Here is a 56,587-nt window from a genome sequence, read left to right on the forward strand (position 1 = left end):
CATCGCCGCGCCGAGCAGCCCCGGGTACGGGTGAACGATGACCTGCACCGCGATCGCCTCCAGGTAGGCGACGAAACGGCCCTTGGCGAGGAAGCGTTCGCGGAACGCGCTGCTGCGCAGGAACGGCAGGAAGCGCGGCACCATGCCGCCGGCGATGGTCACGCAGCGGGCGCCGTGGATCAGCGCGATGTCGCCGGCGACGCTGCCGAGCACCGCGCAGAACCGCGCCAGCGCGCGCCGCGCCGCCTGGTCGTGGCCATCCAGGGCGAGCGCGACCACGTCCGCCGGCGCGCGCATCGTCGCCTCGCGGCCGGGCGGTTCGCCGCGCAGCACCGCATCGATGCACGACAGGCCCTGCCCGCACAGCAGGCGTTCGTTCGAGACCCGCCCGTGGCGCGCGGCCAGCCAGCGCGCGATCGCCTCTTCCTCCTCGCCCAGCGGCGCGAAGCTGGCGTGGCCGCCCTCGGTCTCGACCACCTGCCAGCCGGCCTGCACGGAGCCTGCCAGCATGCCGACTCCCAGCCCGGTGCCCGGCCCGAGCACGCTGACCGGTCCGTGGCCGGGGGGATCGACCGGGCCATACAGGTGCACGCGATCGTTCTCCTGCAGCGCCGGCACCGACCACGCCACCGCGCCGAAGTCGTTGACCATCCGCAACCGCTCCAACCCGAGCGATTCGCGCAGTTCGGACTGGCTGAACGACCACGCCCGGTTGGTCAGGCGGATTTCGTCGTGGCCGACCGGAGAGGCGACCGCGATCGCCGCCCGCCGCGGCCTGGCGCCGGTCAGCGCCAGGTAATGCTCGATCGCGTGCCGCAGGCTGGCGAAATCCGCGTTGGCGAGCGACAGCGGCGCATGCATCAGCGGCGCCGGTCCGGCGATGTCCGCCAGCGCGAAACGCGCGTTGGTGCCGCCGATGTCGCCGACCAGCACGGCATCCGGGCTCACTTCGCCCAGGGCGGACGGGTCGTGCGTCGAAGCGGAGGAGGACTCGTGCATGCCGGTATCGGGTTCCTGTCGGGAAAGTGGATGTCGTGTCGCCAGCGTAAATGCGCGGTGACGGTGCGCCGGCGTGCATACGTTTGCACCCGGCAACACCCGCCGGCTTACCCTCGCCGGAGCGCTGGCCTATCCTAGCCGGCCTGCCCGAGCGTTGCGCCTTCCCCCGCGCCGACCTGCCGATGCCGATTGATGCCGCCGTGTCCGACCTGCTGTCCGCCCTGCTGCTGGGCATCCTGGAAGGACTGACCGAGTTCCTGCCGATCTCCAGCACCGGCCACCTGCTGATCGCGCAGCACTGGCTGGGCGCGCGTTCGGACCTGTTCAACATCGTGATCCAGGCCGGCGCGATCATCGCGATCACCCTGGTATTCCGGCAACGGCTGTGGGCACTGGCGACCGGACTGCGGGAGCGCGAGAACCGCCGCTACCTGGCGAGGATCGCGGTCGCGTTCCTGGTCACGGCGCTGGTCGGCCTGCCGGTGCGGCTGGCCGGCTGGGAACTGCCGGAGACGGTGTCGCCGGTCGCCGCGGCGCTGATCCTCGGCGGCATCTGGATGCTGCTCGCGGAGCGACTGGCCGAGCGCAAGGCGCCCAGCAGCGAGATCACCTGGATGGTGGCGGTCCTGGTCGGCCTGGCCCAGGTCGTCGCGGGCGTCTTCCCCGGCACCTCGCGCTCGGCGGCGGCGATCTTCATGGCGATGCTGGCCGGCACCGGGCAGCGCTCGGCGGCGACCGAGTTCGTGTTCCTGGTCGGCATCCCGACGATGTTCGCGGCCAGCGGCTATGCGCTGCTCGAGTACGCGCTCGCCCGGGCCGCGCCCGGGGGCGGCGTCCCGGCAGAGGCCTGGGGCGAGCTGGGGCTGGCCTTCGCCGCCGCCGCGATCACCGGCTTCGTCGTCGTGCGCTGGCTGATGGGCTACATCAAGCAGCACCGCTACACGGTCTTCGCGTACTACCGGATAGCGTTGGGCGCCGCCCTGCTGCTGTGGCTGCCGACCGGCGGCTGAACGCCGGTACCGGGCCGCGACCCCGCGGCCGGCCTCGCGCCGTTGCAGGGTGGGTATCGATTCCAATGGAGATCCACCGCATGAGCCTGTCCACTTCCCTCGTCCGCCTGTCGCTGGCCGCCTCGGTCGCGGTCGTCCTGGGTGCCTGCAGCCCGCAGCCGGAGGCGCCGTCCACAACCGATCCGGCGACGGAAGCGGCCGCAGATCCGGCCGCGGCCCCGGCACCGGAGATCGACGTCACCGCCTACGACTGGCGGCTGACCCGCGCGACCGGCGCCGACGGCCAGGTCGGTTCCGGCCCGCTGGCCGCATTGGGCACACTCGAGCGCCCGCTCGAACTGCATTTCGCCGAGGGTCGGCTGTCCAGCAACGGCGCCTGCAACGGCATGGGCGGCGGCTACCGCATCGAGGACGGCACGCTCCGCGTCGACACCCTGGTCCAGACCCAGCGCGCCTGCCGGGGCGACCTGATGGAAGCCGACGCCGCGCTGTCGGCCCTGCTCGAAGGCGGACCGGGCTTCGCCCTCGCCGGCCTTACCCCGCCGGTCCTGACCCTGACCGCGGACGACGGCCGCGCGCTGGTGTTCGAGGGCGCGCCGACACCCGAGGCGTTCTACGGCAGCGAGGGCACGCGGATGTTCATGGAGGTCGCGGCCGAACGCGAGCCGTGCTCGCATCCGCTGATCCCCGACATGCGCTGCCTGATGGTGCGCGAGGTCCGCTACGACGACGCCGGCGTGCAGACCCGGGTCAGCGAGGACTGGGAACCGCTGTACCAGGAGATCGGGGGCTACACGCACGAACCGGGCGTGCGCAACGTGCTGCGGCTGAAGCGTTTCGACGTCGCCGATCCACCGGCCGACGCCCCGTCGGTGGCCTACGTGCTCGACATGGTGGTCGAATCGGAGACCGTCCCGGACAACGACTGATCGGCTGCAGCCGGGCGAGCCGAAACCGCAACCGGGGCGGGACCCGGGCAGTCCCGGGTGCGGTCTCCGGCCTCACCCGGGCTGTGGCATGCCTCCGGCAGCCGGCTAGTGCAGCCTGTCCTCGAAGCGTTCCTCCGCCGGGTTCCACTCGAACACCATGCCGGGGCAGTGCGGTGTCTGTGCCATCCGCAACTGCGTGACGCCGCGCTCCAGCACCACCTGCACCGTTTCCATCCCTCGGTTGCAGCCGGGTTGCGACAGTTCGAGGGTCTGCCAGCGCTTGCCGCTGGACTTGTCCATCACCTCGATGGCGTGCACCGCCGCATCGTCCTCGTCCATCGGGATCTGGAAGTAGAACCCTTCGCTGGACGCCGCCTGCAGCAACGGGTGGTGCCCGGCCGGCCAGGCGCCGTCGTAGTCGAGGTAGGCGACCAGCTCGAGCTCGAGCGGCAACGTCTTTCCACTGCGGTAGTCGATCCAGTTGCCGGTGAGCCGGGGCGTGGAACGAAAGAAGTTCGCGTTGTCGAAGCGCAGCCGCGCGACCGGCAATCCGGCCGCATCCAGCTCGTCCATGCCGAAATCGCGCGTCCGGTGCAGGAACGCCGGCTTCAACCGGATCGGCGTGCGATAGCGGTCGTAGAAGTAGACCGCCCGCTGCACCGCGTTGCGGCTCTCGATCACGAAGGTGATGTCGCTCTGGCCGATGCGGCCGGTGTAGACCGCATACGAAGCCAGTGCGGGCGACGACGCGGCCAGCCATGCCAGACCGGCTAGCCAGACGATCCATCCACGGGGAAATCCCATCAGAAGCGCTCCTCGCTCTGGCTCTGCAGCTCGAGCCGGTCCGGAGCGACGAAGCGGTAGTGCCGCCACTGGATCGTACCGGCGCGGTAGTCGACCCCGCTTTCCGGCCGCAGACTGACCCGTCCTCCGGAACCGAACTCCAGCGCACCCTGTGCCGCCAGCGCTTCCAGTTGCGGGTCGCGGGCATAGCCGCCCGCTTCCTGCCGATAGACGAAGTAGTGCCGATGCTCGCCGGTACGCGTGGCGTCGTCGGCCCGCATCGGCATCACCGAAAAGTCGACGATGCCGTCGTCGTTGAAGTCGTCCAACTGCAGGGTATCGGTACCGGAAAAGAACAGGTCCAGTCCGTCCAGCACCTGCACCGGCTCGCCGCTGGCGCGATCGAAGACGGTGATCGCGTCCACGCGCCCGGCATGTTCGCCACGCGCCTTGCGAGCATGTACCCGGAAATGGAACCGGTCGTCGGGCTGTCCCTGCAGCAGGTCGCCCGTATAGGCATCGCGTGGGTCGCTGGAGAACCGCATCACGCGTTGCAGGCTGACCTCCTTCTGCTCGCGGCTGCGCAGATCGATCGAACGGCCCCGCAGGTACTTCGCGCCGGGCACGAACGGACGAAACGCAATCACGGACGTGGGCAGCATCGGGTCGCCCAGCACGTTGATCAGCAGGCTTTCGTCCTCGGCGTACGGCGTCTTTTCCAATGGCAGCAGCATGCGCTGCGCTTCGTCGAACAGATAGCCGCCCATGCCGTCGAGCTGCCAGTCGTGGATCAGCAGCAGCTCCACCGGCGAGTCGCCGACGGTGCCCCGGTACGTCGTGACCGGTCGCGCCTGCGCGAACGCCGCGCCGGCCAGCGACAGCGCCGCCAAGGCGAGCAGGCAACCGCTTCCGACCCGGCGCCGACGCCGGCGGGCCTCAACACCGGACCGCTTTGCCAAATTCCTCTCCTCGCAGGCTCACCGGACACGGCGCCCGGAGCAGGCCGGACACGATACAGATGTCGACGGAACCGGGTCCGCTTTTTTCGCGAGCCCGGACCGCTCCGAAGTTCACGACGCGTCCGCGCCGCCGACGTCCGGGTGCAGCGAATAGGTGCCGTGGATCGAGGCCTCGGCCAGCACATGGCCGTGCATCGCTGCGAACACATCGGCGGCGGTGAAATCGTCGCCGACCGGCAGTGTGTCCACATCCAGCGCGAACAGGCGGAAGAAATAGCGGTGCAGGCGCAGGTCGTTGGGCGGCGGAAACGGCCCGTCGTAGCCACGCCACTGGCCGGCCATCGACGCATCGCCGGCGAACCAGCCGGTGTAATCGTTCAGACCCTGGCGCGCGCCGGCAGGGCCGGCCGGCTCCGTCTTGCCGTGCGGGACGACGCCGTCGCTGCAGCTGCCGGCAGCGATCTCGCGCACGTCGGCGGGAATGTCGACCATCGCCCAGTGCACGAAGTCGGTACGCGGCTGCGCGACCGGGATCTCGACCCCGGCCTTGCCGACCATCTCGGCGACGGTCGGCACGTCGGGGTCGATGCACAGCAGCGCGAACGAACGGGTGCCTTCCGGCGCCGCGTCCCAGGCGAGGTGCGGATTGCGATTCGGCGCGAAGCCGAAACCGTCGGCGGTCGGCTGGCCGGCGGCGAACTCGACCGGCAGGCGCCGGCCATTGCGGAAACTGTCGCTGCGGATCTTCATCTTCTTCTCCTTCGCTTGCCGTCGAAAGCCGGCGTCTGCGTCGATCATGCAGGAGCCGTCGTGGCAGCGACGTAGGCCGCCGCGACTGGCTCCAAAACGCCTCATCGCGGGCCCCTGCCGCTCGTGCAGCCGCTCCTGCAGCCAATCAGCGCGCCGGATAGCCCAGCCGCTCGGCCACCGGCGCGAGGATCGCGAATGCAGGCGCCAGCGCCTCGGCATAGTGGCGCCAGTGCCCTGAAGCGTAGCGATCCGGGCCCTGCGCGCCATCCGACAATGCCGGCAACTGCACGCCGAGCGCGTCGCCGATGGACTGCGCGATCGCGGCGGGGTCGTGGGCGATGTCGTCGAGGCGGATCAGGCTGTGCGGGAACAGGCCGCCGTCGCGCAGATCGGCGATCTGGCCGAGCGCCTTCGCCAGCCAGTCCGCCGCGGTTTCCGGCGACTCCAACGCGAACGGCATCGGCGCGCCGAACGCCAGCCAGTCGACCAGCATGTCGCGCGGATCGCGCAGCACGAACAGCAGACGCGCTTCCGGCAGGTGCGGGCGCAGTGCCAGCAGCAACGTGTTGTCCCACCACAGCAGCCAATCGATGATGCGGCCGTCCTTGACTCCCCGCGCGGCGTGGGTCGCACGCCACTGGTTGACCAGGAAGGACGGATCCAGCGAGCCATCGGACAGCGCCGCGGTGGTGCCGTAGCGCTGCATCGGGTCGCGCGGCGGCCTGGAGCCGAAGCGGTCGGCCAGCATCGGCATGCGGGCATTGTCGAGGGTCAATGCGACGCGTTCGACCAGCGAACCCGGTGCACCCCAGAGGAATGCGACTCCGGGCGCCTGTTCCGGCACCGGCGCCATCGGCGGCAGTTCGGGCACGCCGTCGCCGAGTGGCGGCAGCGGCAACCGCTGCGGCACCGCCTCGGCGTGCAGCTCGGCCCAGGTCGCCGCCGCCGCGTCGTACTGGCCGGCGGCGTCGAAGGTCCGGCCGAGCAGTTGCCGCAGCATCCGCTTCACGCCCTCGTCCCTGGCCCGCGCCAGCAGGCTCTCGACCTGGTTGACGGCGGCATCGGGATCGCTGCGCATCAGGTTGTCGATCACGCGCAGCTCGGCCCCGGCGTGGCCGGGATTGATCTCGGTGATCCGGTGCGCGATCGCGTCGGCCTGCTCCATTTCGCCGGCCTGCTGGTGGATCGTCGCGCGCGCCTCCAGCGCGGGGACGAAGTCCGGCATCGCCGCCAGCCAGCGTTCGACGACCACGCGCGCGGCGTCGCTGGCGAACGGCTCGAACAGCAGTCGCGCATACCACAGGTCGGGCACGTCCGGATGTTCGGCCAGCAACGTCTCCAGCGTCGCACGCGCATCCTCGGCACCGTTGCCGCGTCGCCAGGCCTCGCTTGCCGCGGCGATCGTTCGACGGTCGCGCGGCTGCTCGACCAGCACGCCCTTGAGCCGGGTCAGCGCGCTTTCGGTGCGGCCGGCTTCCAGCTCCATCTCGCCGATCAGGCGCTGCAGCGCCGGGCTTCCGCCGCCGTTCTCGAGGATCGGCAGCAGCTCGTCGACCGCCTCGCCGGGACGGCCCTGGCGGCGGACCAGATCGGCGACCATCGCACGCAGCGGATTCGACGGGTAGCGCTCGAGCAGGCTGCGGAACGCCTGTTCGGCGAACGCGAAGTGACCCTTGGCGACATAGGCGAAGCCCAAGGCGTGCCGCAGGATCGCCTCGTCGGGGTGGCGCTGCGAGGCCTGGCTGAGGATTGAAAGCGCGCGGTCGGCATCGCCCCGGCGCAGCGCCAGCGTACCTTCCAGCGCCGTCACCTGCGGGTCTTCCGGAGCGATCCGGGCGGCGGTCTTGATCAGGCTCTCGGCCTGGTCGAGGTCGCCGCGGCCGATCGCCAGCTGCGCTTGCAGGACGTACGCCGGGAACTTGTTCGGGTCCAGACCGACCGCGCGCGCCAGCGAGGCCTGGGCCTCGTCCAGCTGGCGCCCGTCCAGCAGCAATCCGGCGCGCTCCAGGTGCTGCTGGGCGTCCTCCGGGACCAGGGCGATGGCCCGGTCGATCGCGGCCAGCGCGGCATCGCGATCGCCGCCCATCCGCAGGGCCGCCGACAGCAGACGGTGCGCGACCGGATCCTGCGGCTGCGCATCGACCGTCGCACGGGCGGCGGTCAGGGCTTCGGCGGCGGCGCCACGGCGGAGGGCGTCGATGGTGGCTTCGTACATGGGGCGGTCGATGTTCCGGCGAAAGCGTCGATTGTACCGGGCCCGATGCCGGCGGACGGGGCCATCAGGGTCGCGCGCCGGTTCCCGCTCCCTGAATCGGGCTCCAGCCCGCCGTACCGCACTTTGCCGTTGCCGTTGCCGTTGCCGTTGCCGTTGCCGTTGCCGTTGCCGTTGCCGTTGCCGTGGATTTTGATCTTTCCATGCGGTAGGTCGCCGACATCGACTGGAGACCCGGAGGGCGGCGCGCATGGACGCGTGCCGTTTTTCGATCACGACAGGATGTCGTGTCGAAAAATCCCGGCAGGCTGTCCGCTCGCAATGGAGGTGTGTCGGGGAGGCCCTTTCTTTTGGTGACTTTTCTTTGGGCCAGCAAAGAAAAGTCACCCGCCGCTATAGCGGCGGAAGCTGTTGATTCTGGCCATGCCGATCCAGGTGTCTACTCGGAACAGGCCAAAGGCCTTCCGTCTTCGTGCTCTTGAACAGAGGCTCCCCATTCTTTGGATCAAGATCAAAGGCTTCCGCCTTCGGCGGGTTCCTTTTGTCTTGGCAAAAGGAACCAAAACCGCTGGCTCCTGACGCCCGCCGGGCCGGCTGCGCCGTCCCGGTCCCCTGTGCTCCTCGTCCGCAGCGGCACGGTGCCCAAACTCGCGCCGCTGGGCGGCGCTCAGACATGGGCACCTCTGCGGCCGCTCCGGCCTGCGGTGCGCGGCGGGCTTTAAGTCGCTGAAGGTCAACGTCAAAGTCACAGCTCAGGGCAACGGCAGAATCGCGATCTCAACCGATCGCGTCGAGCATCCTTGCCGCGATCCAGCGCTCCGCGAAGCCATCGAGCCGGCGACTTTCCAGAAAGCCGCAATGCCCCCCCCACCGCGAGATCTCCAGCCGCACCGGCGCCGGCAGTTGCAGCGCGCGGAAGCCCTCGACCGGAATCACCGGGTCGTCCTCGGCCATCAGGATGCTCGCCGGCACCTGCAGCGCCGACAACCGCGCACCTGCGATCGAATAGCCGTCGAAGTAGTTGTCGAGGGTGCCGAAGTCGGTGTGGCGCTCGACCATCCAGCGGGTCAACGGCCGCATCCGCAGGCCCAGCACCTGGTCGTCAAATGCGTGCAGTTGCGGGAACAGCTCGCGCTTGCGCGCCAGCGAGCCGCGCCACTTGCGCTCGAAGTACCACAGGTACATCGGCAGGCCCTGCTCCATCGCATCCATCGTGCGGGCCGGATCGAGCACCGGGCAGACCGCGGCCACGTGCGTGAGCGGCAGCCCGGCCGCCGGTGCGCGCAATGCCAGCCGCAGCGCGAAGTTGCCGCCGAGCGAATAGCCGGCCACCGCGAGCGGTAACCGCGGGAACAGCCGTGCGACTTCGAGGGCCGCATGAACGACCTCGTCGATCCGATTGGAGTGGAACAACCCCTCGTTGAGATGGTGGGTATCGCCGTGGTCGCGGAAGTTGAGCCGGAACACCTCGAAGCCCGCGCGCAGCAGATGCGCGGCGGTCAGGCGCATGTAACTGGAATCGACGCTGCCTTCCCAACCGTGCAGCAGCAGGACCAGTCCCCGCGAGAACGAGCCCTGGCGGGGGATCACGCTGTGCAGGCCCTGCAGGCGTACGCCGTCGCCGCCGTCGATGATGTGCGCAGTGGTGACCGCGCCACAGGCGGCCAGGCTGAGTTCGCCATGGCGTCGGCGCAGCGGACTGCTGCCGAGCACCGACTGCACGTGCGGACTGCGCAGCCAACGCGGCGGCCGGTAGTCGTCGGCCGTCAACTGCGGCAAGGACGTTGCGGCGGTCGGCAGCGGGGACAGCATCATGAGGTGAACTTAGCCCCTGCGTTTCGAGCATTCGCTCCAGCGCGGCCGATCGAGGCGGGCATCGGCTCAGCCGTTCATGGCATCGATGATCCGCTGCCGGGCGAGATCGGCGATCCGGCGCCGGCCCTCCTCTGCCCCCGGCGCGATCGGTTCGAGGAAATGCACCTCGCCCGGGCGCGTGGGCTCGCCGAGCAGGCGCAGGAAATTGGCCAGGAAGCTCTCCCCGGGCGTGAATGCGATCACCGTCTGGGCGCTGCCGCGTTCGCCATAGCGCAGCGCGACCGGCTGCACCGGCACGCCGGCCTCGACCGCGGCCAGGAAGATGCGCGCATGGAACGGTCCGATCTCGCGGCCGTTGCGGGTCCCTCCTTCGGGAAACACGCCGACCGAATGTCCGGTGCGCAGGCGGGCGAGCATCTCGTGCAGCACGCCGCCGAGCGACTCGGCGCTGCCGCGGGAATGGAAGATGGTCTCTCCGCGCATCGCCAGCCAGCCGATCAGCGGCCAGTTGGCGATCTCGCGCTTGGCCACGAATCCCATCATCCGCTGGCTGTGCAGGGCCGGGATGTCGATCCAGCTGACGTGGTTGGCGACGTACATCGCCGCGCCCGGCAACGGCGTGCCGACGCGGTGCAGGCGCAGTCCGAAGATCCGCATCAGCCCGCCCGACCAGGCACGGATCACCCGATGGTTGAAACGTTCCCCGCCCCAGCGCAGCTCGCCGGTCAGACGCGTGGTCAGCAGCAGCACGACCGGCAACGACACCAGCAGGTGCAGCACCAGCAGCGGAATCCGGTACAGATAGCGGAAGGCACGCGCCGGCCACGCGGATTGCGTGCCGGCGACGCCGTGGGGGGGCGACGCATTCATCGGGGGAATCATACCCAGCGCGGGACGGCTTCGGGGCCCGAGTCGCTCGCCGGCGACGATCAACGACGGCCGACCACCGCCAGGGTCAGCCGCGAGACGCAGACCAGGCGGCCAGCCTCGTCCTCGATGCGGATTTCCCACACGTGGGTGCTGCCGCCGACATGCAGCGGCCGCGCGGTGCCGGTCACCAGGCCTTCGCGCACGCCACGTACATGGTTGGCGTTGATCTCGATGCCGACCACGCCCTTGCCTTCCGGTACGCAAAGGCCGCCAGCGCTGGAACCCAGGGTTTCGGCCAGCAACACAGAGGCGCCGCCATGCAGCAGGCCATAGGGCTGGCGGGTGCGGCCGTCGACGGGCATCGTGCCGCGCAGGTAGTCGCGGCCGATCTCGGTGAAGACGATGCCCAGCGGCTCCATCGCGGTGCCCCGCGAGAGCGCGTTGAGTTGATCGAGGGACACATCGGAGCGGAACGGGGAGGCCGGCTCGGCGTTGCCGGCGGCGGAAGTTTCGGTGACGGTGCTCATGCCGCCACGATAGCCGAGCTTCGTCGGGCGGAGACAGCCCGGCTCAGCCAGGCAAGAAATTACCGACAGGCGCGCCGCGGAGAGATGGGGAGGGCGGGCACGCCTGTCGGCCAGGGGAAAGGACTTCGTGTTTCTTGTCGTGGTGTTGCTGCAGCGGGGGGCGCCGGGGTGTCGCCGGTCATGCCGCCCATCGATTACGCACCGTGATACAGCGAGGTGTAGGTGCGGCGGGTGTAGCGGCGGTCGGCGGCATAGCCGCTACTGCGGCCGTAGCCGACGCCGAATTCACGCTCGCGGTAGGCGCGGATGGGGGTGGCGGTGCTGCTGGCGCGGCGGTCGTCGCGGCGGCGGTTCAGGGTCTGGGCATTGATCTGGGCGTTCATGGCGGTTTCCTTGGGGAGTGGTGCGGCGGGGTGGGCGTTTGCCGATGTAGTGAATCGGTGTGCTGGTAATGTATAACACCTAGACTGTTTGACCATATGCCGGAAGTCATGCTTCCGTCCCTGCTCTGGAATCGTTCAGCTTGTGGGGCGGTCCGGGCGACCCGGCATGCGGTCTACCGATACAGATGTCCACGACGGGCGAACCGTTGCCATGACTGATGGGGGAGAAAGGGGGGCGGGCCATCATCGGCCGGGAGCGGCGGGGGCACGGCCGCTGCAACCATCAGGATCGAATCAGGGGGAATGATGATCGGACGCATCGCAGCGTCACTGCGGTTGTGCGCCCTGCCGTTGGGCGCGGCTACGGCCACTGACACGGCCGACATGGCCGGGGACTGCAGCGGGGCACCGGAGAACGCCGTGACGGAGTTGCCGGCGCCACTGTCGGAATGGGGCACGCCGATCTGTTCACCCGAACTCGGCCACATGCTCGCCCCTTCTCCGGGATTGCGCTGGGCATCATGTGCAACTGGGATGCGACCCAATGCAGCCCCGGCCATCGCTTCATGGTCCTGGACATGCGCGATCAGCGGCCCGGCAACTGATTGCCGGCCACGACGACCTACACCGCCGTAGAAGCGGCGTAAGCCGCGTTGGGCACCGCGGCAGACGTCATGGCCGATGCGGCGCCGGTCGCGACCCACGTCGCTCCTACACCGTTGCCGCGAAATGCCGCGGACTCGGGCCGTCTACAGAATCGGCGCCAGGCCCGCGCCGAACGCGGTGAAGATGCGGGTGGTGAAGCCCTTCAGGCCGAAATCGACCTCGGGGAAGTCGCCGACCGGCCGGTAGCAGGCACGGAAGCCGGGGTCGTCCGGCGGCAACGGTTCGGGACAGTCGGGCCCGGGCACGAACTCGTAGCTGGTCGCATAACGCAGCGGCCAGATGTCGAACAGCGGCAGGTATTCGAACGCCTTGCCGACCGAATAGTCGAGCCCGGAAAACACCGGCGGCTTGTCGCGGCGCGCGACGACCCAGGAATTCTCCGGACGGATGTCGCGGCGGATGCTGTCGGCCAGCGCGGTCGCGAACGCCTCATCCTCGATCACCACCGCCGCCTCGGTGTTGTAGTGATCGCCGCGCGGATCGAAGTTGTGGGTGCCGATCACGCCGACCCGGCCGTCGATCACCAGCGACTTGGCGTGCATGCCGATGCGGACGCCGGCGCGCTTGAGCGGCACCGGCTCGTGCGCCGCGCGCGAGGAGAAGCGCAGCGCGGCGTGCTCGCGGGTCAGCGCGCGCCGGTACTGGGCGCGCCCGACCGCGCTGCGGCGGTCGTAGCGTGTACGAAGTTCACGATGCAGATCGCTGCGGCTCAAGCCGTTGGGGAAGGTGACCGCGGTCGAGGCCACCGCGTCGACAGCGGCACCGTCGGGCTCGGCGCCGGTCGCATCGAGGTCGATCGGGGCATCGGTCGGGAACGGCTTGTACTCGTAGATGTGGAAGCCGAACTCGCGCAGGTAGCGGCGCTTGTACTTGTGCGACAGCGCGTAGACGATGAAGGCATCGGTCGCGGCCAGGCTGTTGGTCGAGACCACCACCCGCGGCGGCTCGGCGCGCTCCTGCATCTGCCGGAACATCTCCTGCGCGGGCCTGGACAGCACCAGGTACGGGGTCTGCATCAGCACCTCGTCGCGGGCCGATTCGATCAGCTCGCGCAGGGTGCGGCTGGCGCCTTCGTCGCTGACCAGCCCCGCGTGCTTGTCCGGCGTGTCGGAGATGTAGCGCACCTCGCCCACCGGGATCGCATGCGCGACCAGCGCCTCCTCGATCCGCTCCGGGTCCGACGCCTCGTCCCGCATCGCCTGCGCGCGCGCCGGATGCTGGTAGTCGGCCAGTTCCAGCGGCGGCACGCCCGCCTTGAGCAGGTAGCCGCCGACATCGTCGAGACGGGCCGCGGGCACGCTGCGCTTGTCGTTCCAGAACAGCTCGAAATCGGCCGCCATCGCGTGCGCGACCGGTCCCGCCACCAGCACGTCCCGGTCGCGGAAGTTGTAGCTCGCGTCCCAGTCGTAATAGTCGTCCTGGTAGTTGCGTCCGCCGGAGATGCCGACCGCGCCGTCGACCAGCAGCAGCTTGGTATGCATGCGCTGGTTCAGCTGATTCCAGCAACACAGCGCGGCCAGCGCGTATTCCGGATAGCTGATCAGCGCCTGCTTCAGCACCGGGTTGTACAGGCGGACCTCGAAGTTGGAGTGGGCGCCGGCCAGCGCGGCGAGGGTCTCGACCCTCCGCAGCGCCGACAGCTGGTCCATCAGCACCCGCACGCGCACGCCGCGTCGCGCCGCGGCGAGCAGCTCGTCGAGCACGAGCCGGCTGGCGTCGTCCTCGTCGAAGATGAAGGTCTGCAGGTCGATCGCGGTGGTCGCGCTGCGGATCAGGTTCAACCGCGCCATCAGCGCTTCGGGACCGCGATCGAGGATCAGCGCGTAGTGGCGCGGCGCTTCGGGCGTGGATGCGGCGAACGCATCGGCAGCCAGCTCGCGCAACGGCGAAGGCTCGGCACAGGCATCCTCCTCCGCGCAGGCGATCTCGCTCGAACGCGCGTCCATCGCGATCGCCTGCGCGCGGTCGCGCTGCGCGCCGGACAGGCTGGCGCAGGCGCCGAGCGACAGCGCGAGCCAGGCCACCGCCAGCAGTCGGATCCTGCGGGACCACCCGGCGGTCATGGGCCGGGATCCTTGTCGAGAAGCCTGACCCGCATCGTGAAACGGACGTGGTTGTCGAGTGCGAGCTTCCATGCGTCCAGGCCGTAGTCGTAGCGGTCGATCCGGCCGCTGGCGACGACGTCGCAATCGAGGCCCGGCCGGTCGCAGGTCGCAGGCAGCAGCTGGAAGGCCTCGTAGCGGGTCACCCCGCGTATCGTCAGCCGGCCGCGCAGCTGGCCGCCGCGGCGGACCTCGTCCTCGCCGACCGGGTCGGAGACGAATTCGATCTCGGGATAGCGCGAGGCATCGAAGAACGCCTCCCCGCGCGCCATCGCGGTATAGCGTTCGGAGTCGCCGATGCGGACCGCCGCGGTCGCCAGCCGCACCCGCACCTGGTGGCGGCGCTCGTCGACCGCGACCAGCTCGCCGTCGTAGCGTGGGAAGCGGCCGACGACCCGCTGGCCCCAGCGCGTGCGCAGCTCGACTCCGAAGCGGGTGTGCTCGGGATCGAACACGCCGATCGCGTGCTGTGCCGATGCCAGCAACGGCAGACCCAGCAACAGCACGCAGCACAGTCGCCCGCCCCTCCGATACAGGGCCAATGCCCCCAGCCGGCGAAGGCGGCCGTGCGGCGGCAATGCCGGTTCTGCCAAGACGCCCCTCCCTGTCACGTGCCGCTCGACTCCCGCCCGGCCGAGGTCCGACCCATCGGACACGGCTTCAGGTCAGGGCCGCGGAATTCCGGCGGGCCCGACCCGGGTCCACCGCGATCGGAGCGGCCACGCCCGACCGGCGTCGCAGTCACGGCCACCAGAAGGCGCTGAGTTGGGCGACGCCCGGCTCCAGCGCCCGGTCGCCCGGCAGCGACAGCACCGCGATCCCGCCCGGCGGCATCCCGCGGTACTCGCTGGACTGGCCGCTGTGCAGCAGCGCCGACAACCGCTCGAAGCCGGGGTTGTGGCCGACCAGCATCAGCCGCCCGACTTCGGCGTGGCCCTCGGCCACCGCGATCAGGTTGCCGGGCGTGGCTTCGTAGATGGCCGGTTCGATGCGCTGGTCGACATAGCCGATCACCGACAGCACCGCCTCCAGCGTCTCGCGGGTGCGCCGCGACGGCGAGCACAGCACGCAGTCGGGGATCAGCCGCTGTTCGGCGATCCAGCGGCCGGCTGCCTCGGCCTCGGCCAGGCCTTCGGCGGACAGCGGGCGGTCGAGGTCGGCCTGGCCGATCGACGCCGGTTCGGCATGGGCATGGCGCAGCAGGATCAGTTCACGCATTGAATTGAGGGCCGAGACTGGGGCCAGGCAAGCGTAACCGATACGTTGCCGGCGCGGCTGGCGGCTCTACCTGCGCAGCCACTTGAGCAGCGGCTGCCAGTCCTGCTGGTGTTCGCGGACCTTGGCCGACTGGTAGTCGAACATGCTCCTGCCCAGGCCGGTCAGCAGCACGTAGGCCTGGCTGTCGCGCAGTTGCGCGGCCAGCGGATACGGCCACTGCCTGAGCAGCTCGACCGTCTGTTGCGAGGCGTTCGTCCACGGCCGCAGCTTGTTGCCGACCAGCCCGACCCGCAGCTCGCCCTTGCGCACCCGCGGGTGCCTGGCCAGCGAGTCCAGGAACGGCACGGTCGCCTCGATGTCGAGGGTGGACGCCTGCACCGGCACCACCACGTGGTCGGCGAGCTCCAGAAGGTGTTCGAGGTCCTCCCCCATCGCCCCGGCCGGGGCATCGATCACCAGCCGCTGGGTGTCGTCGGGCAGCTGCTTGCGCCAAGCCTTGCGCTTGGTGCCGTCCAGCGGCAGCACAGCGCTATCGGTCCCGGCCCGGCGCTCAGCCCAGCGCGTCGAGGAACGCTGGGGGTCGGCGTCCAGCAGCACGGTGTTCAAACCATCGAGAGCCGCCTGCGCGGCAAGGTGGGTGGCGATAGTGGTCTTGCCGACGCCTCCCTTGGAACTGGCTACCAGCACGGTCTTCATGCGAGCTCCCTCCGGACGGAACCCGCAGCCTACACCGCCGGCGGTGGCCGGGCCATCGAGAGGGCGGACGAAGGTGGAGGGGTCTTCGCGAACGGAAGCCGCTCAGTCGCCGGGCGGCGGCCGGCCGGTGGTCACCAGGGCGCGGTGCCGGGGATTGCTCGGCAGCCAGCCCGCGGGCGGCTCCGCCTGTCCGACCCGGGCAAGGCGCCATTCCAGCGCGGCGACCTCGCCGTCAGCCAGGATCCGGCGCAGATAGCCTGGTGGCGACGCGCCACCAGCAGACGCCATCAGCTGCTCGTACTGCCAGTAGTGGCGACGCAGCGCCTCGCGCCAGCGTGCACCTTCCGGGCGATCCGCAGTCAATTGCACCTGCAGCACCAGACCCACAGCCCGCTCGACCAACGAAGAGCCCGCCCCCATGCGGGCGGCGGCACGGCGGCAGAGCGCGGGATCGGCCAGCGCGGCGGGGCCGATACAGGCCCGGGACAGCCCCGTCGTCGTCGCAGCAGCAGCCTGCTCCATCCAGACGCCCAACGCCGGCACATAGCGCAGTTCCTCAACGGTCATTGGCCGACCCAACCCCATCCGCTCACCGATCCCCTGGCGCAGGTCGGCGCCGGGATCAGGGATGGGCACATCGGCCAGTTGCCCGGCCAGCAGTCGGCCGGTCGACGCCAGCAGGTCGTCGAAACGGCCAGCATCGGCGAACAGGGCCAGTTGCCGGTCCAGTGCCTCGACATCGCCGGACTCCAGCAGCTTGTCCAGCCCCGGCAACCACACTGCGGCATTGTCGGCGTCGAGCTCGCGCAGTCGCTGCAACGCGGCCTGCATGTCGCAGCTGGAGAGCCGATGGCCACAATCCTCCGCGACATGCCAGGCGACCAGCGGATCGTCCGGTGCCATGTCCAGCGCGCGGGCCAGCGATGCGGCACGGCGTGCCGCCTCCGCGTCGCCACGGCGTTCGAGCGCGGTCGGATCGGACAGCCCACCGCCCGGCGCCAGGGTCACCAGGGCCAGGGTCAACTGCGCATGCGCGTCGCCGGCCGCAGCCCGCGCTTCCAGATGACGGCGGATCGCCGACCGGTACGCATGTTCCCAGGCGACCATCGCCTGCAGCGTATCCGGCGACGACGCGCCGTCGCCGTCGCGGTCACCGACGCTCCGCGGCGCCGTCCGCATCGAAGCCTCGGGCGCCGGATCTCCAGCGGTACCGCCGGCCGTGGACTTCCGATGATCGGCCACACCGTCGGCGACGCCTTCCTCGCCGGTTTCGCGACCACTCATACCGTTCCAGGCCAGCAGCACCGCGATTGCTGCCATCACGCCCAGCCATGCCCACCGCATCGCATCTTCCCTGCCCGTCGAATCAACAGACTAGCAAGTCACGGGGCCCCCTCAGCCCACCAGGGCCCGCACCAGCACCGCCCACAGCGGCAGCGTCGCCATCGACAGCAGCACCCCGTAGCCGACCATTGCCGCGGCCAGGCGTGGGGCCAGGCCCTGGGCGATCGCCAGCGCGCCGGCGGTGACCATCGACGGCATCGCCGATTCCAGCACGGTCGCCTGCGCCATCGCGCCGTGCAGGCCAAGCAGCGGCACCAGCGCCAGTGCGAGCGCGGGCATCACCGCCAGCTTCAGCAGCAGGCCGGAGGCGAGCGGCTTGAGTTCATCGCGCGGCAGGGTCAGCCGCACCGACAGGCCGATGGTCAGCATCGCCAGCGGCAGCAGCGCGTCGGACAGGCGCTGCAGGCCGCCGGCGATCCAGTGCGGCGGCTCGGCGGGCATCACCGTGAAGCCGGCCAGCAGCGCCCACAGCGGCGGGAAGCGCAGGATCCGCATCAGGATCGTGCGTAGGTCCGGCGCATGCTCGCCGCCGTAGCGCGCCAGCACCCACAGGCCGAACGTCGACAGGATCATGAAGGCGCCGAACTGGTCGTAGACCACGGCGTACGGCAGCCCATGCTCGCCAACCAGCGCGCGCACCAGCGGATATCCCAGGTAGCTGGTGTTGCCCAGCGCCACGGTCAGCAGCAGTACCGCGTGCTCGTCGCGACGGAAGCGCAGCCAGCGCGCGCACAGGCCGACCAGCAGCACGGTCGCGGCCAGCAGCAGCCACGGCACGGCGATCACCCCCAGCAGCGCCGGCTCCAGGCTGAGGCGCGGCGCGTAGCGCAGCACCGCTGCCGGCAGGCAGACGTACAGCACCACCAGGTTCAGCACCTGCGGAGCGTCGGCCGGCAGCACCCGCAGGCGCTGGAACAGATAGCCCAGCGCCAGCATCGCCAGCACCAGGGCAAAGGCGTCGAAGGCCATCGATTCGCATCGGCGGGAGAAGACACCCATCCTCGGCGCCGCACCGGCCGCGCTCAAGTAGACGAAGGTCCGCGGTGGCCCGGCATGGGGGTCCGGGCCCGCTGCCGGCTATCATGCGGCCTGGACACGGGAGTCCCGTACGAAGAATGAGCGAGTTGCAAGACCTGGTCGCGCTGATCCGCGCGAACACCCCCCTGATCGTGATCGAGACCCGCGACGAGGCGCGCGTGACCGAGCTGTTCCGGCAGGCGCTGATGCAGGTCTGGCGGGCGATGTTCCGCTGGTCGATCACCGAGGGCCTGCGTCGGATCGATCTCGACCGCGAGGACCCGGCCGAATGCCCGCCCGACGTGTCGAGCACGCTTGGCACGATCCGCGACGCCGGCCAGCGCGGCGTCTATCTCCTGTTCGACATCCATCCGTTCCTCGGCGCGGCGATGACCCTGCGCCAGCTGCGCGAGCTCATCGACCGCCGCGGCAGCCAGCCGCACGTGCTGGTGATGGTCGGGCACAAGGTCGAGCTGCCGGACGAGCTGGAGTCGCGCGCGGTGCGCTACCGGCCACGGCTGCCCGACGCCAACGCGCTGCTCAAGCTGGTCCGTCAGCAGGCAGAGGACTACGCGCGCGAGCACGGCGGCAGGCGGGTCGAGGTCGATGGCGAAGCGGTCCAGCAGATCGTGCGCAATCTCAACGGCCTGGATCCCATCGATGCGCGTCGGATCGCCCGCCACCTGATCTTCCGCGACGGCGCGCTCGGCGCCGACGACCTGCCGGAGCTGGCGCGCCTGAAGTTCGAACTGCTCAACCAGAGCGGCCACCTGCATTACGAATACGACAGCGCGCGCCTGGACGAGGTCGCCGGAGCCCGCCGGATCAAGCGCTGGATCGGCCAGCGCCGCGATGTTTTCGTCACCGGCACCGCTCCACCCGGGCTCGACATCCCCAAGGGCCTGCTGCTGCTCGGCGTGCAGGGCTGCGGCAAGTCGATGATCGCCAAGGCGGTCGCCACCGGCTTCGGCGTGCCGTTGGTGCGGTTGGACTTCGGCACCCTGTACAACAAGTATCACGGCGAGACCGAGCGCAACCTGCGCGAGGCACTGGCCGCGGCCGAGCAGCTGGCGCCGTGCGTGCTGTGGATCGACGAGATCGAGAAGGCGTTGTCGGGCGACGACAACGACGGCGGCGTGTCGCGACGCGTGCTCGGGCACCTGCTGACGTGGATGGCCGAACGCCGCTCGCGGGTGTTCCTGGTCGCGACGGCGAACCAGATCGATGCCCTGCCGCCGGAGCTGCTGCGCAAGGGCCGTTTCGACGAGGTGTTCTTCGTCGACCTGCCCGACGCCGCCACCCGCGAACGGCTGTTCGCGTTGCATCTGGGCAAGCGCGCGCTGCGCGCGGAAGACTTCGATCTGGCCGGACTGGTCGCCGCCAGCGATGGCTTCTCGGGGGCGGAGATCGAACAGGCGATCGTGTCGGCGATGTACGCCGCCCATGCCGCCAAGGTACCGCTGAACGATTTCGCACTGCGTGCCGAACTCAAGCAGACCCGACCGCTGTCGGTGCTGATGGCCGAGCAGGTCGAGGCGCTCCGCGCCTGGGCCGCCGGGCGGACGGTGCCGACGGACTAGCGCCTCAGTCGCCGTCCTCGTCTTCGACCTTCTCGACCGGCAGCACGATGACCCTGCCGTCCCACTGGCGACCCTCGGCCTGCCAGTAACGTTCCGGCTGCCAGCGCTCGCTGGCGAAGAAGTCGCGCGGCGCCACGTCGCCGCGACTGCGCCCGAACTTGACCCGGTCCAGCGTCGCTCCGAGCCGGCTGCCGGTGACGTCCGCCCGCGCCTGCCGCAACGCCCATTCCATCCTTGGCTGCGCGACCTCGTCGCCATAGACGGCATACAGCTCGGGACCGATCTCCAGCGCGCGTCGGCGCTCTTCGGCACTCATCTGCTGCCACATCTTCTCGCGCACCAGCAGCAGGTCGCGGTAGCCGCGCTCGGCGGCCAGGTCGCTCCAGACGTAGGCGAGCGCACGGTCGCGCGCGGTGCCGACGCCGTGCCAGTGCATCAGGCTCAGCGAATGCTGCGAGAACTTGTCGGCATGGCGCGCGGCCATGCGGAACCGGTCGAGCGCGCGGCCGGGATCGTCGAGCTTCAACGCACGCAGCGCACGCACCCGCCACAGCTCGTTCAGGTGCGCGGCGGCCAGGCCTTCGGCCCGTTCGAGCTCGATGAAGCTCAGCGTCCGCAACTGCGGGACGATCGCCGCCTCCGCATCGTCCGCGGGCTGGGCGGCGCCGGCCGGTGGCGACGGGAGCATCGCCAGCAGAAGGATCAGGGAACCCGGGATCAGGGACTGGCGCATGGAAGTCTCCGCGACGGCCGACGGTTCCGGTTTACACCGGCGCCGCCACCGGGTCAAAGCGTCCGGCCAGCCGTGCTCAGGCCGCGGCCAGGTCGAACGAGACGCTGATCCGCTCGCCGTCGCCGCGGTACGGCAGGGTGCGGTGGAACAGGTAGGACGGGAACAGCAGCAGGTCGCCGGCTCGCGGGCATTCCAGCCGCAGTGCCGCGGCCTCGACCGCAGGCAATCCGGCATACGGGCGTCCGAACTCGATCCAGCCGGCATGGGTGGGATCTTCGGGCCCGATCGCATCCGGCACGGTCACGTAATAGGCACCCGACAGCCAGGATTCCTCGTGGATGTGGGTGTCGATGTAGCCGCTTTCCGCCGCCTGCGTGGCCCAGACATGCAGCACGTAGTCGCGCGGGACATTGCGCAGGAACGGATCGTCGGGATCCCGTCGGCAGCCGGCGATGAAGGCGTCGATCGCGGCGCGCAACCGCTGCTCGAAGCCGGCGATCGCGGCGGTGCGGTCGGCCAGCAGATCGCCGCTGAGATAGGCATTGCGGGCGGCGAGCCCGGCCGGCTCCCAGCGCTGCCGGCTGTGGTGGCGGATGTCGTCGGCCAGCGCGCGATGGAAGGCTTCGGCGTCGGCGAAGCCATCCGGCGCCGGCAACGCGATGCGATGCACGTGCCGGTGCAGGCCCAGCAGGGCATCGGCGCGGGCGGCACCGTGCTCGAGCGCGGTGGCGACACCGAGATGGGCGATCGCGCGCTGGTCGTCGGTCGCCTGGCGCAAGGCACGGTCGAGCGCCTCCAAGGCCGCACCGGTGCGGCCGTCCTGCAGCAGCGCGATGCCATGCTGGCGACGCAGCACCGGCGTGTCGACACCGCGTGTCAGCGCGCTCTCGTACGTCGACGCCGCCTCGGCGGGTCTGCCGTTGATCAGCAACTGCTCGCCGAGCGTGTCGACCGCCGCCGGATCCTGCGGCGCCAGCCGCAACGCTTCGCGTGCATGCCGCTCGGCGCGCTGCGGATCGCCGAGCTTGCGGTGCAGGATCGCGGCGATCCGGTGCGCATCGGCGAAGTCCCGCGCGAGTGCGAGCGCGCGCTGCACCGATGCCAGGCCCTCGCGCAGCGAGGCGGTATCGAACAGGTTGGACTGCAGCGCCGCCAGCGCATGGTGGGTCGGCGCGGCCTGCGGCTGCAGGCGCACCGCGTTGCGTGCGGCGGCGATCGCGGCCGGGTAGTCCTGGCGCTGGCCGAGCGCGGCGGCAAGGTTGTTCCAGGCCTCGGCCCAGTCGGGCGCGCGTACGGTCGCGGCGGCGAAGCCCTGCGCCGCCTGTTCCATCTCGCCCAGCGCATAGCAGGCGGTGCCGTAGCGGAACGCGGCGCGTGCATCGCCGGGCAGCGTCCGCATCGCCTGCTGCAACAGCGTCCGCGCGGCGCGCGCGTCGCCGCTCTGCAGCAGCGCGGTACCCAGGTCGAGCGCGGTCCCGGCATCGTCCGGTCGCAGCGCCAGCGCGTGCTGCAGCGCCAGGATGCAGGCGTCGGACCGGCCCAGCCCCTGCTCGGCGACGGCCAGCAGCCGCCATGCATCGAATGCGTCCGGAGCCAGCCGGGTCGCGGCCAATGCGGCTTCGCGGGCCGCCGTCGGCTGGCGGCGCTGCAATGCCGCCCAAGCTTCGCGCAACCGGGCCACGACCTCCGCCGGCGGCGATGCCGCCGATCCCCGCGCGCCGCTCACGACAGCCACCAGCCGGTGATCGCGAGACGGTCCTCTCCGGCCCACGGCGCGACCAGGCTGACCGCATGGCCGGCCGGCACAGCGAACAACGACAGGCTGTTGTAGCGCGGCAGGAAGGTGTCGGTGACGCGGCCGCCGTCGTCGATGAACTGCAGCAGCCCGCCCCAGTCGGCCTGCCAGTGCGCGCTCAGGTTCAGCACGTAGGCGTACAGCCGGCCCTCGCTGCTGTCGACGTCGGTGTGGTAGCGCAGGAACTGGCCGGGACGGTAGCGGGTCGCCTGGGCGTTGACCCGGCGGATCCGCGCGTCGCCGCTCAGCGCACGGGCGAAGGCGATGTATGGCGGCGAGTTGAACAGCTCCAGCACGCGGTGCAGCAGCAGTCCGGGATCGCGTCCCTCGCGGTAGGCCGGGACCATCATGTAGCTGTCGTAGGCGAAGCGGAACGCGGCGTCGCCCTGCAGCCCGTGCGCCGAGACTGCAGCCTCGACGTAGAGGTGCAGGCGGTCACCGTCGTCCATCGCCGCGTAGGTGGCTGCATCGATCGTGCGCGCGGCCGCCGCATCGCGCAGCGCCAGCGTCCACGGCACCTCTTCGGCCAGGCACTGCCGCAACCGCGCCGCCGCGTCCGCCTGCAGGAAGTCGGCGACCTGGACGCGGCCTTCGCGGTGCAGCGCGTCGCGCCAGCGGGGAATGTCGAGGGCTTCGTTGATCATGCGGCGAGGCCGGGCGTCGGTGCCGGCAGCAGATTCAGTAGCCGGCCGCCTGGCCGTCCTTGCGCGACTCGCTGGCGCCGACATAGCCGCCCTCGGGATTGACCATGATCGCCTGATAGCCACCGTAGGGACCGTGCGCGAAACGCACACTGTGACCGCGGCGCATCAGTTCGCGCACCGTCGCGTACGGGAAGCCGGTTTCCAGGTCGAGCTCGCCGCCATCGGCCATCGCGATGTTCTGTCCGGCCGGCTCGGTGGAACCGTCGTGCTGGATGCGCGGCGCATCGCCGGCCTCCTGCAGGTTCATGCCGAAGTCGATCATGTTGATCAGGATCTGCGCGTGGCCCTGCGGCTGCATCGCCCCGCCCATCACGCCGAACGACAGCCACGGCTTGCCGTCCTTCGTCACGAAGGCCGGGATGATGGTGTGGAACGGGCGCTTGCCCGGCGCGTAGCTGTTCGGATGCCCTTCCTTGAGGACGAACTGCTCACCGCGGTCCTGAAGGATGAAACCCAGTCCTGGCGGTGCCATGCCGCTGCCCATGCCGCGGTAGTTGGACTGGATCAGCGACACCATCATGCCGTCGGGATCGGCGACGGTCAGGTAGATGGTGTCGCCCTCGTTGAGCTGCGGGATCACCCCCGGTTCGGCCGCCTTCATCGCCCGATCCATCGAGATCAGCCTGCGGCGCTCGGCCGCGTAGGCCTTCGAGACCAGCCGCTCGACCGGCGTCCTGTAGTGGTCCGGATCGGCATAGGAGGCGGCGCGGTCGGCGAAGGCGAGCTTCTTGGCCTCGGTGAACAGATGCACGTGCTCGGGACTGCCGAAACCGTAGCCCTTCAGATCGTAGCCCTCGAGGATGTTGAGGATCTGCAGCGCGGCGATGCCCTGCCCGTTCGGCGGCAGCTCCCAGACGTCGTAGCCGCGGTAGTTGGTGGACACCGGCTCGACCCATTCGCCTTCGTGCGAGGCGAGGTCCTCGTAGGACAGGAAGCCGTCGCTGGCCTTGAAGTAGGCATCGATCGTGCGCGCGATCCCGCCCTTGTAGAACGCATCGCGGCCACCGTCGGCGATCTGCTGCAGGGTGTCGGCCAGGTTCGGGTTGCGCCACATCTCGCCGGTACGCGGTGCGCGGCGCCCGCCCCTGCCGTCATCGACGGTGAACTGCTCGGCGAAGCCGGGCCATTTCGACAGCACCGGCACGCTGCGGTCCCAGTAGTAGGCGATGGTCTGGTGGACCGGATGGCCTTCGCGCGCATAGCGGATCGCCGGCGCCAGGTTCTCGGCCATCGGGCGGCGTCCGAAGCGCCCGTGCAGCGCGAACCAGCCGTCGACCGTGCCCGGCACGCTGACCGGCAGCGGCCCGTGCGGCGGCACCGCGGCCAGTCCGCGGCGACGGAACTCGTCCAGCGTCAACGACTTCGGCGAGCGTCCGGAGCCGTTGTAGCCATGGAGCTTCCCGGTCTTCGGGTCCCAGACGATCGCGAACAGGTCGCCGCCGATGCCGTTGCCGGTCGGCTCCATCAGTCCGAGCGCGGCGTTGGCGGCGATCGCGGCATCGACCGCGCTGCCGCCGTCCTTCATCACGTCCAGTGCGATCTGGGTCGCCAGCGGATGCGAGGTGGCCGCCATCGCGTGCGGAGCATAGACCTCGCTGCGGGTGGCGAAGGGCTCGCCGGTGATCCGGTCGGCGGCGGCGGCCTCGAACGGCGCGGTGAACGGCAGCGCCAGCGCGAGAACGGTCAGGACAAGGCGGGACAAGGCGGTCGGGCGTCGCATGGGCGGCACGCAAGTGGCAGGGACACGAAGCTCATCCTACCGCGATGCCTGCCCATGCTTGGCATCGCTGACGCCTTCGGCAACCCATGGCAATTCGCGCGGTGGCGCTTGCGGCCCTATCCGCCGTGAATCTATGTCGATGTCCGTCCGGATCCTGCCCCGCGCAGACCACCTCGGTGACCGGCTCGATCAGGGAATCAGGGCGCGCAGCATGCCGCTCCACATTGCGGGCTGCCGCAGCACGCATTACAGCACGTCAAGGGCCCCCGCCATTGGGACATCCAATCGAACAACACTGTCCATCGAACCTGGACAGCGGGGCATCGCCCGCTTCCGGCGACAATGCCATTTCCGGCTGCACGCTCGCGTTCGTGCTCCGCAACGCCGCGCATTCCGCGGACAGATCGTCGGGATCGATCGCTTCTGCCAGAAATTCGAAGGCGATTTCAGGAGGTTCGCCCGGTACGTGCGACAGAGACATGCTGGCCGGACGACCCAGTTCCATCTGCAACACAGGCTCGTCCTTCAATACCCACTCGCCGCCGGACAGCCGGTGCAACCCGGCCTCGATGAGAATCCCGGGCCGATCCCTGAAAGGAGCTTCCACCGCCATCGCCGTCAGTCTGTAACCGGCGCCAGTCAGCTCCTCATCCTGGGGCCGGTAACTCATCGTTGCGCGCTTGCCCTCCTGCACGATGAGTACCGGCATGTCGATCGAACGGCCTGCTTCGGTAAGGGTGACCTTGAGCTTGTAGTAATTGGCCCTTTTTCCCGGCTCCGATGTTCCGGCAAAGCCCGCGGGCAAGGAGAAAAGGAAAGCTGCCAGCAGTCCGGTAGCGCAAATCATCCTGAACATGTCATCCAGCTCCCTGAAAAGGACCGAGACCCGTGTAACACGCCCCCCTTCGCGGGAACAAACGAGCCTCCACGCTGCTGGAGTTGCAAACACGACAGAGCCGCCTCGCGGCGGCGTCTCGGAAGCGGATTCAGGTATCGCCGGCGTTCATGGCCACGTTGGCGGGTTCTCGGCCCAGGCGGCCTGTACCTCGGCGAGGGTCGCGCGCTCGGACTCTTTCCAGTCCGGCAGCAGCTCGGCGTAGCGTGCGCTGGTGCGCCACTGGTCCGGCTCGCTGCGCACCGCCGCGGCGTACCACTTCACCGCCTCGTCCTTGCGGTCGACCGACCACAACGCCAGCGCCAGGGTCTGCGGCATCCAGGTCGCGGTGAGCCCGCGCGCGGTCAGCAGCGCATGCCACTGGGTCAGCGCGCCCTGGGCGTCGCCGGCGCGGTACAGGTCCCAGCCGTAGTTCCAGATCACCGGACGCCACAGGATGTTGCTCTCGCTCAGGCCGTTGAGCGCGCGCTGGTACAGGCTGCGGCCGATCTCGACCCGGCCCGCCTGCATCGCCATGTGCGCGAGCTGGGCGGCTTCGGCATGGGCGCGCGGGTCGCGCTCGATGATCACCAGCAGCTTCTGCATCGCAGGCTCGCCGGTTTCGTTGATCGCGACCACCGGTTTGGTCGCATGGCTGTCGCTGTCGAAATAGAACTCGGCCGGCGGCGGCATGGTCTGCGCGAGGCCGGTGCCCGACACGGCGAGCAGGGCCGCGAGCAGCAAGATTCGTGGCGTCATCCGCATGTCCCCCTGATGCAACGTGATGCAGCGCAATGCTGGTGCAACGCAGCAATGGTAACCCAAGTCCCGCCCGGATCGTGACGACCGCCACATCCCACCCGGGACCGGGTCTCAGCGCGCGGCGGCGTCCGCCTCCACCGGCGCCGCCGCGGCCGGCACCAGGCTGACCCGGTCGACCACCCACATCGTCGGACGGGTATCGCCGCTGACCCGGATGCACAGGTCCTGGCGGCCGCCGGCCTGCGCGAGTGGCGCGTCGATTTCGACGAAGCCGTCGGCATCGGGTGCGGCCGGCATCGGCACCGTCGCCAGCGGCATGCCGTCGCAACCGCCGCCGTGCACCAGCAGTTCTCCGTGGGCGCTGCGCGCCGGCTCGAAGCGGCGGTGCGGTTCGTCGTGGGCGAGCTGGAAGTAATAGGGAATCCGCCCCAGTCGCACTTTCAGCGCGCCGATGCCATCCAGGTCGGCGTCGTTCCACTGCCAGCACGGGTAGAAGATGGTGACGTTGAAGATCGCACGTTCGCCGTCCGCCGGGCCGTCGTCCTCGAGCCGCAGCAGAAGCCGGCCGACATCCGGGCAGGTCGCCAGCTGCTCGTCGCTACGGGTCAGCAGCGAGGCGGCATCGAATGCGAACGCCTGCGGTTCCGCCAGCGGCCGGCCGTCGAAGAACGCGGCCGCCTTCACCTCCACCGGCAGCGGCTGCTGCAAGGGCGCCCGGTACAACGGCGAAGCCGCGTCCGGCGCGCTGCCATCGGTGGTGTAGCGGATCTCGTAGCCCAGCGGATTGTCCAGCTCGATCGTCGCGGTACCCGCGGCGCGGTCGTCGTCGGCGACGGCCTGCACCTGGAACGGCGTCTTCGCGTAGCCGATGTCGAGCCGCCGGTACCGCTGCAGCTGCACCGGCAGGCGGCGGCGGAAGTCATCCCAGTCCTTGTCCGCGGCCGGGGTCCAGCCGGTCTCGGCGACCGCGGCCAGGCGCGGAAACAGGTTGTGCTCCAGGCGCGCGTCGAAGCGGGTGTGCTCGGTCCACATGTTCGCCTGCAGGCCGAGGATATGGCGACGCTGCCCGGCCTCCAGCGCATCCGGCACCGGCTCGAACGCATACACCTCGTCGACGGTGATCGTCGCCGGACGTCCCGGCGGCTCGTCCGGCGAACCGGTCTGCAGGTAGTCCAGGTACAGGTCCGAGGACGGCGACATCACCACGTCGTGACCCTTGCGCGCGGCCTCGATGCCGCCTTCGATGCCGCGCCACGACATCACCGTCGCGCTCGCCGGCAGCTCCGCCTCGAGGATCTCGTCCCAGCCGATCAGGCGCTTGCCGTGGCCGGCGAGGAACTTCTCCAGCCGCTCGACCATCAGCCCCTGCATCGCCATCTCGTCCTTCGCCCCGAGCTCGCGCATGCGCGCCTGCACCCGCGCCGACGCCTGCCACTGGTCCTTGACCGCCTCGTCGCCGCCGATGTGCACGTACTCACCGGGAAACAGCGCGATCATCTCGGTCAGCACGTTTTCGAGGAAGACCATCGTCGCTTCCTCGGTGTTGAACAGGTTCTCGAACACGCCCCACTCGCCGACCGGCTTCAGCGCGCGGTCGGTCGTGCCCAGCTCGGGATAGGCGGCGATCGCCGCGGTCGCGTGGCCGGGGATGTCCAGCTCCGGCACCACGGTGATGTGGCGCTCGGCGGCGTAGGCGACGACCTCGCGGATCTGATCCTGGGTGTAGAAGCCGCAGTACGGCCGCGGCGCTCCGGTGGCTGGATCGATGCCGCCGTCGCCGGCCGGGATGCGGCAGGCGCCGACCTCGGTCAGCTTCGGGTAGCGCTTGATCTCGATCCGCCAGCCCTGGTCGTCGGTCAGGTGCCAGTGGAAGGTGTTGAGCTTGTGCAGCGCCATCGCGTCGAGCAGTTTCCTGATCTCCTCCACGCTCTGGAAATGCCGCGCCGAATCGAGCATGAAGCCGCGCCAGCCGAAGCGCGGCGCGTCGTCGATCCGCATCGCCGCGATCGCGATGCCGTCAGGGCCGTCGCCGTCACCGGCATTCGCGGTGGCCAGCTGCCACAGGGTGACCGCGCCGTAGAACAGGCCGGCGCTGTCGCCGGCGATCACTTCCACGCCATCGGGGCCGGCCTCCAGCGTATAGGCCTCCGGCGAGGCGGCGTCGAATGCCGGATCGAGCCGGAAGTGGATCGCACCGTCGACCGGTTCGCCGACACCGATCTCCGGCACCGGCAGGCCGCTGGTCTGCAGGAAACCGGCGAACTGCCGCGCGACCGCTTCGGCGGCGGCGTCTGCAGCGAGCACCGGTGTCGCTGCCGTGAAGCGGAACACGCCAGGCGCCGGCTGCAGCCGCGCCGGCTTCGGGATCAGCGCGCCATCCGCAACCGGTGCCTCGCTTGCCGCCGTTCCTGCCGCGCCCGCCCCGCCTGCTGCGCGCTCGCCGCAACCGGCCAGCAGCGCCAGCATGATGCCGGCCAGCAGCCAGCGGTATCGGGAATGGGTTCTCGACAGGGTCATCGCTTCGGTTCCGTCGTTGGGGTTGCGTGTCGGCATCTTCGGCTGGATCCGCGGCCGGCGCAGCCTCCCCGCAGAGGCCGCCGCCGTCCATCCGGAAACGCGGCGTGCCAGGGCGGTCGCGCTCGCGGGGAGCGGGATCCCGCTCCGCCTCACGCTTCCGCCGCATACCAGACAGGCGCCCCCGCACAGTTGCCTGAAAAACGGCGGGCCCGCGCCATCCGGGCCCGCCGGGGGTCAAGCATCTGGCGGTCGCGCGGTTGCCCGCGCGCCGTCAGCCGTCGTGGATCAGTAGTTGAACCTGAAGTTCAGGTAGTACTGGCGGCCGTTGGCGTACATCGCGTACGGGAGCACGCCGACCGCACTCTCGGTGTAGTACGAATAGGTCGGGTCGTTGAGGTTCAGGCCGTCGAGCGTCAACGACATCGCGTCGTTGATCTTCCAGCCCACCGAGGCCGAGAGCGTGCCGAAATCGTCCTGGTAGAACGCATCGGTGCGGCTCACGCCGGCATAGAACGCTTCGCGGAAGGTGTAGGCCACCCGCGCGCTGAACCTGTCGTTCTCGAAGTACGCCGACAGGTTGTAGGTGTTGCGCGAAGCGCCATTGAGCGGCTTGCCGTCGTCGGTTTCGCCGTCAGCGAAGGTGTAGTTGGCGGACACGCCGAACCATTCGCCGATCGGCTGCTGGTAGGTGATCTCGTAGCCCTTCAGGGTACCGTCGGTGTTGACCGGGATCGAGACCAGGTAGTCCGAGTAGACGTCGGTGCCGGCATCCTGGCTGGCCTGCTGGTCCTTGTACTGGATGGTCTGGTTGCCGAAGGTGATGTAGTCCTTCAGGTCCATGTGGAACACGCTGAACGCCAACAGCGCGCGCGGCGCGAAGTACCACTCGATCGAGCCGTCGAGGTTGGTCGACAGCAGTGGATCGAGCTTGGGGTTGCCGCCGCTGCCGGTGTGGGTCAGATCGTCCAGCGACAGCGATCCGGCCAGCGCCGAGAAGTCCGGACGGGTCATCGTCCGCGATGCGGCGAAGCGCAGGATCAGGTCGTCGCGCAGGTCGAACTTGACGTTGGCGCTGGGCAGCAGCTTGCTGTAGTCGTTGTTCTCGCTGACCGGCAGGTAGTCGCCGAACGCCGAGCCGGTGATCGCGCCCGGTACGCCGGAGTTGATCGGCAGCGCCTGGGTGTAGCTGATGTCGCTGTCGGTCCTGACGTAGCGCAGGCCGACGTTGCCGCTCCAGCCGTCGCCGTCGAAGTTGGCCTGGACGTAGGCGGCCGCGTTCTTCTCCTTCACCCCGTAGACGTCGGAGAAGTAGAAGCGTTCCGGATAGTTGCGGTTGGCGAACTCCTCGTTGATCCGCGCCAGCTGCTCGGGGGTGTAGTACCAGATGCCGCCCGGGAAGCTGCCGCCCAGCGCATCGCCGAAGTCGCCGGGATAGAAGCCGCCGCCGGTCGGATAGTTGGCGATGTTGGTCCAGTCGGTGGCCCAGTTCGGGCCCTGGGCGATCTCGTAATCGTTGCTGCGCTCGTGCTCGGCGTAGCGGACGCCGAAGTCCAGCGAGGCGAGGACGCCTTCGGTGCGGAACAGCGAGCCGTCGACCGCGAACCAGTCCTCCTTGTCGAGCACGTCGATGCCCTGGCCGCCGAAGATCCATCCGAAATCCGGACGATGGGTCGCCGCGGTGTTGTTGCCGCCGAGGTTCCAGTCGATCGCGTTGTCGATGCCGTGCATCGACCAGCTGGCACCGCCGTTCGGGGCCAGGCCGGTCTCGAGCACGTCCTGGACCGGGCTGCGGCCGTTGCCCTTGGTGGTGCCGGCCTGGAAGCTGAATTCCAGATTGTCGGTCGCCTTCCAGTCGGCGTCGAGGGTCAGGTACTTGGATTCCGAACTGGCGCCCGGACGCGAGATCATGTCGTAGACGCCGTACGGAACGACGTTGTCGGGGTCATTGACCGCCGGGTACACCGCGTGGGTCAGCACGCCGTTTTCGATCGTGTAGCCCGGCTCGGGTGCCCGTGTATTGGCGAACTGGCTGGTCCACATCATGAAGTTGCGGTTGTAGTTGTCGGCTTCCAGCTTGGAGTAGAAGCCGCTCAACCCCAGTTCGAGGTTGTCGGTCGGCCGGAACTGCACGTCGATCACGCCGCCCTTGCGCTCGCGCTCCTGCTCGAACAGCACCGCGCCGAGCAGGTTCGGATAGAGCACGCCGGCGAGGTCGGGATTGGTCTGCGTCACCGGCGCGTCGTAAGCGATCTGCCCATAGCCGCCGACCACTTCCTGGCCGTCGCGGCGCAGGTGGCGCTTCTGGTAGAAGGCCTGGACCAGCACGCCGAGGTTGTCGGCGTCGTTCTTCCAGTTCAGCAGCGCGCTGACCTGCGGGTCGGTCTCGCCGGCGAGGTCGGAATGCACCGCGCCCACCGATCCGCTGATCGTCAGCGGATCGCTGTACTGCAGCGGCTTGCGGGTGATGATGTTGACCGAGCCGGCGGTGCCGCCTTCGACCAGCTTGGCCTCGGAGGACTTGTGCACGACCACCTGGTCGACGATCTCGGCCGGGAACAGCGAGTAGCTGACGCTGCGGCCGACGTTGGCGACCTGGCTGAGCACGAACCAGTCGCCGGTGCCGACGGCGTGGCCGTTCACCAGGGTCTGGGTCAGGCTCGGGTTGGTGCCGCGCAGGCTGACCCGGTCGGCCTCGTCGAAGCCGCCCTCGGTCGCGCTGGACGAGCTGATGTTCACGCCCGGCAACTGCTGCAGGGCGTCGGCGACGTTCTTGGCCGGCAGCTTGCCGATGTCCTCGGCGCTCACCGCCTCGACGTGGGTCGCGGCTTCGCGCTTGGTGTCGAGCGACTTCTCCAGGCTGCCGCGGATGCCGACCACCACGATCGCGTCCAGGTCGGTCGCCTCGTCGGCGGGCGGAGCGGCGGGGGCGGCGTCCTGGGCGGCCGCGGTGCCGGTGATGGTCAGCGCGGCGAGGATGCCCGCCGCCAACAGGGTTCTGCGAAGCTCGGTCTTGCGAAGTGTATTGGCCATTGCTCTCTCTCCCTCGGGTCGTATCCGGCGGGGCGGCCCTTTCTGTGCAGGGCTCGCACCGCCTGATTCATGGCGCCCGACCGGCAGCGGCCGGACGGGCGATGCGGTTCAGGCGATCGGTTCAGTCCCCATGTCCGTGCTCCAGGTACCAGTTGGCGGCGCCGATCACGCCGAGCCGGTCGTTCTCGATCAGGCGCACCGGCAGCCGCTCCAGCACCGGCCGCATCGCGCCCTTGTCGCGCAGACGCGCCAGGAACCGGCTGTCGGCGAGGAAATCCTTCAGCTGCGGCACGATGCCGCCGGCGATGAACACCGACCTGGCGCCGCTGACCACGGCCAGGTCGCCGATCACGCTGCCGAGCAGGCCGCAGAAGGTCAGCACCGCTTCGCGCGCGGTCGCGTCGCCATCGCGCGCGGCGGCACTGATCGAGGCCGGATCCCGCGCCGGCGCCTCGCGGCCGTCGATCGCGCACAACGCCTGATGGAGGTTGGCCAGGCCCGGGCCGGACACCAGGTCCTCGGTCGGCACGTGTTGGTCGCGCCGCTGCAGCCAGCGCAGGATCTCGATCTCGCGCGCCGAGCCCGGCGCGAACGCCGCATGGCCGGCCTCGGTCGGCAGCACCACGGTGCCGCCGCGGTGCGGCACCCGGACCGCGGCGCCGAGGCCGGTGCCCGGACCGACCACCAGCACCGGGCCGGGCTCGCCATCGGGCACGTCCGGGGTCAGCAGGGTCGCCTCGGCCGGATCCATGCACTGCGCCGCGTGAGCGGCGGCCTGGAAGTCGTTGATGAAGTGCACCCGCTGCAGGCCGAGCGCCTCGCGCAGCCCGGCGCCGGACACCCGCCAGCTCAGGTTGGCGTTGACCACGACGTCGTCGAGCATGACGCCGGCGCAGGCGATCGCGACACTGTGCAGACGGCCGCCTCCCCCCGGTATCCCGGCGATGAAGTCGGCCAGGATCGCGGCCAGGTCCGGATAGTCGGCGCAGACGTATTTGCGGTGCGCGAGCACCGCGATCGGCGATTCGCCCGGCCCGCCGGCACGCACCAGGCCGACCCGGGTATGGGTACCGCCGACGTCGGCGGCGATGAAACGGGCGTTGGCGTCGGGCACCAGGCGCTGGGCAGCCGTCATGCGACCGCCTCCCGGCCGCCGATGCGCGCTGCGCAGGTCGTCGCGCGCAATGCACGCAGCCGCCACGGCCCGTCCACACACTCCCCTTCCATCCTGCCTCCGTCGGTCCCCACCGCTTGGGTCGGCCGAGACTGCGATAGTCTTGACAACGATGTCAAGTGCTGGGACAAAAATCCCCTTCAGCGCACGAAATCCTGTCACGAAACGCTTATTTTGCTGCATCGCAACACACCGCAGCGCGCAAAAAAGTCCTACAAATCAATGGCGGTGCCGGCCACTGGCTTGACGGACAAAGTTGTGACACCGTGCGGTCAACACACCGGCGATCCGCCGGCCGAACCGGAGGGGAGTCCGTTCCATGTCGTCCACCACGCCCGCTACACCCGCCGTCGCCGGCAACGGCCACGCGCGCAGCCAGCTCGGCTCGATCGCGATCGTCGGCCTGCTGTTCTTCCTGTTCGGCTTCGTCACCTGGCTCAACGGACCGCTGATCGGTTTCGCCAAGCTCGCCTTCGACGTCAGCGAGTCGGCCGCGTTCCTGATCCCGTTCGCGTTCTACATCTCCTACTTCTTCCTCGCGCTGCCGTCGTCGCTGATCCTGAAGAAGACCGGGATGAAGAAAGGCATGGCGCTGGGCCTGTTCGCGATGGCGATCGGCGCGATGGTGTTCGGCCAGTTCACCACCCAGCGCTACTATCCCGGCGCGGTGACCGGCATCTTCGTGATCGGCACCGGCCTGGCGATCCTGCAGACCGCGGTCAATCCGTACATCTCGATCCTCGGCCCGATCGAGAGCGCGGCCCAGCGCATCGCGGTGATGGGCATCTGCAACAAGCTCGCCGGCATCCTCGCGCCGCTGGTGCTGGGTGCGCTGGTGCTGCACGGGATGGGCGACCTGGCCTCGCAGGTGGCCGCCGCGGACCCGGCGGCCAAGGACGCCCTGCTGGACGAGTTCGCCTCGCGCATCCACGACCCGTACATGGTGATGGCCGGGCTGATGGCGCTGATCGCGGTCGGCATCCTGTTCTCGCCGCTGCCGGAAATCCGTGCCGAAGAGGCCAACGCCGAGGCCAATGCCGGCGGCCGCAGCCTGTTCCAGTACCCGCACCTGTGGCTCGGCGCGGCCTGCCTGTTCGCCTACGTCGGCGTGGAGGTGATGGCCGGCGACGCGATCGGCATCTACGGCGAATCGCTCGGGCTGCCGCTCGACCACACCAAGTTCTTCACCTCGCTGACCCTCGGCGGCATGCTCGCCGGCTACCTGGTCGGCCTGGTCACGATTCCGCGCTACATCTCGCAGGAGCGTTACCTGGCGGTATCGGCGGTACTGGGCGTGGCGTTCACGATCGGCGCCTTCCTGACCCGCGGCTACCTGTCGGTCGGTTTCGTCGCCCTGCTCGGCTTCGCCAACGCGATGATGTGGCCGGCGATCTTCCCGCTGGCGATCCGCGGCCTCGGCCGGCTGACCGAGTACGGTTCGGCGATCATGATCATGGGCATCGCGGGCGGCGCGGTGATCCCGCAGTTGTTCGCCCATTTCAAACAGAGCCACGACTTCCAGTGGGTGTTCCTGCTGCTGATGGTGCCGTGCTACCTGTACATCCTGTACTTCGCCGCCCGCGGCCATCGTGCCGGATCGGGGCGCGGTTGAGGCGGGGAGACGCGGCGCTTGCGCCTCGCGGCGTCGCGGTTACGCTAGCGGCTTGATGACATGACCGAGGTGGCGGTGCGCCGACCCACGATCAAAGACGTCGCCGAGCGTGCCGAGGTCTCGCTGAAGACCGTTTCGCGGGTGATCAACGACGAGCCGGGCGTGCGTGCGCGCACCCGCGAGCGGGTCAACCAGGCGATCGCCGAGCTCGGCTACCGGCCCGACCCGTCCGCCCGCAGCCTGCGCAGCGCCCAGCCGTATGCCTTGGGCGTGGTCTACGACAATCCGAACCCCTACTACATCATCGCGGTGCAGAACGGCGTGCTGTCGGCGTGCCGCGAGACCGGCTACGGTCTGCAGATCCATCCCTGCGACGCGTCCTCGCCGGTGCTGGCCGCGGACCTGATCGATCTGGTCCAGGGTGCGCGGCTGGCCGGGCTGGTGCTGGCGCCGCCGATGTCCGAGCAGATGCCGCTGGTCAACGAGCTGGTCGAGCAGGGCATCAAGCTGGTCCGGATCGTCTCCGCCGCAGCGGACCCGCACGATGGCGCACCCTGCGTATGGGTCGACGACCACGACGCCGCCTACGACATCACCGAGCACCTGATCCAGCTCGGTCACCAGCGCATCGGCTTCCTCTGGGGCGGCACCTCGCACCGCTCCAGCTGGGAGCGCTACAAGGGCTATTCCAAGGCACTGGCCGACTACGGCATCGCCGAGGACGAGAACCTGGTGCTGCCGGGAGACTACTCGTTCGACGACGGCTTCCGCGGCGCACGCCGGCTGCTGTCGCTGCCGGAACCGCCGACCGCAATCTTCGGCAGCAACGACGAGATCGCCGCCGGCGTGCTGGCGGCAGCGCGTTCGAGCGGGCTCAACGTGCCCTACGACCTGTCGATCGCCGGTTTCGAGGACAGCCCGTTCTCCAAGCAGTCGTGGCCGCCGCTGACCACCGCCAGCCAGGCGACCGAGGCGATCGCCCGACACGCTGCGTACCGGCTGATCGCCGAGCTGCGCCGCGAGGCCCATCCGCAGGCCGAGGCGCCTGCGAACGAGGGCTTCAGCCCGGTGCTGGTGGTGCGCGGCTCGACCGCGCCGCCGCGGCCCAGGGACTGAAGCCGGCGCCGGCGACAGCCAGTACCGCGGCCGGCTCCAGCGCGGCGGACCTGCGCGCGCTTCGGCGAAGCCGCGACCAATGCTGTCCCGGCCGTCGCCGCGGGCGCCCCGATCCTGCGGCTCGCGGCAGGCGCGAATGCCCTCCCTTCGGCGATCCGGCGGCCGATGGCTGCATCGGGGCCGCGGCCGCGAAGCCGTCGTTCAGATCGCCTCGTCCGCCTTGCGTGAAGGCCGCAGCCGCCACCATGCGAACAGCGCCGCGACGGCCGGGATGCCGAACACAAGGACCAGGAACGGCAACTCGTCGGACACGCTGTAGCCGGCCTCGATCACGCCCACCCCCATGTTGACCAGGGCCGCGACCAGCCAGACCGGGATGAACCACAACGCCGCGCGCCGGGTCGCGCCGGCGGCACGCAGCGCCCACAGCCGTCCGGTCAGCAGAAACAGACCGAGCACCGCCAGCCCGGCCAGGATCATCAGGATCGTGTGCATGCGAGTCCCCTCGTTGGCTGCCTACCTGCCGATGATGCCGCCGGCGCGTGCAGGATGTGTAGCGGCCGCCGGAAGGGGCCTGGCAGCAGCGCCGTGAGCCGTGGTTCCCGGCTGTGCCCAGGCATCCCGAGGTCTGCTGCGCAACCCCCGGGGCCCGCCGTTGCGCCTTCCTATCCCCATTCGCACCTTTGGCGCGAATCGCCTCCCGGACCCAGGAGTCTGTATTCCGCGGTTGCAGGAGCGGCGCAAGCCGCGACCTGCCTGCCCATGAAGGCCCGATCGCGGCCTGCGCGACTCCTGTAGCGCCAAGACCGACGATCGGGTCCAGGCCGGCGATGGCGCTCAGCCGGCGCGCAGTGCCGCCGCCTCGCGGGCGAGCCGCTCGATGCCGGCCCAGTCGCCGGCACGCATCAGTCCGGCCGGGGTGACCCACGAACCGCCGACGCAGGCGACATTGGGCGTGGCGAGATAGTCGACGGCGTTACCCAGGCCGATACCGCCGGTCGCGCAGAAACGGATCTCCGGCAGCGGGCCGTGCAGGCTGCGCAGCAGCGCGGTGCCGCCGGCGGCCTCGGCGGGAAAGAACTTCTGGAAGCCGAAGCCCTGCTCGGCCAGGGTCATCGCTTCCGACGCGGTCGCCGCACCGGGCAGCCAGCCGACCGCATGACCGCGCGCGGCGGCGACCAGGTCCGGACTGGCGCCGGGCGAGACGGCGAAGCGCGCACCGGCCTTCGCCGAAGCATCGAGATCGGCCGGGCGGCGCACGGTACCGGTACCGACGATCGCGTCGGGCACCTGGTCGGCGATCGCGCGTACCGCCTCCAGCGCGGCGGCGGTACGCAGGGTGACCTCGATCACCGGCAGGCCGCCGGCGACCAGCGCGCGCGCCAGCGGTACCGCATGGGCGGGATCCTCGATGACGACCACCGGGATCACCGGGGCCAGGTGCAGCACTTTCTCGATCAGGGTCATCAGTTGCTCCGGTTGTCGTTGCTGCCGTGCGGACCGGCGAAAGGATCAGCCGCGGAATGCGCGGATGGGCACGGATCGAACAGGTACATCGTCGGGCACGCGGGACACGGCCCGCCGGGTCTTCAGGGAAGTTCCGAGCACCGCGCGTCGCCTCCAGCCATGAAGCCGTCGGGCGAGAGGAAATGGGCGGCGGCTTGCCTGCGCGTTCTTTTTCTCTGTCTTGCAAGGAGTTGCATCGGAACGGCTCTCTCCGCGACCCGAACAGTCAGACGATGGTGGCGTCGAACGCGCTGGCGCCGCGGGTGGCGGGGCCGGCCGCGCGGCGGAACAGGTCGAACAGCTCGCGGCCCATTCCGCTGTGGTGGGCGGCGAGGTCGGCGCTGACGATCTCGCGCGCGGCGAAAGTCTCCGCGTCGACCAGCGCCTCGAGGGTGCCGGCGCCGGCGTCGAGACGGACCACGTCGCCGTCGCGCAGGCGCGCGAGCGGTCCGCCGTCGGCCGCCTCGGGGCTGACGTGGATCGCCGCCGGCACCTGGCCGGACGCGCCGGACATGCGGCCGTCGGTGACCAGCGCGACCCGGTGGCCACGCTTCTGCAGCACGCCGAGTGTCGGCGTCAGCTGGTGCAGCTCGGGCATGCCGTTGGCCTGCGGTCCCTGGAAGCGCACCACCACGATCACGTCGCGGTCGAGTTCGCCGCGCTCGAACGCCTGCTTCACCTCGACCTGCTCGCTGAAGATCCGGCACGGCGCCTCGATCAGCTGGCGGTCGTCGGGCACTGCCGAGATCTTGATCGCACCGGTGCCGAGGTTGCCGCGCAGCACGCGCAGGCCGCCATCGCGACGGAACGGATCAGCGGCCGGACGCAGAACCGCGGTGTCGGCGCTGACCACGGCGGCCGGGGCGTAGGCGAGGCCGCCGGCCTCGTCCAGCCGGGCCTCGACCCGGTAACGCGCCAGGCCCGGACCGGCCACGGTCTCGACGTCGCCGTGCAGCAGGCCGGCGTCGAGCAGTTCGCCGATCAAGAAGGCGATCCCGCCGGCGGCGTGGAAGTGGTTCACGTCGGCGCTGCCGTTCGGATACACCCGCGCCAGCAGCGGCACCACCGAAGACAGCGCATCGAAGTCCTCCAGCCGCAGCACGATGCCGGCGGCCGCGGCGATCGCGATGATGTGCAGCAGGTGGTTGGTCGAGCCGCCGGTCGCATGCAGGCCGATCACGCCGTTGACGATCGCGCGCTCGTCGACGATCCGTCCGATCGGACGGTAGTCGTCGCCCAGCGCGGTGATCGCGGCAGCGCGGCGGGCGGCCTCGGCGGTGAACGCATCGCGCAGCGGCGTGTTCGGGTTGACGAAGCTGGCACCGGGCAGATGCAGGCCCATGATCTCCATCAGCATCTGGTTGGAGTTGGCAGTGCCGTAGAACGTGCACGTGCCGGGCGCGTGGTAGCTCGCGGCCTCGGCCTCGAGCAGCTCCTCGCGGGTCGCCTTGCCCTCGGCATAGCGCTGGCGCACCCGCGACTTCTCGTCGTTGGGGATGCCCGAGGGCATCGGTCCGCCGGGGACGAAGATCGCCGGCAGGTGACCGAAGCTCAACGCGCCGATCATCAGTCCCGGCACGATCTTGTCGCAGATGCCCAGGTACAGGGCCGCGTCGAACATGTCGTGCGACAGCGCCACCGCGGTCGAGAGCGCGATCACGTCGCGCGAGAACAGGCTCAGCTCCATGCCTTCGCGGCCCTGGGTGACGCCGTCGCACATCGCCGGCACGCCGCCGGCCACCTGTGCGGTCGCGCCGACGCCGCGGGCGGCGTTCTTGATCAGGAACGGGAAACGCTCGAACGGCTGGTGCGCCGAGAGCATGTCGTTATAGGCGGTGACGATGCCGATGTTCGGCGAGGCGGTGCCGCGCAGCGCATCCTTGTCGGCCGGGCCGCAGGCGGCGAAGCCGTGGGCGAGGTTGCCGCAGGACAGCCGGGCGCGGTGGGGGCCGCGTCCGGCGGCGGCGTCGATGCGCGCCAGATAGGCGGCGCGGGACGCGCGGCTGCGCTCGCGGATGCGCTCGGTGACCTCGGCGATGATCGGATTCAGCTTGCTCATGATGCCTCTTGCTTGCCTGGACGCCCCGCCGCGGACGGCGGAGGGTTTGGGTGGCGCGGCCCCAGCGTTGGCGCCGTGGTTTTCGCAGGAGCGGCGCAAGCCGCGATCGAGTCCGCCGGTAGAGCCTCATCGCGGCTTGCGCCGCTCCTACGGGTTCAACATGCCGGCCGGGTAGGCGGGACGCATCCGGGCGCCCTCATGTCTCCCGGGTGCGGCCGGCGGCCTTGCCCGGGCTACGGAGCTGTTGCGACCGATCGCCATCACGGGCTCCAGTACAGATCGGGCGGCTTCGGTGCGCCGGCCAGCACCGCACGCACCGGCAGCGGCGAACGCGGGTCCAGCGCGGCGCCGTCGAGCACCGTCCGTTTCTTCGCACCTTCGATGTGCAGGTACAGCGAAGGCGCAGTGAAGATCGCGCTCAGGGTCAGGGTCATCCGCGGCTCCGGCGCGTTGGCCGTGCGCACCGCCAGCGCCGGCGCACGGCCGCGCGGATCGAGCCCGATCTCACGCAGGCCCGGCCGGTCCGCGCCCAGGTCGGGGAACAGCGATGCGACGTGACCGTCCTCGCCCATCCCGAGCACGACCACGTCCAGCGGCAGCGCCTCGTGGGCGATCCGGCCGAGCACCGGCAGCAACGCCGCTTCGGGAGTCGGCAGAGGCCGGTACAGCGGCATGAAGCGCGCCTGCGCCGCATCACCCTGCAGCAGGGTTTCGCGCAGCAGCCGTTCGTTGGAGCGTTCGTGCTGCGGCGGCACCCAGCGGTCGTCGACCGGCAGCACGGTCACCCGAGGCCAGTCGACGGCCAGCTTCGACAGTCGGGTCAGGAATGCGCGCGGTGTCGAACCGCCGGACAGCGCGATGCGGGCACTGCCATGGCGCGCGATCGCGGCACTCAGGTCGGCGGCGACGGCCTGGGCCAGCGCCGCGGCCAGTTCGGCGCCGTCGGCGAATTCGTGGGTATGCATCGGCAGCGGCATCGGTTCGATCACCCTCAGTTCGGCGCGCGTGGCGTCATGGAACCTCCGCTCGGACGGGAGGTTTCGCGCGCCGTGGAGGGCGCGCTCGCGGACCGGGCACGCGCGCGCCTGATCCGTCGGCAGCAAGGTCAGCCGCGGCCTGGACTTGCGGCGCCTGGACGGTTCCGCGACGGAAGCGTCCAGACCTTCGTCACTGGGCATCCTCATGCCAGGTCCTCCCGTCGCGTTCGATCAGCGCCACCGCGGCGCTCGGCCCCCAGCCGCCGGCGGTGTACGGCTTGGGCGCGTCGTGGCTGGCCTCCCAGGCGACGCGGATCGGGTCGATCCAGTGCCAGGCGGCGTCGACCTCGTCGCGGCGCATGAACAACATCGGATTGCCGCGCACCACGTCCATCAGCAGGCGTTCGTAGGCATCCGGCTGGCGGCCGCCGAAGGTCTCGGCGAAGCTCAGGTCCATCGCGACCTCGCGCATGCGCATGCCGCCCGGACCCGGCACCTTGTTCATCAGCCACAGCTTCACGCCCTCGTCGGGCTGCAATCGGATCACCAGCTTGTTCGGCGCCAGTGGACTGGCGCTGCCATCGGCGGGGTCGCCGAAGATCGAGTGCGGCACCCGGCGGAAGGTCACCACGATCTCGCTCATTCGTTCGGCCAGGCGCTTGCCGGTGCGCAGGTAGAACGGGACCCCGGCCCAGCGCCAGTTCTGCACCTCGGCCTTGATCGAGACGAAGGTCTCGGTGTTCGACGGTTCGCCCAGCTCGTCGAGATAGCCGGGCACCGCGCGCCCCTCGACCGCGCCGGCACGGTATTGGCCGCGCACGGTCAGCTGGGCGGCGTTGCCGTTGCCGATCGGACGCAGCGCGCGCAGTACCTTGAGCTTCTCGTCGCGGATCGCATCGGCGGCAAGCGAGGCCGGCGGCTCCATCGCGACCAGGCACAGCAGCTGCAGCAGGTGGTTCTGGACCATGTCGCGCAGCGCGCCGGAACGGTCGTAGTAGGCGGCCCGGCCCTCGACGCCGACGGTCTCGGCGACGGTGATCTGCACGTGGTCGATGTGTTCGGCCTTCCACAGCGGCTCGAACAATGCATTGCCGAATCGCAGCGCGGTCAGGTTCTGCACCGTCTCCTTGCCGAGGTAGTGGTCGATGCGGAACACCTGCGACTCGTCGAACACCCGGCCCAGCGCCTCGTTGATCACCTGCGCGCTTGCGCTGTCCTTGCCGATCGGCTTCTCCACCACCACCCGGGTCCCGGCGCCGGCCAGGCCGACCGCATCAAGGCGGTCGGCGACATTGGCGAACAGCGAGGGCCCGACCGCGAGGTAGAACACGCGCACGCGGTCCGGGCTGTTGCCGATCTCGGCAGCGAATGCCGGCCAGCTTTCTTCGCTGGCGAGGTCGAGCTGACGGTAGTGCAGCAGGGCGAGGAAGGCGTCGACCGCCTCGGCCACGCGTGGATCGGCGGCGGCGATGTCGGCGACCGCCTCGCGCACGCGCTCGCGCCAGGCCTCGTCGCTGCGGCTGTCGCGGGCGACGCCGTAGATGCGCGTGCCCGGGCCGATCTGGCCGTCGACGAACCGGTGCAGCAGCGCCGGCAGCAGCTTGCGCATGGCCAGGTCGCCGGTGCCGCCGAAGATCACCAGGTCGAACGGGGCCATCGGGACAACCGGAACGGGAGGCGGGGCGTGCAGGGTCATGGTCGGGCTCGTCGATGCGGTGGGGCGCGGGTGGACTGGTCTGGTTCTGATGGTGGCTTCCGGCTTCAACGTCGACAATACCACTGCGATACCAATCGAGCAAATCCCCCAGAACATTCGACTTTTGTCGCGTAAACATCAGCCCAGTTGCTGCAACTGGTTTGTTACTGGTATCTTTCCGCCATGCAGGACTATCTGCTCAACGAATACCAGCGCCAGGTTGCCGCGCGCCGCGCGCCGGCCTACCAGCACCTGCGCCGGACCCTCCAGCACGCGATCGAGAACGGTTCGCTGACCGCCGGCCAGGCCCTGCCCGGCGAGCGCGAGCTGGCGCGGCTGCTGGCGCTGTCGCGGGTGACGGTGCGCAAGGCGATCGCCGGCCTGGTCGCCGACGGCCTGGTGATCCAGCGCCAGGGCGCCGGCACCTTCGTCGCCGAGCGCATCGTCAAGTCGTTCTCGGCGCTGACCAGCTTCACCGACGACCTGCGCGCGCGCGGACTGGACCCACGCTCGGAATTCCTCGAACGCGGCAGCGGCGAGGTCACGCCCGAGGAGGCGATGGCGCTGAACCTGTCGCCCGGCGCCCAGGTAATCCGCTACTACCGGCTGCGCACCGCCAACGGAACCGCGCTGGCGCTGGAGCGCACGGTGGTGCCGGCCGAGGTGCTGGCCGACCCGGGCCTGGTCGAGAACTCGCTGTACGCCGCCTTCGACAAGCTCGGCGTGCGCCCGGTGCGCGCGCTGCAGCGGCTGCGCGCGATCGCCTTCGATGCCGAGCAGGCACGGCTGATGCGACTGCCCGAGGGCAGCCCGGGACTGTTCATCGAACGCCGCACCTTCCTCGACGACGGCCGCGTCGCCGAGTTCACCCGGTCCTTCTACCGCGGTGACGCCTACGACTTCGTCGCCGAACTGCATACGGAGTGATGTCTTGAACGCCGCCGCCGATCCGACCACCCTGTCCGCCCGGCCGCTGCGCGCCGAAGACACCCTGATGTTCGCCGAAGCCGCCGAGACCGCCGACGCGATCGCCCGCCAGTTCGCCGCCAACGCCGCCACCCTCGATGCGCTGGCCGAACGCCTGCGCGCCGACCCGCCGCGCTTCATCGTCACCTGCGCGCGCGGCAGCTCCGACCATGCCGCGACCTACGGCAAGTACCTGTTCGAGACCACGCTGGGCCTGGTCACCGCGTCGGCCTCGCCGTCGGTCGGCTCGGTCTACGCGATCCGGCCGAAGATGGAGGGCGCGCTGTTCGTGGCGATCTCGCAGTCGGGCAAGAGCCCGGACCTGCTGCGCAACGCCGAGATCGCCAAGGCCGCCGGCGCCACCGTGATCGCCCTGGTCAACGTCGCCGATTCGCCGCTGGCGGCACTGGCCGACACCGTGGTGCCGCTGCACGCCGGCCCCGAGCGCAGCGTCGCCGCGACCAAGAGCTACCTGTGCTCGCTGGCCGCGCTGCTGCAGCTGACCGCACGCTGGAGCGGCGACGCGGCCCTGCGCGAGGCCGAGCGCGGCCTGCCCGATGCGCTGCGCCGCGCCTGGACCCAGGACTGGTCGGCCGTGGTGGAAGGATTGAAGGACGCGCGCAACCTGTTCGTGCTCGGCCGCGGGCTCGGCCTCGGCGCCGCGCAGGAAGCCGCACTGAAATTCAAGGAAACCAGCGGCCTGCATGCCGAGGCGTTCTCCTCGGCCGAGGTGAAGCACGGGCCGATGGCGATCGTCGGCCCCGGCTTCCCGGTGCTGGCCTTCGCCCAGGACGACGACACCGGCGCCGGTACCGCCGCGGTCGCCGACGAGTTCCGCGCGCGCGGCGCGCCGGTGTGGCTGGCCGCGCCCGGCCAGGCCGCCGCCGACGGCCGCCTGCCGCTGGCGGCTTCGCCGCATCCGGCGGTGACCCCGCTGTTGACCGTGCAGTCTTTCTACCGTGCGGTGAACGCACTTGCCGTCGCACGCGGCCACAACCCCGACCTGCCGCCGCATCTGAACAAGGTGACCGAGACGGTCTGAACCGATAGCCCTGTAGGAGCGGCGCAAGCCGCGATTGCATTTCGTGGGAAGGCCTCATCGCGGTTTGCGCCGCCCCTACGGAGAACCCACACACGAGCATCCACCATGTCCACCCTCGCCTTCCACAACGGCCCGATCCTTACCGAACGTGGTTTCGCCGACGGCCTGTGCGTGATCGTCGAGGACGGCCGGATCGCCGCGATCCTGCCCGGCGGAGCGCCCCACGGCGCCGAAGCCGTCGACCTGCAGGGGCGCTGCCTGGTGCCGGGCTTCATCGACACCCAGGTCAACGGCGGCGGCGACGTGCTGCTGAACGACTCGCCCACTGTCGAGGGCGTGCGCCGGATCGCCGCCGCGCATCGCCGCTTCGGTACCACCGCGATGCTGCCGACCCTGATCAGCGACGACGTCGCGGTGATGACCCGCGCGATCTCCGCGGTGCGCGATGCGATCGACGGGGACGTGCCCGGCATTCTGGGCATCCACCTCGAAGGCCCGTACCTGGCCGAGGCGCGCAAGGGCGTGCACGACCCGGCCAGGTTCCACACCCCCGACGACGCGGAGCTCGACCGTATTGCCTCGCTCGGCAACGGCATCACCCTGCTGACCCTCGCCCCGGAGCGCTTCGATGCCGCGACCCTGCGTGCGCTGGCCGCGCGCGGGGTGATCCTCAGCGCCGGCCACACCGCGGCCGACTACGCGACGATGCGCGCCGCCCTCGACGCCGGCATCCGCGGCGTGACCCACCTGTTCAATGCGATGACGCCGATGACCAGCCGCGAGCCCGGCGGCGTCGGCGCGGCGCTCGACGATCCCAACGCCTGGTGCGGGCTGATCGTCGACGGCCATCACGTCCACGACGCCAGCCTGCGGGTCGCGATCGCCGCCCGCCCGCGCGGGAAGATGATCCTGGTCACCGACGCGATGCCGCCGGTCGGCGGCGAACGCGACACCTTCGAACTCTACGGCGAGACCATGACCTGCCGCGACGGCCTGTGCAGCACCGCCGGCGGCACCCTCGCCGGCTCCGCGCTGGACATGGCGAGCGCGGTACGCAACACCGTGCGCCGGCTCGGCCTGCCGCTGGACGAAGCCTGCCGGATGGCGTCGCAGTACCCGGCCGATTTCCTCGGCCTCGATCACGAGTACGGCCGGATCGCCGTCGGCTACCGCGCCGACCTGGTGATGCTGGACGAGGGCATCACCGTGCAGGGCTGCTGGATCGGAGGCGAGGCGTAACGCCCGATGTCCATGACTCCGGAGGCCGCCCCCATGTCCGAAGACCGGAAGCATCGTCGCCCAGCGGACATGATCACCGCTTCGATCGCCGGCGTTCTCGGCGCCGGCGCGCTCATCGGATGCTCGGCCGCACACCCGGCGGCAACGCTCGAAGCTGCGCCACGATCGGCGGAACATTGGCCGATCCATTCGACCGACCGTCCCCAACCCGCAACCGTCGAGCCCGGACCGGCCGCGGCACCTGCTCCCGTACCCGTGGACGCGGAGGTGCTGTTCGACGGCAGCGATCTTTCCCGATGGCGCTCGGCCGAGGGCGGTCCCGCGCGCTGGAAGGTCGAGGACGGCCATCTCGAAGTGGCGCCGGGCGCCGGCGCCATCGTTTCATCCCGCGGATTCGGCGACGTCCAGCTTCATGTCGAGTGGATGGCGCCCGAACCCGCGACCGGGAGAGGACAGGATCGGGGAAACAGCGGGGTTTTCCTGATGGGACGGTACGAAGTGCAGATCCTCGACTCGTATCGGAACACCACCTATCCGGATGGACAGGCGGGCGCGATCTACGGGCAGTTTCCTCCAAGGGTCAATGCCAGCCGACCTCCGGGCGAGTGGCAGCAGTACGACATCGTGTTCCGCGCCCCCCGCTTCGATGCGGAGGGGCGGCTGCAGGAACCCGCGCGCATGACCGTGCGCCACAACGGCGTGCTGGTGCAGGACGGCGCCGTCCTGACCGGCCCGACCGCGCACCGGGAGCGGCCGCCCTATGCCGCGCATCCGCCGCGCCTGCCGCTTCTGCTCCAGGACCACGGCAGCCCCGTCCGTTTCCGCAACATCTGGTTGAGAGAGCTTGATTGACAGAGCTCGCGCCCGGGACAGGCGAAAAGGCGCAGGCATGCTGATCCCGTGGTTGTCAGTCCATCCTCGAGGGAGCCGGTTCAATGCGATTGCTTCTTCTGACGACGTTGGGTATCGCCCTGGTCGCATGCAGCCGGACCCCATCCAACGTCAGGGATGAAACCGTCCCCGCGCCGTCTCGACCGCCGACCGCGGGCGACCTGGAACGGGAAGTCGGCAGGCTGGTCGCCGAGCACGGGGCGGAGCGCGCGTTCTGGCCAGGCTTCGATCCGCTCGCGATACCGCTTGCCGTATACGACGGAGAGCGAACGGTCCTCTTCCGCCATCCGTCTCCACCGGAAGGGTTCGTTCCGGCACCGGATGCCGGCTCCTCCGCCCATGCCCACGACGGCCGACACGAGGCGATCATCGCCAATACGAGCGTCGAGCTGGGAGGCGTGTCCACCGCGACCTTCCTGCTCGACCAGGTACCGCCCGGCTACGGCCTGACCGATCTGGCGGCGGTCGCGATCCACGAGGCCTTCCACGCCCATCAGCGCGCGCACCATCCGGACTGGATCGCGAACGAGGCCGATCTGTTCACCTATCCGACCGGCTCCGCGGAACTGCTCGCGTTCCAGCGCATGGAGGCGGCGGCGTTGCACGAAGCGCTGGCGGCGGACAGCCTCGACGCTGCCGGTTGCTGGGCGCGCCGTTCGCTGGCCCTGCGCGAAGACCGCTACGCCCGCATGGCCCCGGCCTTTGCCGCCTATGAGCGCGGTACGGAACTGAACGAAGGACTCGCCACCTACGTGGAGATGCGCGCCGCCGGACGAGACACCGTGGCCCGACCGGCGACGGAGTTCGGGCCGGCCGATGTCCGTCGCCGGGCGTACGCGAGTGGGGCTGCGCTGGCACTGCTGCTGGACCGGCTCGCGCCCGACTGGCAGACGGCGTTGGCGACCGGCGAGGCGCAGACCCTGGATGCAGCGCTCGCGGCCGCACTCGGAGCCGGAAAAACCTGCGCATTCGACGCCGCCACCACGAAGGACGCCGAAGCGAAGGCGCGGGCCGACATCGCAGCGCTGGCGGCGGAACGGTCGAGGCGCCTGGCCGAGTTCGAGGCCAGCCCGGGATGGCGCGTCGTGATCGAAGCGGCACATGACGGCGCGCTGCTGCGGCCGCAGGGGCTCGATCCGCTCAACGTCGTGCCGCTGGATGCCCGGCGCACGCTGCATGCCAGGTTCCTGCGCCTGGGCAACGACGCAGGCCACATGGTGGCGATGAACGCCGCCTCGCTGACCGAGGGCGCCGGCACCCACCCGCTGTTCGATGGCGTGCGCCGGGTTACGCTGACCGGGCTCGCCGAGCCGCAGGTACACCAGGCCGAGGACAAGGTGACGGTGCAGGCAGCACCCGGGCTGGACCTGGCTTTCGATGACGCGACCGTCGAGCACGAGGATGGCGTCGTCACCGTGCGGCTCGGGCGCTGAACCACCCCGATCGTGCATCCCGGTGCGATCGGCATGGCTTTGGCCTTAGGATTCCGGATGGAGCGGCCCGCAGCGGCTACCAGGGGACGGAGATGCGCGCAGGTTCTGGGAGACGCTGGATCGCGGCATTGCTGGCCTTGTGCGCGCTGCTGGCGCTGTCGTGGTGGTGGTATGCGACATCGCGGCATGCGCGCATCGACCCGGAGTTCGTGCAGAACTTCATCGACCTCAACCGCCGCATCGACGACAGCGCGACCGCGGTGGCATACGACCCGACGCTGAAACTGCTCGCCATCGGCCGGGAGAGCGGCCGGCTGGAGCTGTGGGACGCCCGCAAGGCCGATGCGCGCATTGCGCGTGACGCCCATACCTACCGGATCGAGCACATCGCCTTCGGCGCCAAAGACGGCATCGTGCTGACCCATTCGATCGGAACCACCATGATGGGTCTCGATCCGCACGGGATGCCGAAGGTATGGGACGCCCGCAGCGGAGAACTGTTGCTGGCCCTGCCCGGCGAATGGATCGGGGGACCGCTGGCGGCCACCCCCATCGCGGGCCTCTACCTCATCGCGAGCGGCGACGAGCTGCACATCTACGACCACGCCAGGCGTGCGGTGGTCGGGCAGCCGCTGCGGTTGCGGGGCAGCGTGACCGCGCTGGCATCCGATGCCACGTCGGGCCTGATCGCCGCGGGCACCTCCAGCGGCGAGCTGGCGCTGCTGGAGCCGGATGTCACGGGCGAAGTCCCGCGCCTGGAAGTCGTCCGCAAGACGTCCACGTACGGCCTGGAATCCCGCACCGACATCCTCGCGGTGATGCTGCGCGACGGCGGCGAACGGCTGGTGACCGTTAACTGGCTGCCCAAGGCGCAACGCCAGGACCATCCGGCGAACATTGCCGGACAACAGGCCGAGATCGTGCAATGGAACACGCGGAACTGGCAGCGCGAGCGCACGTTTCCGCACAGCCTGCAGACCGTGCACTGGGCCTCGTACACGCCAGGCGAACCATGGCTGGTACTGGCCGGCAACGAATCCAGCCGCGGCAGGATCGAACTGGTCGACCTGCGGCGCGGAGAAGCCTGGCGGTACAAGGCGAACACGACCCATCCGGTCGCCGTGCTGCTGCCGGAGATCCGCGCCGGACTGATCCTGCAAAGCGGCGGCGCGACGCGCATCCGCTACCTGGACCAGGAGTAGCGCGCGGCAGGAATCGCGCGATCGGCCGACTCGTCCCCGCAGCGGCCGCGACAGCGCGAGGCAGTCGCGCTACGGACCTTGCACCTATAGCGCAGACTCGCTCCGATGCTCCGACCTCAGGTTCAACCAGAAGCCAATCACCGCGATCGGGGCGATCACCATCCACGCCACGCTCTGGGCGGGCACGAGCACATGACCCCCAGCAGACCGCGGCCGTGATAGCCAGGCCGAGATGGAAACGTCAGGACACCAGCAGATCGACCAGATCGATCAGGTCAGCGAGATCAGGTCGTCGAGGGCCATGCTGTTTTCCACGCGCAGGGATGACAGGCCTCATCGTAACGGAACCGCGGGCCGGACCTGATGCCTCCGGTACCGTTCCGGATCCACTATGCCAGCGTCATCGCTGACGGCGACTGCGCAACCATTCGGCGATGCCCGTCTTCCGATGCTCCATTGCCACCTGATCGGGCGTACGACCCTTGTGATCTTTCGCGTCGATGTCCGCGCCATGCCCATTGCCAGGATTTCCGGCCCACCCGACGTTAACAGGTCAACGTTGCCAACGCTTCTACGTATCGTCCCAGCCACGCCCATCCCGGGCCTTTTGTACCCTGGCCCAGACATCGTCGCTCATCTCGAAGCGCCAGACGCCACCCAGAAGCGAGGCGAAGGTCGAGCTCTGCCCGGCGAGCGCCTCGACCCGATCTATGAAGTCCGGGCCGTGGTGCGATAACAGATCCTCCAGCGGGCCGGCGGCGAGCACGGGAAAGTGCTCGGAGAAGACGGGGTTCGCAAGCGCACAGAGAATGCACTGCCAGACTCGCTCGGGATCATCGAGAGCACCGTCCAGAAGCTCCACGTATGCCCAGCCGTACTCTTCCTTCTCGACAGGATCGGGAGACCAGCTGCGCGCCCAGCATTCCATCAGGTAGTCGATCGGACGGCCGAGCGCGAGATATCGATCATATGAATCCATGGCTTCCAGTTCGACTCAACGCATGTGGGGCACTACGGCTCAGGATCACCGACGAGGGACAGGGACCCAACTGTTCATGAGCATGGTCTCCGGGCAGGATGACCTGAAGCGCGACAGGCATGAAAGCATCACTACGCCCGGTCAGGGGCCGACAGGCGCCGCACTCCAGCCGCGCAGCAGAAGATTCGCGGCATCCGCCGGCAGCACGTCACGGCGATGAAGGTGCCAGACGAGATGGATTCCGAGCAATTGCAGATTGCCATGGCTGATCGTCTCCATCGCCGTCGTGTCAGCCGACAGAGAGAAGCAGGAGTGCTGCATGTCACCAGCGCAAGAGGGGTCAAGAACCACGGGGGCCATCGCGACATTCGCGGCCATGCACAGTCGTCGGATTTCCACGGTCGACCGTATGTCCGTGCAAACGATCTCCAGGCGCACCCGATCGCCAACGGGATGCCGGCTGGACACCTCGACACCCGGCAGCATCGCCAGCAGGCGGATCACCTGATCGAACACGGGAGCGACCGCGGACATCAGTCGGATGCCTCCCGGCCCGGGCAAAACTCACGCTCCGGGCTGATCATGCGATGGGCAAGGTAGAAGGCAAGGCCACCCACCGCGCCCAGCGTGGACGTCACCGCGATGATCGCCAGGTAGCCGGACCATTCTGCCGACGATCGATCGGGAAAGAAGATTACGGCGCTCGGCAGCAGCCCGACCACACCACCCGCGACGAGCATCGGGAACGCACGGAACCGGCGCTTGTGGACGAGCACGAGCGCAGCCGGCAGGCCGAGGATCACGGCATGCGCAAACGCCAGCAGGAACGCCATGCAGAACGCGACCAGGGCCGTGCCGGGCCTGCCGTCCGAGCCGGCATGCACATAGGCGGCGATCAACGCCGCCGGAGCCGCCGCCGCAGCCAGCGTCGACAGGAAGCCGGCAAACCCCTCCCGCAACCGGTCCAGCCTGTGGGCCAGGCCGACGGACGGATCACCGACGACCGTGATTTGCGCATCATCGCTCATCTGGATCGATTCCGGCCGCCCGCATCAGGCGTCTGCTGTTCTTCCCGCCCGGCACAATCGATACCAGCCATGCAGCGCCCCAGAACACGCACAGGGAATCCGGCACCTGGATCAGGAAGGTGACGACGAGAAGCGCCGCCATCGGCAAGCCCGCGATGATCGCGATCGACACGAAGGATGACACGTCGTCCAACCGTTCCGGCAGCCTTCCGGCGTGGCGCTCGATGGAGCGCCTGGCAAGACCGACCATCAGCCTGTCCGCGAAGACCGCATAGACGAAGAAGAACAGTGCCAGCTCGGCGAGGGCGAGGGCAACTTCCACGTGTACCTCCATTCATCGGAGCGGTCCGGCCGAGGCTCGCACGCTCCATCAATGCCGGACAAGGCGGGCCGCGGATAGGAGCCCGCCCGTCCCGGATCCCTGAAGCCGCAAGAAATCAACGACTTGCAGGACAAGGCCTGAATCCCCCGGCGGCTGCGTTCACCGGGATGACCCCTGGTTCGGAGGCTCGTCATGAACAGAGTATCGCTTTGGACGATCGTTCTCTCGGGTGCGGCGCTGATGCTTCCGGCTGCCGCGCTGGCAGAGGACGGGGATGCGGCAAAGGAGGCGATGATCGCGCGGGCGATGAGCGCGGGACCGGCGCAGATTGCCGACGACGCGAAGATCGTGCATCACGACGGCAGCGTGCTGCGGGAAGGCTCGAACGGCTGGACATGCATGCCCAGCATGGGGCCCGGCATGGACTTCCCGATGTGCAACGACGCGACGTGGATGGCATTCATGCAGGCGTTCGCGGAGAAGAAGGATCCGAATCCCACCGGCGTCGGGGTCTCCTACATGTTCGCCGGCGACGTGCCGGTCAACAACGACGATCCGTTCGACACCACGCAGGACCCGGGCGAGACCTGGGTGGCCGAGGGTCCGCACATCATGGTGATCGTTCCGGACGCGGCGACCACGCTCAAGGACATGACCAACAATCCCAACGCGGGCGGGCCGTACGTGATGTTCAAGAACACACCGTACGCGCACATCATGATCCCGACCGGTCCGCGGCCGGAGCCCGGGGACAAGTAGGAGGGCCGCCGCCCGGCCAGGCCTGGCTTGTCCGGGAGGATTCGTTCCGCGGCAATCCGTGTTCCGCGGCCTGGCCCGGGATGGCGCTCGCGACCGGTGCACGATGCCGAGCGCGGGTTCCGGGACGAGGAAGCCGCCCCGGTTCCATCGCCGCGTGTTCCGGCACGTCGTCCGGCGTCCTCAGTCCTCGCACATCGCCTGCATGTAGTCGACCAGGGACATGGCGTTGAAGCAGATCTCCTGCACGCGCCAGTAGCTCACCGGCAGTTCGGCCTGCCCGTTGAGGGTGTCGTGCAGGAGCCGGCGTGCGCTCAGCAGTTTGTCCATCGTGCCGGCCCCGCCTTCCGAGTCCGGCAACCAGTCGCGCAGGGTTGCCAGCGCGTCCAGAGGTGCGAGCAACGCATGCAGGTGACCGGCCTCGAAGGGCTCGCCCTGCGGATGTGCCCCGTACACGTCCTGCAGCGCCTGCGCGTGGCGTTCCAGCGCGGCCAGGTGATGCACCTTGAACCACTCCCAATCGTAGGGCGCGCCCCATTCGGGTTGATCGGAGGGTGGCGGCTTGGCGGTTTCGTCGTTCATCTGTCTCCGGCGGTTCGCGGCGCGTCGGGCAGGTCGCGCAGGACGGAACGGGACCTGATTTCAACCCGGGCCCCGGCTTCGATGGCCCACCCAGGGCGCAAGGCTACTTGAGATACGTGGCATGGATGAGCAGCGCCGCCACAGGCAGGACATAGGCGCCGCTGACGATACCCGCCAGGAGAAGTGTGCCGGATTGCTGCGACGAGAACAGCAGCGCCACGAGCGATCCTGCGAACGCGACAGCGGTGAGCAGCAACCCGGCCGCAACGGCGACGACACCCGCGAACGTCTGTGCGGACATGACGGCCCTGGGTGGCGCCACCTCGCTCGCAAAGAGGCGCGCATAGACAAAGCCGGCGATGGCGGCGGCCCAGCCAAGAACGGCGAGCGCCAGCAACAACCGATGAGGGAACGGGCTGCTCAGCATGGATTCCGATGATCCACCAGGTCGATTCCGATGCCAACGCTCAATCGATGCGCTCGACGCCATCGGGCAACTGCACCCAGGCGTGCCGCCGGGCCTCGTAGATCGATATCCGCGGCTGCGGAAAGCCCGGATCCGCGAATCCGCCGACCGGAATGGCGACCATGCCCGGCGCCGCGTCCAGCCGGTAGAAGACGGTGGAACCGCATGTCGGACAGAAATGGAAGCGGGCCGAACCGCCCGAGTCGCCGATCCGCGTGTACACCGTGCTCGGCCCATCGATGCTCACCGCTTCGTCGGGGAACCGCGCCTGGGCACCGAACGCGCTGCCCGTGCGCTTCTGGCACTCCAGGCAATGACAGATCGAGATGCGGACCGGCTCGCCGCGGGTATGGACGGTGAGCTTTCCACAGCTGCATGAGGCGAGGCGGTTGGTCATGGTGTCTGGTACCTATGGCTAGCCGCGAGAACTCTATCTTGACCCGGGCTTTTCCGCAGGGCCGTCGCGTTGCCGTGTGACGCGGTGCCGTGCAACGGCGTCCCGGCCCGTCGCGCTTCACGGAGGCGCTCCCCTGGACGACGTGGCGTGCCCATGATCTACGACTTGACTGTCTCCGTCTTCATTGCTGCCGCTCACCGGAACGCCAGCGTGAGCACGCGAAGCGCTTCACGCGATCGACGGTCACTCAATGCGGTGTAGAGCATCACCTCCTGCGGGGGTATCGGCGGCAAGCACAGGCTCTTGCCGATATCGACCGTGCCGGATGGCGCGGCGCGTTGCGCCAACACCGCCACGGCCAGCCCCCCGGCCGCAGCGGCACCGAGGATCGCGGCACCTTTTCCGACGAACACCTCGCTCCATTCGATTCCGGCCCTGTCGAGCGCACGCACCGCCGCCACCCTGATGCGACACGACTCGCCCTGCGTTGCCAATGGCAGCGGTCGGTTGGCATGGGGTCGTTCCCAGCCGACGGCCGCGAACCAGGAAAAGGTCTCGACGAAAGCGGCCCTGCCCTGCTTGCGGCCGTCCTCCGGACGCAGCGCCAGCACCGCATCGAGTTCGCCCTGCTCGTAGGCCTGCATCAGCTCGCGCGTGCCGGCCACGCGCATCTCGACCAGCAGGCCCGGGTCGTGGTCCCGCATCCGTCGCAACAGCGACGGCAATTCGCCGCCGACCAGCAGATGACTGATGCCGATCGCAAGCCGGCGCCGCTCGACGTCGAATGCGGCGACCGCACGGTCGTGGGTCGAGACCAGCTCGCGTGCCATCCCGAGAAATGCCAGCCCTTCGGCGGACAGGCGCACATGCCGGGGCGTGCGCTCCAGCAGGCGCCGGCCCAGTTGGTCTTCCAGACGGCGCAGCTTGAGGCTGACCGCGGACTGGGTGGTTCCCAGCACGTCGGCCGCGCGGGTGAAGCTCTGCAGGTCGGCGGCCAGCAGGAAGGCCCTGACCGCGTCGACATCCATCGCCTTCATTCGGAATGATTCGAATATGAAATGACAGATATATCTATAGATGCGTTTCCATGATCATTCAAGCGATCTAGGCTGTGCTCCCGTCCGGTTGCCAAAGGAGTCCTGCAATGAAACGTCTGAGCGGTCTGATGCTCGCGATGCTGGCCGGGCTGGCCACGCGCGACATGCCTGAGCCTGCCCGTGAATTCCCGCTGCACGGTACCTGGACGCTGGTGGCCGCGGACAAGATCCTGCCCGGCGGAGCGCTGGCACGAGACTATGGCGAGCGACCCAAGGGCAGGCTGATCGTCGACACCCAGGGCCGATACTCGCTGCAGATACTCAAATCCGAGCGCCTGCGTTTCGCCGCCGACAGCAAGGCTGACGGCAGCACCGACGAGTTCGAATCCGCCGTGATGGGCAGCAGCACCCACTACGGCACGATCACGATCGACGAAACGGCGGGACGGCTCGTCTTTTCGATCGAGGGCGCATCCTTTCCCAACTGGGAAGGCACCGTGCAACGCCGCCAGTACAGGCTGGAAGGCAGGGAGCTGAGCTACCAGATCCCGCCACGCGCAGACGGCAGCATCCCGATTTCGGTCTGGCGACGACTCGATTGAGTCGCCGCACGACATGAATCGCCCTTTCCTGGGATCAGGAGACGAGAGACGACATGCCGCACTTCGTGATTGATTGCTCGCAGGGAATGCTGCGACAGCACCGCGAGGAGGAGATCCTTGCACGACTGCATCACGCCGCCAGCTCCACGGGATTGTTCGACGAGCCTGACATCAAAGTCCGGGTCAATCCATTCCGGACCTGCGCCGTCGGCGGGCGTGAGGAAGACTTCATCCACGTGTTCTCGTACATCATGCAGGGACGCACCGTCGAGCAGCGCGCAGACCTCTCGAAGCGGATGGTCAGCGAACTGGTCGACATGTTCCCGACTGTCCACCGGATCGCCATGAACGTCGCGGAGTTCGAGAAAGCGACCTATCTCAATCGAGAGATGTTGTAGGGCAAAGGGATCGCGATTTCGCCGCCGGGGTCAGCACGGTGCGAAGTGAAGAGCGGAACCCACCGCCGACGCCGTCTGATTGAGGACCCAGGTGCATAGGCGGGCCCGGTTGAAGGCGACATCCGAGAGGAGCCCGAGAGCCACGGCCAGGTAGGCGAAGTAGGCAAGGCCCACGTAGTCGCTGAAGACGATGGTGTGCAGCCAGTTCTGCCCGAACAGGTACAAGCCGGCAGTCAAAGTGGCAGCGCCGATGAGAACGGCGGCGGGCAGGAGAAGCTGTGGCGCGGCGCGACCCCGCTGGAAAGCCACGCCAGCCAGGAGAAGAAATACAACTGCATTGGCCGCGGTGAGTATCTTGAACTCACGCATAAGACTGCTTGTCACATGCGTGTAGGTGACCTCGATGAACCGGGTCAGTCGATCGCGAGCGTGCCCAAGCGACGACAATTGCAGGTTGGCACTGCTCTCGGCAATGGCAACCATTCGCTTCCGGCACTCGCAATCCGCATCGAGCATGTCTGCGACGACCGCCGCCACGGCTCGCGGAATGCCATCCCTGATCTGGCGCGTCCTGTCCGCAATCTGCTCGTCGGTTCTCCGCAGTGCCTGCTGCGCAAGGCCCACCAGTCGGGCATTCGATAGCGAATCGAGTCTCTCGCCAACGCGCTTCTCGACCTCCATCCGCACGACCTCCCTGGCCAGACGCTCGACCAGAACGGGGTTCAGGAATGAGATGGCGAACGCGCCGCCGAAGACGACAACGCCGGATAGTGCGATGCAGAGGATGAGTGTGCGCATTGCATTCATCCCGTATCCATGCCACGAGAAAGAACGGGGCGATCGTAAACGGACGGCAGAAATCAAGCGATAGACCCTACTCCTCCACGCGCGAGCTTGACCCGATTGGCCGCCTCCGCCCCGTTTCCCGCCGCTAGGCGACCATGCCGCGCTTGACGGGCTGGCCGGTCAGCACGCGCGCGACCAGTTCGCGGAACTCGAAGCCGTCGACACCCTGCCGGCCGTCCATGTCGAACGGCCGCAGCAACTCGTGATCGAACAGGTCGAGCAGGCGCGCATCTTCCAGGCCGATGACGTCGGAGGGACGGCGGCCA

The 56,587-nt window shown here is 69.3% G+C and carries 53 protein-coding genes (2 of these 53 cut by a window edge); 14 read left to right on the plus strand and 39 right to left on the minus strand.

Going from position 1 to position 56,587, the window contains the following annotated elements:
- Positions 1-999, minus strand: partial view of a glucokinase gene (gene glk, locus L3V18_RS14015; protein ID WP_237055860.1) — the 5' portion only. It extends 27 nt beyond the left edge of the window; the window shows 999 of its 1,026 coding nt (coding positions 1-999); it begins with the start codon at positions 997-999; its stop codon lies beyond the left edge, outside the window.
- 200 nt (positions 1,000-1,199) lie between these two features.
- On the opposite strand from glk, the gene L3V18_RS14020 reads away from it, so the two are divergent.
- Positions 1,200-2,009, plus strand: coding sequence for an undecaprenyl-diphosphate phosphatase (locus L3V18_RS14020; RefSeq protein ID WP_237055862.1), 810 nt, complete (start codon positions 1,200-1,202; stop codon positions 2,007-2,009).
- An 80-nt stretch (positions 2,010-2,089) separates the two neighbouring features.
- The gene (locus L3V18_RS14025) at positions 2,090-2,938 is read left to right on the plus strand and encodes an META and DUF4377 domain-containing protein (RefSeq protein WP_237055864.1); all 849 of its coding nucleotides are present in this window, start codon (positions 2,090-2,092) and stop codon (positions 2,936-2,938) included.
- A 105-nt stretch (positions 2,939-3,043) separates the two neighbouring features.
- On the opposite strand, the gene L3V18_RS14030 is transcribed toward L3V18_RS14025, so the two are convergent.
- The 14 genes from L3V18_RS14030 to L3V18_RS14095 all read right to left on the minus strand — a co-directional run bounded on the left by L3V18_RS14030 (position 3,044) and on the right by L3V18_RS14095 (position 18,232).
- Complete coding sequence (locus L3V18_RS14030; protein WP_237055866.1) at positions 3,044-3,742, minus strand: hypothetical protein; 699 nt, start codon at positions 3,740-3,742, stop codon at positions 3,044-3,046.
- On the minus strand, positions 3,742-4,680 hold the full coding sequence (locus tag L3V18_RS14035) for a hypothetical protein (RefSeq protein ID WP_237055868.1): 939 nt from the start codon (positions 4,678-4,680) through the stop codon (positions 3,742-3,744). Before L3V18_RS14035 ends, L3V18_RS14030 begins: the two co-directional genes overlap by 1 nt.
- A 111-nt stretch (positions 4,681-4,791) precedes the next feature.
- Complete coding sequence (locus L3V18_RS14040) at positions 4,792-5,430, minus strand: YbhB/YbcL family Raf kinase inhibitor-like protein (RefSeq protein ID WP_237055869.1); 639 nt, start codon at positions 5,428-5,430, stop codon at positions 4,792-4,794.
- 145 nt (positions 5,431-5,575) lie between these two features.
- Positions 5,576-7,645 (minus strand): tetratricopeptide repeat protein, encoded by a 2,070-nt coding sequence (locus L3V18_RS14045; RefSeq protein ID WP_237055872.1) that lies wholly within the window; start codon positions 7,643-7,645, stop codon positions 5,576-5,578.
- A 774-nt stretch (positions 7,646-8,419) separates the two neighbouring features.
- Complete coding sequence (locus L3V18_RS14050; protein ID WP_237055874.1) at positions 8,420-9,457, minus strand: YheT family hydrolase; 1,038 nt, start codon at positions 9,455-9,457, stop codon at positions 8,420-8,422.
- A gap of 66 nt (positions 9,458-9,523) precedes the next feature.
- The gene (locus L3V18_RS14055; protein WP_237055876.1) at positions 9,524-10,327 is read right to left on the minus strand and encodes a lysophospholipid acyltransferase family protein; all 804 of its coding nucleotides are present in this window, start codon (positions 10,325-10,327) and stop codon (positions 9,524-9,526) included.
- A 59-nt stretch (positions 10,328-10,386) separates the two neighbouring features.
- Positions 10,387-10,854 (minus strand): hotdog fold thioesterase, encoded by a 468-nt coding sequence (locus L3V18_RS14060; RefSeq protein ID WP_425493536.1) that lies wholly within the window; start codon positions 10,852-10,854, stop codon positions 10,387-10,389.
- A gap of 194 nt (positions 10,855-11,048) precedes the next feature.
- A complete protein-coding gene (locus L3V18_RS14065) occupies positions 11,049-11,237 on the minus strand; it encodes a hypothetical protein (protein WP_237055879.1) in 189 nt (62 codons plus the stop codon).
- A gap of 749 nt (positions 11,238-11,986) precedes the next feature.
- On the minus strand, positions 11,987-13,966 hold the full coding sequence (locus tag L3V18_RS14070; protein ID WP_237055882.1) for a phospholipase D family protein: 1,980 nt from the start codon (positions 13,964-13,966) through the stop codon (positions 11,987-11,989).
- On the minus strand, positions 13,963-14,598 hold the full coding sequence (locus L3V18_RS14075) for a YceI family protein (protein WP_237055884.1): 636 nt from the start codon (positions 14,596-14,598) through the stop codon (positions 13,963-13,965). Before L3V18_RS14075 ends, L3V18_RS14070 begins: the two co-directional genes overlap by 4 nt.
- Positions 14,599-14,746: 148 nt before the next feature.
- Positions 14,747-15,223 carry a SixA phosphatase family protein gene (locus L3V18_RS14080; protein ID WP_237055886.1) on the minus strand — a complete coding sequence of 159 codons (477 nt, stop codon included), beginning with the start codon at positions 15,221-15,223 and terminating at the stop codon, positions 14,747-14,749.
- A 66-nt stretch (positions 15,224-15,289) separates the two neighbouring features.
- Positions 15,290-15,919, minus strand: coding sequence for a ParA family protein (locus L3V18_RS14085; protein ID WP_237055888.1), 630 nt, complete (start codon positions 15,917-15,919; stop codon positions 15,290-15,292).
- 102 nt (positions 15,920-16,021) lie between these two features.
- Complete coding sequence (locus L3V18_RS14090) at positions 16,022-17,263, minus strand: hypothetical protein (RefSeq protein WP_237055890.1); 1,242 nt, start codon at positions 17,261-17,263, stop codon at positions 16,022-16,024.
- A gap of 51 nt (positions 17,264-17,314) precedes the next feature.
- Positions 17,315-18,232: an AEC family transporter gene (locus L3V18_RS14095; protein WP_237055892.1), complete on the minus strand. Its 918-nt coding sequence runs from the start codon at positions 18,230-18,232 to the stop codon at positions 17,315-17,317.
- A 146-nt stretch (positions 18,233-18,378) separates the two neighbouring features.
- Here L3V18_RS14095 and L3V18_RS14100 point away from each other — a divergent pair, with 146 nt between their 5' ends.
- Positions 18,379-19,860, plus strand: coding sequence for an AAA family ATPase (locus L3V18_RS14100; RefSeq protein WP_237055893.1), 1,482 nt, complete (start codon positions 18,379-18,381; stop codon positions 19,858-19,860).
- 4 nt (positions 19,861-19,864) lie between these two features.
- On the opposite strand, the gene L3V18_RS14105 is transcribed toward L3V18_RS14100, so the two are convergent.
- The 9 genes from L3V18_RS14105 to L3V18_RS14145 form a co-directional block, all read right to left on the minus strand.
- A complete protein-coding gene (locus L3V18_RS14105) occupies positions 19,865-20,593 on the minus strand; it encodes an SEL1-like repeat protein (RefSeq protein WP_237055894.1) in 729 nt (242 codons plus the stop codon).
- Positions 20,594-20,669: 76 nt separating this feature from the next.
- Positions 20,670-22,319: a putative 2OG-Fe(II) oxygenase gene (locus L3V18_RS14110; RefSeq protein WP_237055895.1), complete on the minus strand. Its 1,650-nt coding sequence runs from the start codon at positions 22,317-22,319 to the stop codon at positions 20,670-20,672.
- A complete protein-coding gene (locus L3V18_RS14115) occupies positions 22,316-23,032 on the minus strand; it encodes a 2OG-Fe(II) oxygenase (RefSeq protein ID WP_237055896.1) in 717 nt (238 codons plus the stop codon). The genes L3V18_RS14110 and L3V18_RS14115 overlap by 4 nt, the downstream gene beginning before the upstream one ends.
- Before the next feature lie 34 nt (positions 23,033-23,066).
- Positions 23,067-24,812: a gamma-glutamyltransferase gene (ggt, locus tag L3V18_RS14120; protein WP_237055897.1), complete on the minus strand. Its 1,746-nt coding sequence runs from the start codon at positions 24,810-24,812 to the stop codon at positions 23,067-23,069.
- A gap of 256 nt (positions 24,813-25,068) precedes the next feature.
- Positions 25,069-25,668: a hypothetical protein gene (locus L3V18_RS14125; protein WP_237055898.1), complete on the minus strand. Its 600-nt coding sequence runs from the start codon at positions 25,666-25,668 to the stop codon at positions 25,069-25,071.
- Positions 25,669-25,815: 147 nt separating this feature from the next.
- On the minus strand, positions 25,816-26,445 hold the full coding sequence (locus L3V18_RS14130; protein ID WP_237055899.1) for a tetratricopeptide repeat protein: 630 nt from the start codon (positions 26,443-26,445) through the stop codon (positions 25,816-25,818).
- Between the two features lie 114 nt (positions 26,446-26,559).
- The gene (locus L3V18_RS14135; protein ID WP_237055901.1) at positions 26,560-28,965 is read right to left on the minus strand and encodes a family 20 glycosylhydrolase; all 2,406 of its coding nucleotides are present in this window, start codon (positions 28,963-28,965) and stop codon (positions 26,560-26,562) included.
- Positions 28,966-29,250: 285 nt separating this feature from the next.
- Positions 29,251-31,995: a TonB-dependent receptor gene (locus tag L3V18_RS14140; protein ID WP_237055903.1), complete on the minus strand. Its 2,745-nt coding sequence runs from the start codon at positions 31,993-31,995 to the stop codon at positions 29,251-29,253.
- Positions 31,996-32,116: 121 nt separating this feature from the next.
- Positions 32,117-33,130, minus strand: a complete 1,014-nt coding sequence (locus L3V18_RS14145) for a glucokinase (RefSeq protein ID WP_237055905.1) — start codon at positions 33,128-33,130, stop codon at positions 32,117-32,119.
- 358 nt (positions 33,131-33,488) lie between these two features.
- Here L3V18_RS14145 and L3V18_RS14150 point away from each other — a divergent pair, with 358 nt between their 5' ends.
- Together L3V18_RS14150 and L3V18_RS14155 are read left to right on the plus strand one after the other, a co-directional pair.
- Positions 33,489-34,781 (plus strand): sugar MFS transporter, encoded by a 1,293-nt coding sequence (locus L3V18_RS14150; RefSeq protein ID WP_237055907.1) that lies wholly within the window; start codon positions 33,489-33,491, stop codon positions 34,779-34,781.
- Between the two features lie 75 nt (positions 34,782-34,856).
- The gene (locus L3V18_RS14155; protein ID WP_237055965.1) at positions 34,857-35,897 is read left to right on the plus strand and encodes a LacI family DNA-binding transcriptional regulator; all 1,041 of its coding nucleotides are present in this window, start codon (positions 34,857-34,859) and stop codon (positions 35,895-35,897) included.
- A gap of 201 nt (positions 35,898-36,098) precedes the next feature.
- Here L3V18_RS14155 and L3V18_RS14160 read toward each other — a convergent pair whose 3' ends face one another.
- From L3V18_RS14160 to zwf, 5 genes are all read right to left on the minus strand, one after another.
- A complete protein-coding gene (locus L3V18_RS14160; protein ID WP_237055910.1) occupies positions 36,099-36,392 on the minus strand; it encodes a hypothetical protein in 294 nt (97 codons plus the stop codon).
- A gap of 342 nt (positions 36,393-36,734) precedes the next feature.
- The gene (eda, locus tag L3V18_RS14165) at positions 36,735-37,364 is read right to left on the minus strand and encodes a bifunctional 4-hydroxy-2-oxoglutarate aldolase/2-dehydro-3-deoxy-phosphogluconate aldolase (protein ID WP_237055912.1); all 630 of its coding nucleotides are present in this window, start codon (positions 37,362-37,364) and stop codon (positions 36,735-36,737) included.
- 265 nt (positions 37,365-37,629) lie between these two features.
- On the minus strand, positions 37,630-39,462 hold the full coding sequence (gene edd, locus L3V18_RS14170; protein WP_237055914.1) for a phosphogluconate dehydratase: 1,833 nt from the start codon (positions 39,460-39,462) through the stop codon (positions 37,630-37,632).
- A 260-nt stretch (positions 39,463-39,722) separates the two neighbouring features.
- Positions 39,723-40,646 carry a 6-phosphogluconolactonase gene (gene pgl / locus L3V18_RS14175; protein ID WP_237055915.1) on the minus strand — a complete coding sequence of 308 codons (924 nt, stop codon included), beginning with the start codon at positions 40,644-40,646 and terminating at the stop codon, positions 39,723-39,725.
- Positions 40,630-42,096 (minus strand): glucose-6-phosphate dehydrogenase, encoded by a 1,467-nt coding sequence (zwf, locus tag L3V18_RS14180; protein ID WP_237055916.1) that lies wholly within the window; start codon positions 42,094-42,096, stop codon positions 40,630-40,632. Before zwf ends, pgl begins: the two co-directional genes overlap by 17 nt.
- A 222-nt stretch (positions 42,097-42,318) precedes the next feature.
- Between zwf and L3V18_RS14185 the strand changes: the two genes are divergently transcribed.
- The 6 genes from L3V18_RS14185 (at position 42,319) to L3V18_RS14210 (ending at position 48,908) form a co-directional block, all read left to right on the plus strand.
- Positions 42,319-43,062 carry a GntR family transcriptional regulator gene (locus L3V18_RS14185; protein ID WP_237055966.1) on the plus strand — a complete coding sequence of 248 codons (744 nt, stop codon included), beginning with the start codon at positions 42,319-42,321 and terminating at the stop codon, positions 43,060-43,062.
- 67 nt (positions 43,063-43,129) lie between these two features.
- Entirely contained in the window at positions 43,130-44,143 is a 1,014-nt protein-coding gene (locus L3V18_RS14190; protein WP_237055967.1) for an SIS domain-containing protein, read from the plus strand.
- Between the two features lie 105 nt (positions 44,144-44,248).
- Positions 44,249-45,382 (plus strand): N-acetylglucosamine-6-phosphate deacetylase, encoded by a 1,134-nt coding sequence (gene nagA, locus L3V18_RS14195; protein ID WP_237055917.1) that lies wholly within the window; start codon positions 44,249-44,251, stop codon positions 45,380-45,382.
- 69 nt (positions 45,383-45,451) lie between these two features.
- The gene (locus L3V18_RS14200; protein WP_425493540.1) at positions 45,452-46,234 is read left to right on the plus strand and encodes a 3-keto-disaccharide hydrolase; all 783 of its coding nucleotides are present in this window, start codon (positions 45,452-45,454) and stop codon (positions 46,232-46,234) included.
- Positions 46,235-46,317: 83 nt separating this feature from the next.
- A complete protein-coding gene (locus L3V18_RS14205; protein ID WP_237055919.1) occupies positions 46,318-47,706 on the plus strand; it encodes a hypothetical protein in 1,389 nt (462 codons plus the stop codon).
- A 92-nt stretch (positions 47,707-47,798) separates the two neighbouring features.
- The gene (locus L3V18_RS14210; protein WP_237055920.1) at positions 47,799-48,908 is read left to right on the plus strand and encodes a WD40 repeat domain-containing protein; all 1,110 of its coding nucleotides are present in this window, start codon (positions 47,799-47,801) and stop codon (positions 48,906-48,908) included.
- Positions 48,909-49,479: 571 nt separating this feature from the next.
- Here the strand turns inward: L3V18_RS14210 and L3V18_RS14215 are convergent.
- The 4 genes from L3V18_RS14215 to L3V18_RS14230 form a co-directional block, all read right to left on the minus strand.
- A complete protein-coding gene (locus L3V18_RS14215; protein WP_237055922.1) occupies positions 49,480-49,887 on the minus strand; it encodes a DUF6869 domain-containing protein in 408 nt (135 codons plus the stop codon).
- 141 nt (positions 49,888-50,028) lie between these two features.
- Positions 50,029-50,421: a hypothetical protein gene (locus L3V18_RS14220; protein WP_237055924.1), complete on the minus strand. Its 393-nt coding sequence runs from the start codon at positions 50,419-50,421 to the stop codon at positions 50,029-50,031.
- Positions 50,421-50,915, minus strand: a complete 495-nt coding sequence (locus L3V18_RS14225; RefSeq protein ID WP_237055926.1) for a hypothetical protein — start codon at positions 50,913-50,915, stop codon at positions 50,421-50,423. Before L3V18_RS14225 ends, L3V18_RS14220 begins: the two co-directional genes overlap by 1 nt.
- Positions 50,905-51,237 (minus strand): hypothetical protein, encoded by a 333-nt coding sequence (locus L3V18_RS14230; protein WP_237055928.1) that lies wholly within the window; start codon positions 51,235-51,237, stop codon positions 50,905-50,907. Before L3V18_RS14230 ends, L3V18_RS14225 begins: the two co-directional genes overlap by 11 nt.
- A gap of 192 nt (positions 51,238-51,429) precedes the next feature.
- On the opposite strand from L3V18_RS14230, the gene L3V18_RS14235 reads away from it, so the two are divergent.
- Entirely contained in the window at positions 51,430-51,996 is a 567-nt protein-coding gene (locus tag L3V18_RS14235; protein WP_237055930.1) for a hypothetical protein, read from the plus strand.
- Positions 51,997-52,176: 180 nt separating this feature from the next.
- On the opposite strand, the gene L3V18_RS14240 is transcribed toward L3V18_RS14235, so the two are convergent.
- The 4 genes from L3V18_RS14240 to L3V18_RS14255 all read right to left on the minus strand — a co-directional run bounded on the left by L3V18_RS14240 (position 52,177) and on the right by L3V18_RS14255 (position 54,475).
- Positions 52,177-52,575: a hypothetical protein gene (locus tag L3V18_RS14240; protein WP_237055932.1), complete on the minus strand. Its 399-nt coding sequence runs from the start codon at positions 52,573-52,575 to the stop codon at positions 52,177-52,179.
- A 103-nt stretch (positions 52,576-52,678) separates the two neighbouring features.
- A complete protein-coding gene (locus tag L3V18_RS14245; protein WP_237055934.1) occupies positions 52,679-53,002 on the minus strand; it encodes a hypothetical protein in 324 nt (107 codons plus the stop codon).
- 40 nt (positions 53,003-53,042) lie between these two features.
- Complete coding sequence (locus L3V18_RS14250) at positions 53,043-53,438, minus strand: GFA family protein (protein WP_237055936.1); 396 nt, start codon at positions 53,436-53,438, stop codon at positions 53,043-53,045.
- A gap of 194 nt (positions 53,439-53,632) precedes the next feature.
- Complete coding sequence (locus L3V18_RS14255; RefSeq protein ID WP_237055938.1) at positions 53,633-54,475, minus strand: LysR family transcriptional regulator; 843 nt, start codon at positions 54,473-54,475, stop codon at positions 53,633-53,635.
- A gap of 107 nt (positions 54,476-54,582) precedes the next feature.
- Here L3V18_RS14255 and L3V18_RS14260 point away from each other — a divergent pair, with 107 nt between their 5' ends.
- Together L3V18_RS14260 and L3V18_RS14265 are read left to right on the plus strand one after the other, a co-directional pair.
- A complete protein-coding gene (locus L3V18_RS14260) occupies positions 54,583-55,077 on the plus strand; it encodes a lipocalin-like domain-containing protein (protein ID WP_237055940.1) in 495 nt (164 codons plus the stop codon).
- 53 nt (positions 55,078-55,130) lie between these two features.
- Positions 55,131-55,475, plus strand: a complete 345-nt coding sequence (locus tag L3V18_RS14265) for a 5-carboxymethyl-2-hydroxymuconate Delta-isomerase (protein ID WP_237055942.1) — start codon at positions 55,131-55,133, stop codon at positions 55,473-55,475.
- 30 nt (positions 55,476-55,505) lie between these two features.
- On the opposite strand, the gene L3V18_RS14270 is transcribed toward L3V18_RS14265, so the two are convergent.
- Positions 55,506-56,273, minus strand: coding sequence for a hypothetical protein (locus L3V18_RS14270; RefSeq protein WP_237055944.1), 768 nt, complete (start codon positions 56,271-56,273; stop codon positions 55,506-55,508).
- A 133-nt stretch (positions 56,274-56,406) separates the two neighbouring features.
- Positions 56,407-56,587, minus strand: partial view of a hypothetical protein gene (locus L3V18_RS14275; protein WP_237055946.1) — the end only. 524 nt of this gene lie beyond the right edge of the window; the window shows 181 of its 705 coding nt (coding positions 525-705); the start codon falls outside the window, past its right edge; the stop codon is at positions 56,407-56,409.

The sequence above is a fragment of the Marilutibacter chinensis genome (assembly GCF_021725675.1).
Classification (GTDB): Bacteria; Pseudomonadota; Gammaproteobacteria; order Xanthomonadales; family Xanthomonadaceae; genus Marilutibacter; species Marilutibacter chinensis.

Bases quoted from the DNA above. Each gene is read 5' to 3' on its own strand.
- L3V18_RS14025 (WP_237055864.1), top strand. From the start codon at position 2,090: ATGAGCCTGTCCACTTCCCTCGTCCGCCTGTCGCTGGCCGCCTCGGTC.
- L3V18_RS14030 (WP_237055866.1), bottom strand. From the start codon at position 3,742: ATGGGATTTCCCCGTGGATGGATCGTCTGGCTAGCCGGTCTGGCATGG.
- L3V18_RS14040 (WP_237055869.1), bottom strand. From the start codon at position 5,430: ATGAAGATCCGCAGCGACAGTTTCCGCAATGGCCGGCGCCTGCCGGTC.
- L3V18_RS14045 (WP_237055872.1), bottom strand. From the start codon at position 7,645: ATGTACGAAGCCACCATCGACGCCCTCCGCCGTGGCGCCGCCGCCGAA.
- L3V18_RS14050 (WP_237055874.1), bottom strand. From the start codon at position 9,457: ATGATGCTGTCCCCGCTGCCGACCGCCGCAACGTCCTTGCCGCAGTTG.
- L3V18_RS14055 (WP_237055876.1), bottom strand. From the start codon at position 10,327: ATGAATGCGTCGCCCCCCCACGGCGTCGCCGGCACGCAATCCGCGTGG.
- L3V18_RS14060 (WP_425493536.1), bottom strand. From the start codon at position 10,854: ATGAGCACCGTCACCGAAACTTCCGCCGCCGGCAACGCCGAGCCGGCC.
- L3V18_RS14065 (WP_237055879.1), bottom strand. From the start codon at position 11,237: ATGAACGCCCAGATCAATGCCCAGACCCTGAACCGCCGCCGCGACGAC.
- L3V18_RS14070 (WP_237055882.1), bottom strand. From the start codon at position 13,966: ATGACCGCCGGGTGGTCCCGCAGGATCCGACTGCTGGCGGTGGCCTGG.
- L3V18_RS14080 (WP_237055886.1), bottom strand. From the start codon at position 15,223: ATGCGTGAACTGATCCTGCTGCGCCATGCCCATGCCGAACCGGCGTCG.
- L3V18_RS14085 (WP_237055888.1), bottom strand. From the start codon at position 15,919: ATGAAGACCGTGCTGGTAGCCAGTTCCAAGGGAGGCGTCGGCAAGACC.
- L3V18_RS14090 (WP_237055890.1), bottom strand. From the start codon at position 17,263: ATGCGGTGGGCATGGCTGGGCGTGATGGCAGCAATCGCGGTGCTGCTG.
- L3V18_RS14095 (WP_237055892.1), bottom strand. From the start codon at position 18,232: ATGGCCTTCGACGCCTTTGCCCTGGTGCTGGCGATGCTGGCGCTGGGC.
- L3V18_RS14100 (WP_237055893.1), top strand. From the start codon at position 18,379: ATGAGCGAGTTGCAAGACCTGGTCGCGCTGATCCGCGCGAACACCCCC.
- L3V18_RS14105 (WP_237055894.1), bottom strand. From the start codon at position 20,593: ATGCGCCAGTCCCTGATCCCGGGTTCCCTGATCCTTCTGCTGGCGATG.
- L3V18_RS14115 (WP_237055896.1), bottom strand. From the start codon at position 23,032: ATGATCAACGAAGCCCTCGACATTCCCCGCTGGCGCGACGCGCTGCAC.
- ggt (WP_237055897.1), bottom strand. From the start codon at position 24,812: ATGCGACGCCCGACCGCCTTGTCCCGCCTTGTCCTGACCGTTCTCGCG.
- L3V18_RS14125 (WP_237055898.1), bottom strand. From the start codon at position 25,668: ATGTTCAGGATGATTTGCGCTACCGGACTGCTGGCAGCTTTCCTTTTC.
- L3V18_RS14130 (WP_237055899.1), bottom strand. From the start codon at position 26,445: ATGACGCCACGAATCTTGCTGCTCGCGGCCCTGCTCGCCGTGTCGGGC.
- L3V18_RS14135 (WP_237055901.1), bottom strand. From the start codon at position 28,965: ATGACCCTGTCGAGAACCCATTCCCGATACCGCTGGCTGCTGGCCGGC.
- L3V18_RS14140 (WP_237055903.1), bottom strand. From the start codon at position 31,995: ATGGCCAATACACTTCGCAAGACCGAGCTTCGCAGAACCCTGTTGGCG.
- L3V18_RS14145 (WP_237055905.1), bottom strand. From the start codon at position 33,130: ATGACGGCTGCCCAGCGCCTGGTGCCCGACGCCAACGCCCGTTTCATC.
- L3V18_RS14150 (WP_237055907.1), top strand. From the start codon at position 33,489: ATGTCGTCCACCACGCCCGCTACACCCGCCGTCGCCGGCAACGGCCAC.
- L3V18_RS14160 (WP_237055910.1), bottom strand. From the start codon at position 36,392: ATGCACACGATCCTGATGATCCTGGCCGGGCTGGCGGTGCTCGGTCTG.
- eda (WP_237055912.1), bottom strand. From the start codon at position 37,364: ATGACCCTGATCGAGAAAGTGCTGCACCTGGCCCCGGTGATCCCGGTG.
- edd (WP_237055914.1), bottom strand. From the start codon at position 39,462: ATGAGCAAGCTGAATCCGATCATCGCCGAGGTCACCGAGCGCATCCGC.
- pgl (WP_237055915.1), bottom strand. From the start codon at position 40,646: ATGAGGATGCCCAGTGACGAAGGTCTGGACGCTTCCGTCGCGGAACCG.
- zwf (WP_237055916.1), bottom strand. From the start codon at position 42,096: ATGGCCCCGTTCGACCTGGTGATCTTCGGCGGCACCGGCGACCTGGCC.
- L3V18_RS14185 (WP_237055966.1), top strand. From the start codon at position 42,319: ATGCAGGACTATCTGCTCAACGAATACCAGCGCCAGGTTGCCGCGCGC.
- L3V18_RS14190 (WP_237055967.1), top strand. From the start codon at position 43,130: ATGTTCGCCGAAGCCGCCGAGACCGCCGACGCGATCGCCCGCCAGTTC.
- nagA (WP_237055917.1), top strand. From the start codon at position 44,249: ATGTCCACCCTCGCCTTCCACAACGGCCCGATCCTTACCGAACGTGGT.
- L3V18_RS14200 (WP_425493540.1), top strand. From the start codon at position 45,452: ATGATCACCGCTTCGATCGCCGGCGTTCTCGGCGCCGGCGCGCTCATC.
- L3V18_RS14205 (WP_237055919.1), top strand. From the start codon at position 46,318: ATGCGATTGCTTCTTCTGACGACGTTGGGTATCGCCCTGGTCGCATGC.
- L3V18_RS14210 (WP_237055920.1), top strand. From the start codon at position 47,799: ATGCGCGCAGGTTCTGGGAGACGCTGGATCGCGGCATTGCTGGCCTTG.
- L3V18_RS14215 (WP_237055922.1), bottom strand. From the start codon at position 49,887: ATGGATTCATATGATCGATATCTCGCGCTCGGCCGTCCGATCGACTAC.
- L3V18_RS14220 (WP_237055924.1), bottom strand. From the start codon at position 50,421: ATGTCCGCGGTCGCTCCCGTGTTCGATCAGGTGATCCGCCTGCTGGCG.
- L3V18_RS14225 (WP_237055926.1), bottom strand. From the start codon at position 50,915: ATGAGCGATGATGCGCAAATCACGGTCGTCGGTGATCCGTCCGTCGGC.
- L3V18_RS14235 (WP_237055930.1), top strand. From the start codon at position 51,430: ATGAACAGAGTATCGCTTTGGACGATCGTTCTCTCGGGTGCGGCGCTG.
- L3V18_RS14240 (WP_237055932.1), bottom strand. From the start codon at position 52,575: ATGAACGACGAAACCGCCAAGCCGCCACCCTCCGATCAACCCGAATGG.
- L3V18_RS14245 (WP_237055934.1), bottom strand. From the start codon at position 53,002: ATGCTGAGCAGCCCGTTCCCTCATCGGTTGTTGCTGGCGCTCGCCGTT.
- L3V18_RS14250 (WP_237055936.1), bottom strand. From the start codon at position 53,438: ATGACCAACCGCCTCGCCTCATGCAGCTGTGGAAAGCTCACCGTCCAT.
- L3V18_RS14255 (WP_237055938.1), bottom strand. From the start codon at position 54,475: ATGAAGGCGATGGATGTCGACGCGGTCAGGGCCTTCCTGCTGGCCGCC.
- L3V18_RS14260 (WP_237055940.1), top strand. From the start codon at position 54,583: ATGAAACGTCTGAGCGGTCTGATGCTCGCGATGCTGGCCGGGCTGGCC.
- L3V18_RS14265 (WP_237055942.1), top strand. From the start codon at position 55,131: ATGCCGCACTTCGTGATTGATTGCTCGCAGGGAATGCTGCGACAGCAC.
- L3V18_RS14270 (WP_237055944.1), bottom strand. From the start codon at position 56,273: ATGCGCACACTCATCCTCTGCATCGCACTATCCGGCGTTGTCGTCTTC.